This is a genomic window from Streptomyces thermodiastaticus, from assembly GCF_014656135.1.
In the GTDB taxonomy this organism is placed as follows: Bacteria; Actinomycetota; Actinomycetes; order Streptomycetales; family Streptomycetaceae; genus Streptomyces; species Streptomyces thermodiastaticus.
Genome location: NZ_BNBV01000013.1, coordinates 55782 through 113452 on the forward strand (window position 1 = coordinate 55782; position 57671 = coordinate 113452).

Annotated in this window: 43 protein-coding genes and 2 pseudogenes (1 of these 45 only partly in view); 28 read left to right on the plus strand and 17 right to left on the minus strand. The window is 73.0% G+C overall.

Annotated elements, in window-relative coordinates:
- Together IE286_RS14220 and iolC are read right to left on the minus strand one after the other, a co-directional pair.
- Positions 1-94, minus strand: the 5' portion of a protein-coding gene (locus IE286_RS14220; protein WP_189797060.1) for a Cgl0159 family (beta/alpha)8-fold protein. The gene continues 785 nt to the left of window position 1, outside the view; the window shows 94 of its 879 coding nt (coding positions 1-94); it begins with the start codon at positions 92-94; the stop codon falls past the left edge of the window.
- 51 nt (positions 95-145) lie between these two features.
- Positions 146-1108: a 5-dehydro-2-deoxygluconokinase gene (gene iolC, locus IE286_RS14225; protein ID WP_189797061.1), complete on the minus strand. Its 963-nt coding sequence runs from the start codon at positions 1106-1108 to the stop codon at positions 146-148.
- Between the two features lie 250 nt (positions 1109-1358).
- Between iolC and IE286_RS14230 the strand changes: the two genes are divergently transcribed.
- The 4 genes from IE286_RS14230 to IE286_RS14245 are packed head-to-tail and all read left to right on the plus strand — an operon-like array spanning position 1359 to position 5268.
- Entirely contained in the window at positions 1359-2372 is a 1014-nt protein-coding gene (locus tag IE286_RS14230) for a sugar ABC transporter substrate-binding protein (protein ID WP_189797062.1), read from the plus strand.
- Complete coding sequence (locus IE286_RS14235) at positions 2372-3448, plus strand: ABC transporter permease (protein WP_372462557.1); 1077 nt, start codon at positions 2372-2374, stop codon at positions 3446-3448. The genes IE286_RS14230 and IE286_RS14235 overlap by 1 nt, the downstream gene beginning before the upstream one ends.
- Positions 3449-3455: 7 nt before the next feature.
- Entirely contained in the window at positions 3456-4364 is a 909-nt protein-coding gene (locus IE286_RS14240; protein WP_189797063.1) for an ATP-binding cassette domain-containing protein, read from the plus strand.
- 1 nt (position 4365) lies between these two features.
- Positions 4366-5268: a sugar phosphate isomerase/epimerase family protein gene (locus IE286_RS14245; protein ID WP_189797064.1), complete on the plus strand. Its 903-nt coding sequence runs from the start codon at positions 4366-4368 to the stop codon at positions 5266-5268.
- A gap of 96 nt (positions 5269-5364) precedes the next feature.
- Here the strand turns inward: IE286_RS14245 and IE286_RS14250 are convergent, their stop codons facing one another.
- Positions 5365-6369, minus strand: a complete 1005-nt coding sequence (locus IE286_RS14250) for a Gfo/Idh/MocA family protein (RefSeq protein WP_189797065.1) — start codon at positions 6367-6369, stop codon at positions 5365-5367.
- Between the two features lie 643 nt (positions 6370-7012).
- Here IE286_RS14250 and IE286_RS14255 point away from each other — a divergent pair.
- From IE286_RS14255 to IE286_RS14285, 7 genes are all read left to right on the plus strand, one after another.
- A complete protein-coding gene (locus IE286_RS14255; RefSeq protein ID WP_189797066.1) occupies positions 7013-7663 on the plus strand; it encodes a GntR family transcriptional regulator in 651 nt (216 codons plus the stop codon).
- 167 nt (positions 7664-7830) lie between these two features.
- A complete protein-coding gene (locus IE286_RS14260; protein WP_189797067.1) occupies positions 7831-8580 on the plus strand; it encodes a PIG-L deacetylase family protein in 750 nt (249 codons plus the stop codon).
- Positions 8577-9284 carry a 4-carboxy-4-hydroxy-2-oxoadipate aldolase/oxaloacetate decarboxylase gene (locus IE286_RS14265; protein WP_189797068.1) on the plus strand — a complete coding sequence of 236 codons (708 nt, stop codon included), beginning with the start codon at positions 8577-8579 and terminating at the stop codon, positions 9282-9284. The genes IE286_RS14260 and IE286_RS14265 overlap by 4 nt, the downstream gene beginning before the upstream one ends.
- A 23-nt stretch (positions 9285-9307) precedes the next feature.
- Positions 9308-10405, plus strand: a complete 1098-nt coding sequence (locus IE286_RS14270) for a 4-oxalomesaconate tautomerase (RefSeq protein WP_189797134.1) — start codon at positions 9308-9310, stop codon at positions 10403-10405.
- The gene (locus IE286_RS14275; RefSeq protein ID WP_189797069.1) at positions 10386-11336 is read left to right on the plus strand and encodes a catechol 2,3-dioxygenase; all 951 of its coding nucleotides are present in this window, start codon (positions 10386-10388) and stop codon (positions 11334-11336) included. Before IE286_RS14270 ends, IE286_RS14275 begins: the two co-directional genes overlap by 20 nt.
- Positions 11337-11737: 401 nt before the next feature.
- Positions 11738-13069, plus strand: a complete 1332-nt coding sequence (locus IE286_RS14280; RefSeq protein WP_189797070.1) for an MFS transporter — start codon at positions 11738-11740, stop codon at positions 13067-13069.
- 115 nt (positions 13070-13184) lie between these two features.
- Complete coding sequence (locus tag IE286_RS14285) at positions 13185-14408, plus strand: baeRF2 domain-containing protein (protein WP_189797071.1); 1224 nt, start codon at positions 13185-13187, stop codon at positions 14406-14408.
- Between the two features lie 37 nt (positions 14409-14445).
- On the opposite strand, the gene polX is transcribed toward IE286_RS14285, so the two are convergent.
- From polX to IE286_RS14305, 4 genes and pseudogenes are all read right to left on the minus strand, one after another.
- Entirely contained in the window at positions 14446-16224 is a 1779-nt protein-coding gene (gene polX, locus IE286_RS14290; RefSeq protein WP_189797072.1) for a DNA polymerase/3'-5' exonuclease PolX, read from the minus strand.
- A 96-nt stretch (positions 16225-16320) separates the two neighbouring features.
- Positions 16321-17337: a sigma-70 family RNA polymerase sigma factor gene (locus IE286_RS14295; protein ID WP_189797073.1), complete on the minus strand. Its 1017-nt coding sequence runs from the start codon at positions 17335-17337 to the stop codon at positions 16321-16323.
- A gap of 151 nt (positions 17338-17488) precedes the next feature.
- Positions 17489-18721, minus strand: a pseudogene (locus IE286_RS14300) (MFS transporter); the annotation flags it as partial.
- 129 nt (positions 18722-18850) lie between these two features.
- On the minus strand, positions 18851-19309 hold the full coding sequence (locus tag IE286_RS14305) for a MarR family winged helix-turn-helix transcriptional regulator (protein WP_189797074.1): 459 nt from the start codon (positions 19307-19309) through the stop codon (positions 18851-18853).
- Positions 19310-19469: 160 nt separating this feature from the next.
- Between IE286_RS14305 and IE286_RS14310 the strand changes: the two genes are divergently transcribed.
- Both IE286_RS14310 and IE286_RS14315 read left to right on the plus strand, forming a co-directional pair.
- On the plus strand, positions 19470-21011 hold the full coding sequence (locus IE286_RS14310; protein WP_189797075.1) for an NAD(P)-binding domain-containing protein: 1542 nt from the start codon (positions 19470-19472) through the stop codon (positions 21009-21011).
- Positions 21004-22452 carry a class I adenylate-forming enzyme family protein gene (locus IE286_RS14315; RefSeq protein WP_189797076.1) on the plus strand — a complete coding sequence of 483 codons (1449 nt, stop codon included), beginning with the start codon at positions 21004-21006 and terminating at the stop codon, positions 22450-22452. The genes IE286_RS14310 and IE286_RS14315 overlap by 8 nt, the downstream gene beginning before the upstream one ends.
- An 81-nt stretch (positions 22453-22533) precedes the next feature.
- Here the strand turns inward: IE286_RS14315 and IE286_RS14320 are convergent, their stop codons facing one another.
- Genes IE286_RS14320 through IE286_RS14335 form a run of 4 tightly spaced genes read right to left on the minus strand, consistent with a single transcriptional unit; the run spans position 22534 to position 27804 of the window.
- On the minus strand, positions 22534-23802 hold the full coding sequence (locus IE286_RS14320; protein WP_189797077.1) for a cation:proton antiporter: 1269 nt from the start codon (positions 23800-23802) through the stop codon (positions 22534-22536).
- The gene (locus IE286_RS14325; protein ID WP_189797135.1) at positions 23799-25103 is read right to left on the minus strand and encodes a cytochrome P450; all 1305 of its coding nucleotides are present in this window, start codon (positions 25101-25103) and stop codon (positions 23799-23801) included. Before IE286_RS14325 ends, IE286_RS14320 begins: the two co-directional genes overlap by 4 nt.
- 56 nt (positions 25104-25159) lie before the next feature.
- On the minus strand, positions 25160-26233 hold the full coding sequence (locus tag IE286_RS14330) for an alpha-hydroxy acid oxidase (RefSeq protein ID WP_229862701.1): 1074 nt from the start codon (positions 26231-26233) through the stop codon (positions 25160-25162).
- Entirely contained in the window at positions 26230-27804 is a 1575-nt protein-coding gene (locus tag IE286_RS14335; protein WP_189797078.1) for an FAD-dependent oxidoreductase, read from the minus strand. The genes IE286_RS14330 and IE286_RS14335 overlap by 4 nt, the downstream gene beginning before the upstream one ends.
- 62 nt (positions 27805-27866) lie before the next feature.
- Here IE286_RS14335 and IE286_RS14340 point away from each other — a divergent pair, with 62 nt between their 5' ends.
- Positions 27867-29378: an aromatic amino acid ammonia-lyase gene (locus IE286_RS14340; RefSeq protein WP_189797079.1), complete on the plus strand. Its 1512-nt coding sequence runs from the start codon at positions 27867-27869 to the stop codon at positions 29376-29378.
- Here the strand turns inward: IE286_RS14340 and IE286_RS14345 are convergent.
- The 3 genes from IE286_RS14345 to gnd form a co-directional block, all read right to left on the minus strand.
- Positions 29284-30609, minus strand: coding sequence for a sensor histidine kinase (locus IE286_RS14345; RefSeq protein WP_229862704.1), 1326 nt, complete (start codon positions 30607-30609; stop codon positions 29284-29286). The genes IE286_RS14340 and IE286_RS14345 overlap by 95 nt on opposite strands.
- Positions 30606-31271 carry a response regulator transcription factor gene (locus IE286_RS14350; RefSeq protein ID WP_189797138.1) on the minus strand — a complete coding sequence of 222 codons (666 nt, stop codon included), beginning with the start codon at positions 31269-31271 and terminating at the stop codon, positions 30606-30608. Before IE286_RS14350 ends, IE286_RS14345 begins: the two co-directional genes overlap by 4 nt.
- A 1046-nt stretch (positions 31272-32317) precedes the next feature.
- The gene (gene gnd / locus IE286_RS14355) at positions 32318-33757 is read right to left on the minus strand and encodes an NADP-dependent phosphogluconate dehydrogenase (RefSeq protein WP_189797080.1); all 1440 of its coding nucleotides are present in this window, start codon (positions 33755-33757) and stop codon (positions 32318-32320) included.
- A gap of 539 nt (positions 33758-34296) precedes the next feature.
- On the opposite strand from gnd, the gene IE286_RS14360 reads away from it, so the two are divergent.
- Positions 34297-35550 carry a transglycosylase family protein gene (locus IE286_RS14360; RefSeq protein WP_189797081.1) on the plus strand — a complete coding sequence of 418 codons (1254 nt, stop codon included), beginning with the start codon at positions 34297-34299 and terminating at the stop codon, positions 35548-35550.
- On the opposite strand, the gene IE286_RS14365 is transcribed toward IE286_RS14360, so the two are convergent.
- Positions 35540-36568, minus strand: a complete 1029-nt coding sequence (locus tag IE286_RS14365; RefSeq protein ID WP_189797082.1) for a DMT family transporter — start codon at positions 36566-36568, stop codon at positions 35540-35542. The two genes, IE286_RS14360 and IE286_RS14365, sit on opposite strands and share 11 nt — an antisense overlap.
- 446 nt (positions 36569-37014) lie before the next feature.
- On the opposite strand from IE286_RS14365, the gene IE286_RS14370 reads away from it, so the two are divergent.
- From IE286_RS14370 to IE286_RS14395, 6 genes and pseudogenes are all read left to right on the plus strand, one after another.
- Positions 37015-37788: a (2Fe-2S)-binding protein gene (locus IE286_RS14370; RefSeq protein WP_189797083.1), complete on the plus strand. Its 774-nt coding sequence runs from the start codon at positions 37015-37017 to the stop codon at positions 37786-37788.
- 325 nt (positions 37789-38113) lie between these two features.
- Positions 38114-40729 carry a PA14 domain-containing protein gene (locus tag IE286_RS14375; protein ID WP_189797084.1) on the plus strand — a complete coding sequence of 872 codons (2616 nt, stop codon included), beginning with the start codon at positions 38114-38116 and terminating at the stop codon, positions 40727-40729.
- Positions 40730-41137: 408 nt separating this feature from the next.
- Positions 41138-42499, plus strand: coding sequence for a wax ester/triacylglycerol synthase family O-acyltransferase (locus IE286_RS14380; protein ID WP_189797085.1), 1362 nt, complete (start codon positions 41138-41140; stop codon positions 42497-42499).
- A gap of 131 nt (positions 42500-42630) precedes the next feature.
- Positions 42631-44106, plus strand: a complete 1476-nt coding sequence (locus IE286_RS14385) for an SDR family NAD(P)-dependent oxidoreductase (protein WP_189797086.1) — start codon at positions 42631-42633, stop codon at positions 44104-44106.
- A 502-nt stretch (positions 44107-44608) separates the two neighbouring features.
- Entirely contained in the window at positions 44609-44782 is a 174-nt protein-coding gene (locus IE286_RS14390; protein ID WP_189797087.1) for a hypothetical protein, read from the plus strand.
- A gap of 64 nt (positions 44783-44846) precedes the next feature.
- Positions 44847-45326 (plus strand): annotated as a pseudogene (locus tag IE286_RS14395) (GNAT family N-acetyltransferase); the annotation flags it as partial.
- Positions 45327-45380: 54 nt separating this feature from the next.
- Here IE286_RS14395 and IE286_RS14400 read toward each other — a convergent pair.
- On the minus strand, positions 45381-45737 hold the full coding sequence (locus tag IE286_RS14400) for a DoxX family protein (protein WP_189797088.1): 357 nt from the start codon (positions 45735-45737) through the stop codon (positions 45381-45383).
- A 385-nt stretch (positions 45738-46122) separates the two neighbouring features.
- Here IE286_RS14400 and IE286_RS14405 point away from each other — a divergent pair, with 385 nt between their 5' ends.
- The gene (locus IE286_RS14405) at positions 46123-46710 is read left to right on the plus strand and encodes a TetR/AcrR family transcriptional regulator (RefSeq protein WP_189797089.1); all 588 of its coding nucleotides are present in this window, start codon (positions 46123-46125) and stop codon (positions 46708-46710) included.
- Positions 46711-46779: 69 nt separating this feature from the next.
- On the opposite strand, the gene IE286_RS14410 is transcribed toward IE286_RS14405, so the two are convergent.
- Entirely contained in the window at positions 46780-47826 is a 1047-nt protein-coding gene (locus tag IE286_RS14410; protein ID WP_189797090.1) for a LacI family DNA-binding transcriptional regulator, read from the minus strand.
- Positions 47827-48046: 220 nt separating this feature from the next.
- On the opposite strand from IE286_RS14410, the gene IE286_RS14415 reads away from it, so the two are divergent.
- Genes IE286_RS14415 through IE286_RS14440 form a run of 6 tightly spaced genes read left to right on the plus strand, consistent with a single transcriptional unit; the run spans position 48047 to position 57582 of the window.
- Complete coding sequence (locus IE286_RS14415; protein WP_189797091.1) at positions 48047-49339, plus strand: extracellular solute-binding protein; 1293 nt, start codon at positions 48047-48049, stop codon at positions 49337-49339.
- Positions 49340-49345: 6 nt separating this feature from the next.
- Positions 49346-50290 carry a carbohydrate ABC transporter permease gene (locus tag IE286_RS14420; protein WP_189797092.1) on the plus strand — a complete coding sequence of 315 codons (945 nt, stop codon included), beginning with the start codon at positions 49346-49348 and terminating at the stop codon, positions 50288-50290.
- A complete protein-coding gene (locus IE286_RS14425; protein WP_189797093.1) occupies positions 50287-51195 on the plus strand; it encodes a carbohydrate ABC transporter permease in 909 nt (302 codons plus the stop codon). The genes IE286_RS14420 and IE286_RS14425 overlap by 4 nt, the downstream gene beginning before the upstream one ends.
- 31 nt (positions 51196-51226) lie before the next feature.
- On the plus strand, positions 51227-52483 hold the full coding sequence (locus IE286_RS14430; RefSeq protein WP_189797094.1) for a glycoside hydrolase 5 family protein: 1257 nt from the start codon (positions 51227-51229) through the stop codon (positions 52481-52483).
- Positions 52480-54501: an endo-beta-N-acetylglucosaminidase gene (locus IE286_RS14435; RefSeq protein ID WP_189797095.1), complete on the plus strand. Its 2022-nt coding sequence runs from the start codon at positions 52480-52482 to the stop codon at positions 54499-54501. Before IE286_RS14430 ends, IE286_RS14435 begins: the two co-directional genes overlap by 4 nt.
- 60 nt (positions 54502-54561) lie before the next feature.
- Positions 54562-57582 (plus strand): alpha-mannosidase, encoded by a 3021-nt coding sequence (locus IE286_RS14440; protein WP_189797096.1) that lies wholly within the window; start codon positions 54562-54564, stop codon positions 57580-57582.
- Positions 57583-57671: the final 89 nt, after the last annotated feature.

A 57671-nucleotide genomic window follows, 5' to 3' on the forward strand; every position in this document is an offset into this window, starting at 1 on the left:
GCAGCGGGCGGCGTATCCGGCGGGCGGCGGCCTCGGCGACCGCTTCCGGGTGCCGGGCGCGGATCGCGGTGAGATCGCGGATGCTGACGCTCACAGGTGGGCTCCGTTCAGCGGGACGGCTGCGGTGTTCACGGGACGGATCCCGTCAGGCGGCGGCTCGGGCCAGCAGGTCCTCGACCTCCGCCGGGATGGGCATGGCGGAGGAGCAGGCCAGACGGGAGGCGACCAGGGCACCGGCGGCGTTGGCGTACCGCATCGTCGCCGCCAGGTCCCACCCGGCGAGCAGGCCGTGGCAGAGCGCGCCGCCGAAGGCGTCGCCCGCGCCGAGCCCGTTGACCACCTCGACCGGCACCGGTGGCACCTCGGCCCGGGTGCCGTCGCGGTGCACCGCCAGGACGCCCTTGGGGCCCTGCTTGACCACGGCCAGCTCGACACCGGCCGCCAGCAGCGCCTCGGCGCAGGCGGCGGGCTCGCGCACACCGGTGGCGATCTCGCACTCGTCGAGGTTGCCGACGGCCACGGTGGCGTGCCGCAGCGCCTCGGCGTAGTGCGGGCGGGCCGCGTCCGGATCGGTCCAGAACATCGGGCGCCAGTCCAGGTCGAAGACGGTGATCCCGGCCCTGGCGCGGGCCGCGAGCGCGGCGAGGGTGGCGGACCTGCTGGGCTCCTCGCTCAGCCCGGTGCCGGTCATCCAGAAGATGCGGGCGGAGCGGATCGCGGCCAGGTCGAGTTCGGCGGTGCGGATCTCCAGATCGGGGGCCTTGGGCCGCCGGTAGAAGTACAAGGGGAAGTCGTCCGGGGGGAAGATCTCGCAGAAGGTGATCGGGGTGGGGTAGGCGTCCACCGGTGTCACCCAGCGGTCGTCCACGCCGAACTCGCGCAGCGCCTGGTGCAGATACGTGCCGAAGGGATCCGCCCCGGTGCGGGTGACGACGGCGCTGCGCCGGCCGAGCCGCGCGGCGGCCACCGCCACATTGGCGGCCGACCCCCCGAGGAACTTGCCGAAGGACTCCACCTGCGCCAGGGGTACACCGGACTGGAGGGGGTAGAGATCGACTCCGATACGGCCCATCGTGATCAGGTCGAAGGACGGGACGGACTCGGGCATGGACGCTCCTCGCTGGGCTGGGGTGCACGACCCCGGGAGCCCTGCCACGGTGGAGACGCGGGCCCCGGTGCCTGCCGCCTCCCAGGTGTAGGACGCCGCACGGCACACTGTCAATGTTTTGTACTGACATTCGGACCTGTGGCTCACAACAGGGCATGAAGAGATGTCAGGACAAAGTATTGACAGCGGGCTCGGGCAAGGGTTTGGATCCCGGAGACCTCCCCTCGTCGCACAGTGAGGTGCCGGAACGATGGACCGCACTTTTCGCTCCCGCCGACTCGCCCCCGCCGTCGCTCTGGCCGCCGCCGTGGCCCTGACCCTCGCCGGCTGCTCCAGCAGCTCCGGCGGCAAGAAGGCCGAGGAGAGCGCCGCCGACGCCTCCGCCGGCAGGGCCGACACCCCCCGGATGACGGTCGCGCTGGTCACCCACCAGGCACCCGGCGACACCTTCTGGGACATCGTCCGCAAGGGCGCCGAGGCCGCCGCCGCCAAGGACAACATCAAGCTCGTCTACTCCGCCGACCCCAACGCCGGCAACCAGGCCAACCTCGTGCAGAACGCCATCGACCAGAAGGTCGACGGCATCGCCGTCACCCTCGCCAAACCCGACGCCCTCAAGGCCGTCGTCGGCAAGGCGGTCGCCGCCGGCATACCCGTCGTGGGCCTGAACTCCGGCCTCGCCGACTGGAAGAAACTGGGGCTGCTGGAGTTCTTCGGGCAGGACGAGAGCGTGGCGGGCGAGGCGCTCGGGAACAGACTGAACGACGTCGGCGCCAAGAAGGCCGTCTGCGTCATCCACGAACAGGGCAACGTCGGCCTGACCCAGCGCTGCGACGGAGTGAAGAAGTCGTTCAAGGGCACCACCGAGATCCTGTACGTCAACGGCACCGACATGCCGTCGGTGAAGTCGACCATCACCGCCAAGCTCAAGCAGGACGGCGGCATCGACCACGTGGTCACCCTCGGCGCGCCGTTCGCGCTGACCGCGGTGCAGTCGGTTCAGGACGCGGGCAGCAAGGCGAAGGTCGCCACCTTCGACCTGAACAAGGACCTTACGGGAGCCATCCAGAAGGGCGACATCGAGTTCGCCGTCGACCAGCAGCCCTACCTGCAGGGCTACCTGGCCGTCGACTCCCTGTGGCTGTACAAGAACAACGGCAACTACAGCGGCGGCGGCGTCCAGCCGGTGCTCACCGGTCCCGCCTTCGTCGACAAGTCCAACGTCGACAAGGTCGCCTCGTTCGCCGCGAAGGGCACCCGGTGATCGACATGACCCACCAGGCCGCGCCCGCGGCGGGTACCGGACCGGCCCCCGGCGAGAGGCAGGACACCGGCCGCACCGTACGGCGCTCCCCGCTGCTCCGGCTCCTCGCCCGCCCGGAGGTCGGGGTGTTCCTCGGCGCTCTCGCCGTCCTGGTCTTCTTCCTGGCCGTCGCGCCCACGGTCCGCCAGGGCGGCTCCATGGCGACGGTCCTCTACCAGTCGTCCACCATCGGCATCATGGCCCTGCCGGTGGCGCTGCTGATGATCGGCGGCGAGTTCGACCTGTCCGCCGGTGTCGCGGTCATCACCTCCGCGCTGACCGCCTCCATGCTCAGCTACCAGCTCACCCTGAACGTGTGGACCGGCGTGATCGTCTCCCTGGCGGTGTCGCTCGCCATCGGCGCGTTCAACGGCTGGATGCTGGTCAGGACCGGGCTGCCGAGCTTCCTCGTCACCCTCGGCACCTTCCTCATCCTGCAAGGTGTCAACCTGGCCGTCACCAAGCTGGTCACCGGCAACGTCGCCACCGACGACATCAGCGACATGGACGGCTTCGACCAGGCCAAGGCCCTCTTCGCGTCCTCGTTCGACATCGGCGGGGTCCAGGTGAAGATCACCGTGGTGTGGTGGCTGGTGTTCGCCGCCCTGGCCACCTGGGTGCTGCTGCGCACCAAGTACGGCAACTGGATCTTCGCGGTCGGCGGCAACAAGGACAGCGCCCGCGCCGTGGGTGTGCCCGTCACCTTCACCAAGGTCTCCCTGTTCATGCTGGTCGGCTTCGGCGCCTGGTTCGTCGGCATGCACCAGCTGTTCTCCTTCAACACCGTCCAGTCCGGCGAGGGTGTGGGCAACGAACTCATCTACATCGCCGCCGCCGTCATCGGCGGCTGCCTGCTCACCGGCGGCTACGGCTCCGCCATCGGACCCGTCTTCGGCGCCTTCATGTTCGGCATGGTCAACCAGGGCATCGTCTACGCCGGCTGGAACCCCGACTGGTTCAAGGCGTTCCTCGGCGTGATGCTGCTCGGCGCCGTCCTGATCAATCTGTGGGTCCGCCGCACGGCGACCCGGAGGTGACACCCCCATGACCACCGACAACGCGGCACCGCACGGCGCCGTCCTCACCGACACCCCGCCCGGGGGCGAGCGGCCGCTGGTCGAACTGCGCGGCGCCGGCAAGTCCTACGGCACCGTCCGCGCCCTGCACGGCATCGACCTCGCCGTGCACGCCGGCCGGGTCACCTGCGTGCTCGGCGACAACGGCGCCGGCAAATCCACCCTCATCAAGATCATCTCCGGGCTGCACCAGCACACCGAGGGCGAGTTCCTGGTCGACGGCACACCCGTACGGTTCACCGGCCCGCGCGAGGCCCTGGACCGGGGCATCGCCGCCGTCTACCAGGACCTGGCGACCGTGCCGCTGATGCCGGTGTGGCGCAACTTCTTCCTCGGCTCGGAACTCACCAAGGGGCCCTGGCCCTTCCGCCGTCTGGACATCGCCCGGATGAAGAAGACCGCGGACGAGGAACTGCGCGCCATGGGCATCGTCCTGGACGACCTCGAACAGCCCGTGGGCACCCTCTCCGGCGGCCAGCGCCAGTGCGTGGCGATCGCCCGCGCAGTGCACTTCGGAGCCCGTGTCCTCATCCTGGACGAGCCCACCGCCGCGCTCGGCGTCAAACAGTCCGGGGTGGTGCTGAAGTACATCGCCGCCGCACGCGACCGCGGCCTCGGTGTCATCTTCATCACCCACAACCCCCACCACGCCTACATGGTCGGTGACCACTTCAGCGTGCTGCGCCTGGGCACCCTGGAGCTGTCCGCCGCACGCAGCGAGGTCAGCCTGGAGGAGCTCACCAACCACATGGCGGGCGGCGCCGAACTCGCCGCCCTGAAACACGAACTGGCCCAGGTCCGCGGCGTCGACGTCGAGGAGCTGCCCGATGCACCGGCCCCCGGCTCCCGGCCGGCCCCCTCGGAAGGAGACGGATGACATGACTGAGGTGCTGGACCGCATCCGGGTCGGCTCGGCCCCCGACTCCTGGGGCGTGTGGTTCCCCGACGACCCGCAGCAGGTGCCCTGGCACCGCTTCCTCGACGAGGTCGCCGAGGCCGGCTACTCCTGGATCGAGCTGGGCCCCTACGGCTACCTGCCCACCGACCCCGCCCGCCTTACCGGGGAACTGGACCGGCGCAACCTGCGGGTCTCCGCCGGCACCGTCTTCACCGCACTGCACCGCGGCCCCGGCGTGTGGGACTCCACCTGGGAACACGTGCGCCAGGTCGCCGCCCTCACCCAGGCCATGGGCGCCCGCCACCTGGTCGTCATCCCCTCCTTCTGGCGCGACGACAAGACCGCCGAGATCCTGGAGCCGCCGGAGCTGACGAGCGAGCAGTGGACCCACCTGACCCGGGGCATGGAACGTCTGGGGCGCCAGGTGAAGGACACCTACGGCCTCGACATCGTCGTCCACCCGCACGCCGACACCCACCTCGACACCGCGGCCCACGTCGAACGTTTCCTGGACGCCACGGACCCCGCCCTGGTCAGCCTCTGCCTGGACACCGGGCACTACGCCTACTGCGGCGGCGACAGCGTCGAACTCATCGAGACCTACGGCGAACGCATCGGCTACCTGCACCTGAAGCAGGTCGACCCCGGCATCCTCGCCGACGTGGTGGCGAACCAGGTGGCGTTCGGGCCGGCGGTGCGGCGCGGCGTGATGTGCGAACCGCCCACGGGTGTGCCCGCGCTGGAACCGGTGCTGCGGGCGGCGCAGAAGCTGGGCGTGGACCTGTTCGCGATCGTCGAGCAGGACATGTATCCGTGCCCGCCGGACAAACCGCTGCCCATCGCCGTCCGCACGCGCAGGTTTCTGCGGTCCTGCGGGGTGTGAGGACGACGCGCGACGGCGGGTGCCGTGTCCGCCGTCCCGCCGCACAGCAGGGGGGCCGGTCCCGCCGTGACAGCGGGACCGGCCCCTCGCCGCGGCTCAGGCCGTCCGTACTTCCTCCACCCGCACCGGCCGGTGCTCGTGCAGCGACCGGGTGCACGCCTCGGCGATCCAGCCCGCCTCCAGGGCGTCCTCGACGGTGCAGGGCGAGGGCCTGCCACCCGCCACCACCTCAGTGAACGCGACGAGTTCGGCCCGGTAGGCGTCGGCGAACCGGTCCATGAAGAACGTGTGCGGCATGCCCGAAGGGAAGGCCGTCCCGGGCTCGGCCGAGCGCAGCGGCAGCTTGTCGTCCAGGCCCACCGCGAGCGAGTCGGTGAAGCCGTGCAACTCCATCCGGACGTCGTAACCCCTGCCGTTGTGCCGGGAGTTGGACACCACCGCGATCGTGCCGTCGTCCAGGGTGAGGACCGCCCCGGTGGTGTCGGCGTCCCCGGCGTCCTTGATGTAGGAAGCGCCGCGGTTGCCGCCCGTCGCGTACACCTCGGTGACCTCACGGCCCGTCACCCAGCGGATGATGTCGAAGTCGTGCACCGCGCAGTCCCGGAAGATGCCGCCGGAGGCCGCGATGTACGCCGCGGGCGGCGGCTCCGGGTCCAGGGTGGTGGAACGGACGGTGTGCAGGGTGCCCAGCGCGCCGGAGCGCACGGCGGCCCGTGCGGCGGCGAAACCCGCGTCGAAGCGGCGGTTGTAGCCGATCTGCACCGGCACACCCCGGTCCTGGACGGCCCGCAGCACCTTCACCCCTTCCTCCATCGTGCGGGCCACCGGCTTCTCGCAGAACACCGGGATGCCCGCCTCGACGGCGGCGAGGATCAGCGCTGGGTGGGCGTCGGTCGCGGCGGCCACCACGATGCCGTCCACCCCGGCGGCGAACACGGCCTCGGGCGAGGCCGCGACCTCGGCTCCGAACCGCTCGGCGGCGGCCGCGGCGGCACCCTCGAACGGGTCGGAGACCAGCAGTGACTCGACGGTGTCCAGACGGGACAGGGTTTCGGCGTGGAAGGCGCCGATACGGCCGAGGCCGAGAATCGCGATACGCATGGACGGCAGCTCCGATGTGCGATGGCCGACAGGAAGTGCGAGTGGAACGGTCCGGGGCGTGGGGCGGCGGTGTGCGGGGCGTGGGTGTGCCGTTGGGGTGTGCCGGCGGTCACTGGCGCAGGGACACGGAACCGGCCGAGAGGCGCCGGACACGCCCTGGGGCGCGGCGGGCGCCGGGGCCGCCGTCCTGCCCGGACAGCCGGACGTCACGGTGGGAGAAGACGACGGACATCGACGCCCTTTCGGTCGGTCACGAAGGCCACACGCTGCTGCCATTCTTGTCCTGACAAACCCCTCGGACAACCGGCAACGGCCCCTCGAAGAACATCAGCCGATCCGCGCCGGTCTCCCCGACAGGTACGGATCCCGGGCCGGACCCCGTACACCATGCCCGCCCGGCCGGCACCGGCGAGCTGAGCGGACCTCGGGTGTCCGGCCACGGCCCCGCCCGGCGGACGGTCCCGTGCCCGAGCTGTGCCGTTGCGGCGGCCGGAGCACGGACCGGGCGGGGCCGCCCCGGGTGCCCGGTCACCGACCTGCCTCCCCAGCCGCCCACTTTTCGTCGCCAAAACAGCCAACAGAATCGTTGACAATCTTGCTTCGCTAGTTTTACGTTCGACAGGCACTCACTCAGGGAGGGCACATGCCGAACGAAGCCCGTCCGAGCAGCGGCGAGCAGGCCAAGCAACTGGCGCTCACGCGGCTGCGGCAGGCGATCATGCACGGCGAGATGGCACCGGCTCAGCGGCTGGTGGAGAACGAACTCGCCGAGCGGTTCGGCGTGACGCGGGCCAGCATCCGCGCGGCGCTGATCGAACTGGAAGCCCAGGGTCTCGTCGAGCGGATCCGCAACCGCGGCTCGCGGGTCCGGGTGGTGTCCGTCGAGGAGGCGGTCGCCATCACCGAGTGCCGTATGGCGCTCGAAGGGCTGTGCGCGGCCAAGGCGGCCGTCGCGGTCAGCGACGAGCAGCTGGCCGAACTCACCGGCCTGGGCACGGCGATGCAGAAGGCCGTGGCCGACGGTGAGCCGGTCACCTACTCCGAGCTGAACCACGCACTGCACGCCCGGATCCGGGAGTTCTCCGGACAGCGGACGGCCGTGGAGCTGCTGGAGCGGCTCAACGCACAACTGGTGCGCCACCGCTTCCAGCTGGCACTCAGGCCGGGGCGTCCGCAGCAGTCCCTGAAGGAGCACCTGGCGATGATCGAGGCGATCAGAGCCAGGGACCCGCAGGCGGCCGAAGCGGCCGTCCGCGCCCACCTCACCAGCGTCATCGACGCATTGCGCGACTGACGGCCCGACGGCCGGCCATCCCGGGCCCCGCCCGGCCGGTGCACGGTACGACGCCGCTCACCCGCACGACGTGCGGCACGGCGGCGTCCGGAGTGCCGGCCGTACGGACCGGGATGCCCGGCGCCGGTGTGGTGGGCGGACACCTGTCCGACAAGGAGAGAGCAGCAATGACCCACGCCGGCACGCCCCCGACCCCACGCTCGACACTCGTCGTCACCGCACACGCCGGGGACTTCGTGTGGCGCGCGGGCGGCGCGATCGCCCTGGCCGCCTCCCGGGGGGAGAAGGTGACCATCGCATGTCTGACCTTCGGCGAGCGCGGCGAGTCCGCCAAGGCCTGGCGCGCGGGCAAGACCCTGGAGGAGATCAAGGCGATACGCCGCGAGGAGGCGGAGCGGGCCGCTGCCGTCCTCGGCGCGCAGGTCCGCTTCTTCGACGCCGGCGACTACCCGCTGGTGGCCACCGCCGAACTGACCGACCAGCTGGTGGCCCTCTACCGGGAGACCCAGCCCGACGTCGTCCTCACCCACCCCGTCGAGGACCCCTACAACGGCGACCACCCGGCGGCCAACCGCATGGCCCTGCAGGCACGGGTGCTCGCTCAGGCCATCGGCTACCCGGCGCCGGGCGAGATCATCGGTGCCCCGCCCGTGTTCTACTTCGAGCCCCACCAGCCGGAGATGTGCGGCTTCACCCCCGACGTGCTGCTGGACATCACCGAGGTGTGGGAGACCAAGCGCAAGGCGATGGAGTGCCTGGCCGCCCAGCAGCATCTGTGGGACTACTACACCGATCTGGCCGTGCGCCGCGGCGTGCAGCTCAAGCGGAACGCGGGCCCCAACCTCGGCCTGCCGCACAAGACCGTGGCCGAGGCCTACATGCGTCCCTACCCGCAGGTCACCAAGGAGCTGGCATGAGCGGCGTCATCGTCACGGGTGTGCCCAGGGCCGACGCCGCGGACGTCGAGGCGCTCGCCGGGTTCGGTGTCGCCACGGTGCACGAGGCCATGGGCCGCACCGGCCTGCTCCCGTCCCGTCTGCGCCCGATCCAGCAGGGCATCCGGGCCGCGGGCACCGCGGTCACCGTGCTGTCCTGGCCGGGCGACAACCTCATGATCCACGCGGCGGTCGAGCAGTGCGGCGAGGGCGACCTGCTGGTCGTCACCACCACCTCGCCGTCCACCGACGGCATGTTCGGCGAGCTGTTCGCCACCGCGCTCCGGCGGCGCGGGGTGCGCGGCCTGGTCATCGACGCCGGCGTCCGCGACACCCAGGAACTGCGCGACCTGGGCTTCCCCGCCTGGTCGGCGGCGGTGTCGGCGCAGGGCACCGTGAAGGCCACCGGCGGCTCGGTCAATGTGCCGGTGGCCATCGGAGGGCAGCTGATCCGGCCCGGTGACGTGATCCTCGCCGACGACGACGGCGTGGTCGTCGTCCCCCGCGACAAGGCCCGCGAGGCCGCTGAGGCCGCGCAGGCCCGCGAGGCCAAGGAGGCCGCCACCCGGGCCGCCTTCCTCGAAGGCCAGCTCGGCCTGGACCGTTACGGCCTGCGGCAGAAACTGGAGCAGCTGGGCGTCACCTACACCTCCTACGAGGACTACGTCCGCGGAGCGGGCTCGTGACCTCCGCCGACGGCATCCGCTGCATGCTGATGCGCGGCGGCACCTCCAAGGGCGCCTACTTCCTCGCCGAAGACCTGCCCGCCGACCCGGCCGCCCGCGACGAGCTGCTGCTGCGCGTCATGGGCAGCCCCGATGCTCGCCAGATCGACGGGCTCGGCGGCGCACACCCGCTCACCAGCAAGGTCGCCGTGGTGTCCGCCTCCGCCGACCCCGAGGCGGACGTCGACTACCTGTTCCTGCAGGTGGCCGTGGACCGCGCCGAGGTGACGGACCGGCAGAACTGCGGCAACATCCTCGCCGGCGTCGGCCCGTTCGCCGTCGAACGCGGACTCGTGCCGCCCCGCGGAGAGCGGACTTCGGTACGGATCCGCATGCTCAACACACGAGAACGCGCGATCGCCGCCTTCCCGACCCCCGACGGGCGGGTGGAGTACGCGGGTGACGCGGAGATCTCCGGAGTGCCCGGCACCGCGGCACCCGTGGAGATCGAGTTCCCGGCGTCCGGCACACCGCTGCTGCCCACCGGCAACGTGCGCGACACCGTCGCCGGCATCGAGGTGACCTGCGTGGACAACGGCATGCCGACCGTGCTGATCCCGGCCCGGTCCCTGCAGGTCACCGGCTACGAGAGCCCCCGGGATCTGGAGGAGGACCCGGTTCTGGCCGCCCGGCTGCGCGAGATCCGCCTGGCCGCCGGACACCTCATGGGCCTCGGCGACGTCACCTCCGCCACCGTGCCCAAACTGACCCTGCTCGCCGAACCGGCCGGCGACGGCGCCGTGATGACCCGCACCTTCATCCCGGTCCGATGCCACACCTCCATCGGTGTGCTCGGCGCGGCGAGCGTCGCGGCGGGTCTGCGCGTCCCGGGCGGCGTGGCCGACGGCATCGCCCGCCCGCCCGCGGACACCTCCCGCACCCGTATCGAACACCCCACCGGATACCTGGACCTGGACACCGAGGTCGAGGCCGGTGACGACGGCAGCCCCGTCACGGTGCGCCGGACCGCCGTCGTACGCACCGCCCGCAAGATCTTCGACGGCACCGTCTTCCCCCGGCCCCGAACCGGCCCCACCCCCGCACCCGCATCTGGAGGCAATGATGGCTCCACCTCTCGGTGACGTCGCCCATGTCGGCCACGCCCAGCTGTTCACCCCTGACCTGGACGCCAGCGTCGCCTTCTTCACCGACTTCCTCGGACTCACCGTCAACGGGCGGGACGGCGAGACCGTCTACCTGCGCACCTTCGACGACTACGAGCACCACAGCCTCGTCCTCACCGCGCGCGAGCAGCCCGGACTCGGCCGGATCGCCCTGCGCGCCTCCAGCGAGGAGGCCCTGCTGCGCCGGGTGAGGGCCATCGAGGAGACCGGGCGCGAAGGCCACTGGGCCGAGGACGAACCCGGCATCGGCAGGCTGTACGTCACCACCGACCCCGACGGGCACGAACACGCCCTGTACTGGGAGAGCGAGCACTACCGGGCACCCGAGGAGCTGCGGCCCGCCCTGAAGAACCAGCCGCAGGCCAAACCCAACCGCGGCGTGGGCGTACGGCGCCTGGACCACATCAACTTCCTCGCCGCCGACGTGCTCGTCAATGCCGAGTTCCAGCAGCACGTGCTCGGCGCCCGGCCCACCGAGCAGATCCAGCTCGACAACGGCCGGATCGCGGCCCGCTGGCTGACCTTCACCGACAAGTCCTACGACGTCGTCTACACCGAGGACTGGACGGGCTCCCGCGGCCGGCTGCACCACATCGCCTTCGCCACCGACACCCGCGAGGACATCCTGCGCGCGGCCGACCTGGCCATCGACACCGGGGTGTTCATCGAGACCGGCCCGCACAAGCACGCCATCCAGCAGACGTTCTTCCTCTACGTCTACGAGCCCGGCGGCAACCGCATCGAACTGTGCAACCCGCTGACCCGGCTCGTGCTGGCCCCCGACTGGCCGCTGATCACCTGGACCGAGGCCGAGCGGGCCAAGGGCCAGGCCTGGGGCCTGAAGACCATCGAGTCCTTCCACACCCACGGCACACCGCCCGTGGCCTGAGGCCGCACCCGGCCGCACGAGGGGGCCGCATGCCACGGCGGTGTGCGGCCCCCTCCGGCACAACGGACCGCACACGCACACCCACGCGCACTGCACACCCACAGCACGCGCACCGCACACCCACACGCACCGCACACGGACCGCACGCCGGCCGGACCGCCGGCTCCGTCTCCCGCAGACGCGGCCCACCGCACCCGGCGACGCCGCACCCCTCCGCACCGTCACCTTGCTCGTCCCCGCCGGTGCGGCTTCCCTTCCCGCACCGACAGCACCGCTGCCCGCGCCCTGTAAGGCCCCGGCAGCCGCCGAGACCAGTCGACAAGAGCGTCGGCAACCTCGACGACGTCCCGTCCGCGGCTCTCCGGCGCCCGGCGTACGCACCCGCATGAGAGGTAACAATGATGTCCTCCTCACCCAGCCCGTCTCCCCGGGGCCGCACCGTGGCCCTGCTGGTGGTCGTCCTGTGCTGGCTCGCCGTGCTCTTCGACGGCCTCGACATGTTCATCTACGGCTCGGTGCTGCCGCACATGCTCGCCACGAAGGCCCTCGGCATCACCCCGGGACAAGCCGGTGACCTGGGCAGCTATGCCACGTTCGGCATGCTGGTCGGTGCCCTGGCCGCGGGCACGGTCGCCGACCGCATCGGCCGCAAGAAACTGATGGTCGCCTGCGTCACCCTGTTCTCGCTGGCCTCCGGCCTGTGTGCCCTGTCCGGTTCGGTCACGGTCTTCGGTCTCGGCCGGACCCTGGCCGGCCTCGGCCTCGGCGGCCTGCTGCCCACCGCGATCTCCATGGTGTCCGACTACGCCCCGGGCGGCCGCGGCGCCCTGACCATCGGCGTGCTGATGACCGCCCACCACGCCGGCGGCATCCTCTCCGCGTATGTCGCCCAGTGGCTGGTGGAGCCGGCCGGCTGGCGCTCGGCCTTCTGGGTGTGCGTGATCCCGCTGCTGCTCGTCCCCGTCCTGATCAAGGCCCTGCCCGAGTCGCTCAGCTTCCTGCTCGCCCAGGGCCGCACCGACCAGGCGCGCGCCCTCGCCACCCGCCATGGGGTCGACCTGCCCGAGCCGAAGGACACCACGGGCTCCCGCGGAAGATCTCCCGTCGGCGCCGTGCCGGCCCTCTTCCGCGGCGGTGCGTGGCTGCAGACCCTGCTGTACTGGCTGGCCTCCTTCGGCGGACTCCTCCTCGTCTACGGTGTCGCCACCTGGCTGCCCACCCTGATGCGCGACGAGGGCTACAACCTCGGCTCCGCTCTGACCTTCGTCGTCCTGTTCAACCTCGGCGGCATCGTCGGCATGCTGGTGGCGGGCCGGGCCGCGGACCGGTTCGGTGCCCCGCGCATCTCCGCGATCTGGTTCGCGCTCACCGCCGCGGGTGTCTTCCTGCTCAGCGTCCGCATGCCGCTCGGCGTGACCTTCCTGGTCGTCTTCCTCACCGGCGTGTTCCTCAACAGCGCCCAGACGATGATCTACGCGACCGTCTCCATCCGCTCCGCCCCGGACATCCGTGCCACCGCCGTCGGCTGGACCTCCGGCATGGGCCGCTTCGGAGCCGTCTTCGGCCCGTGGCTGGGCGGACAGCTGCTCGCCGCCGACCACGGCGACTGGGGTTTCACCGCCTTCGCCCTGGCCGGTGTCGCCTCGACCGTCTTCATCGGCCTCGCCGCGCTGCGCACACCGCGGCGGACGGCCCGCGACGACACCGCCCGCGAGGCGGTGGCCGCCGGCTGACCCGCCCGCGCACACCCTCCGCACACCCGGCGGCCGCGGGCTCACGATTGGCGTCCGCGCCCGCCGGGTACCCGGGGCGCCGACGAGCGGGGCACGAGGGGATCCGAGGGGCACGATGAAACTGTCGTTCCTGGAACCCGTCACCGGCGCGCCCGGCCCGTGGGCCAGCGTCCACCTGGACACCTCCAGGGACGGCGAGGACCCGGACCGGGCCATCGCACGGCGCTGGCGGCACCTGCGGACGACGCTGCGCACCCAGGGGGCGGACGAGGTCACGCTCGGTGCCCTGGACGCAGCGGTCGGCACGGACTGCGAGATCCCCGGACGGCACGGGCAGGCCCTCTTCGCCGCGCACGGACGCCTCGCCCTCACCGCCGGACTGCCCGACCCGCCCGAACACGGCACCGCCCGGTTCGGCCCGCTGGCCGACCTGCTGCCGGTCGCCCTCGCCCACGCACCCGACATCCCCTACCTGGCCGTCGTCCTCACCCGCAGCGGCCCGGCCGCCGCACCCGGCACCGACGGCCGTCCGGACGGCGCCGGGGAGGTGCACGTGGCCGGCGAGGCCGGGCGGTGGCCCGCCGGCCGTCTCGCCCCGGGGCACCGGCTGACCCGCCGGCTGCCGGTGCGGGACTGGCCGCACGAGGCGGCACAGGTCGCATGCGATCTGGCGGACCTGGCCGACGGACACCACGCCGAGGTCGTCGTGGTGTGCCGGGACGACGGCGCGCCCCGCCTGTCGGACGCCCTGATCGACCATCTGCCCATCCAGCTGCAGAACAGCCTGACCGTCATCGACTGCGACGAACACGGCCACGACGTCCCCCATGTGACGGACGACGGTGACGCCGCCGGGACACACGTGTGCGGCGAGACGGACGCCGGTGCCGCCGCGCACGGCTGCCCCGCCCGGCGTGCCCTCGCCGAGTCCCACCTCGCCCAGGTGCTCGACTCGGGCCTGAGCAAGGAGGACGAGCGGTTCGTGGACGTCTTCTTCACCCAGCGCTCCCGGCACCGGAGCCGGTCGGAGGGCACCGCCGCCGTCGTACGGGCCCTGCAACGCCGCCAGGCCCAGGCCGTCCTGCTCAGCACCCCCCTGAAGCTGCCCGAACTCCTGTGGTTCGACCAGCGGTCGGGGCGGATCGCCCTGACCGGCGACGAGGCGGCGTCCCTCGGCATGACCGGCGCCCAGCCGCAGCCGGCCGCCTCCGCCCTGCTGCACGCCATCGTCCGCACCGGAGCCGAACTGGTCGTCCTCCCGCCCGACGAGACGCTGCTGACGGACGGTGTCGGTGTGGTGCTCCGCTACCGCGACGTCACGGACATGAACCTGCTGTAGACGCAAACCCCAGGGAGAGGGAGGGACAGGCGAAACGTCAGGCGGCCGGCCTGCCCGCCCCGCGCCGGGTGCGGCCCTTGCGCAGGAAGCGGCGCAGTCGCGCCTCGGGCCAGGTGTTGATCACGTCGTCCCCGGTCAGCCAGCCGCGCTGCGCCGTGCCCACGCCGTAGCGCATCGCGGCCAGGTGGATCACCGCGTGGGCGTCGCTGTCGACGGCGAACTTCACACCGTGCCGCCGGGCCCGCAGGATGTCCTCGTCGCGCAGGTCCAGCCGGTCCGGGCGGGCGTTGATCTCCAGGGCGGTGCCGGTGCGCGCACACGCGGCGAACACCTCGTCCCAGTCCGCGTCCAGCGCCGGCCGCCGGCCGATGATCCGCGTGGTGGGATGTCCGATGATGTTCACGTACGGGTTCTCGCAGGCCCGCACCAGCCGCCGGGTCTGCTCCCGGTGCGACTGGTTGAAGTGCGAGTGCACCGAGGCCACGCACAGGTCGAAGCCGGCCAGGAAGTCCTCCGGCCAGTCCACCGAACCGTCCGGGCCGATGTTCAGCTCCACGCCGTGCAGCAGCCGCATCCCGCCGCCGGAGCGGCGCCGGCCGCGCCGGCCGTAGACGCCGTCGAGGGCGCGCACCTGCGCGCGCTGGGCCAGCATCCGCTCGTCGGTCATGCGCTGCATGGCCAGGGCGGGACCGTGGTCGGTGACCGCGTAGTAGGCGTAGCCGCGCCGGGCGGCCGCGGCGACCATCTCCTCCAGCGGTGCGAGACCGTCCGTGAGGTCGGTGTGGGTGTGCAGGTCGCCGCGGATGCGGGACTCCTCGACCAGGTCGGGCAGTTCCCCGCGCAGCCCCGCCTCGATCTCCCCGCGGTCCTCGCGCAGCGTCGGCGGGATCCAGGGCAGCCCGAGCCGGGCGTAGACCTCCTCCTCCGTCTTGGAGACGATCTTCTCGCCGGTCTCGGCGTCGAACAGCCCGTACTCGGACAGTCTGAGTTTCTGGTGCACCGCGATCTCGCGGGTGCGGATGTTGTGCGCCTTGGCGCCGGTGAAGTACTGCAGGGCCGCACCCCAGGCGTCCGGCGGCACCACCCGCAGATCGACGGACAGGCCCTTGGTGGTGCGGACCGTGCTCTTCTTCCGGCCGTGCGCCACGACCTCCGTCACGTCGGGCAGCTCGGTGAACGCGGCCATCAGCGGCTCCGGATCCACCGCCGCCGTCAGCACGTCGATGTCCCCGACGGTCTCCCGCATACGGCGCAGCGAACCGGCGTACGCGCTCCGGAGGCAGCCGGGCACCTGGGACAGCGCGGCGAGGACGTCCTCGGCGAGGCCGGCGGCCACGTCCAGCAGGACCCGGTCGGAGGAGGACCGCAGCAGTTCGATGCCGTGCAGGATGTTCTCCTCGGTCCGCGGACCGAAACCCTTCAGGTCGCGCAGCCGCTGGTCGCGGATGGCCTCGGCCAGTTCCTCGACCGAGGAGATGCCGAGCTCCTCGTAGAGCACCCAGGCCTTCTTCGGGCCGAGCGTCGGGATCCGTGTCAGCCGCCGCACCCCGGCGGGGATCTTCGCCCGCAGCTCCTCCACCGCGGACACCCTGCCGGTGCGGACGTATTCCAGGATCTTCTCCGCGATCGACGCGCCCACGTTGGGGATCTCCCGCAGACCCTTGGCGTCGAGAGCGGACACGTCGGCCGGGTGGCCGCCCACCGACCGGGCGGCCTTCTCGTAGACACGTGCCTTGAACGCGTCCCCTCCGGTGATCGAGATCAGGTCCGCGTACTCGGCGAGGAGCGCGGCGACCTCGTCGTTGGAACGAGCCACACTTCGAGGATAGGAGGACACACCCGCCCGGGCGATCCGGTGCGTCGCCGGGCCGTCCCGGGACGGCACACCCAGCCGGTCAGCCCGCCCAGCCGGTCAGCTCGCCCAGTCCAGCAGGCGTTCGCCGCGTTCCGGCGCCCGCAGATGGGCCAGCGACTGCTTCTCCAGCTGGCGGACGCGTTCGCGGGTCAGGCCGACCTGGTCCGCCACTTGCTGCAGGGTGCGGGGCTGTCCGTCGTGCAGCCCGTAGCGCAGGCTGAGGATCATGGCCTCGCGGGGGCCGAGCGTGCCCAGGGCGTCGCGCAGCTCCTCGGCGAGCGCCCGGTACTCGGCGATCTCGGGTGCCTGCAGCACGTCGGTGGCCGGGATGAGATCCCCGACCACGGTCTCGCCGGTGTCGTCGACGGGTGTGTCGAGGCTGACCGCGTGCCGGCCCACCCGGCGCAGCCAGGCGACCCGCTCGGGTTTCAGCCCGCTCTCCCGGGCGACCTCCTCGTCGCTGGGCTCGTGGTCGAGGCGCAGCCGCAGCCGGCGTTCCACCTTCGCGAGTTTCTGCAGCTGCTCCACGACATGACTGGGCAGCCGCACCGTGCGGGCGTGCTGGGCCAGGCCCCGTTCGATGGCCTGGCGGATCCACCAGGTCGCATACGTGGAGAGCTTGAACCCCTTGGTGTGGTCGAACTTCTCGATGGCCCGGATCAGCCCGCAGTTGCCCTCCTGGATCACATCGAGCAGGGGCAGGCCCCGGTGGGCGTGGCGTTTGGCGATCGACACCACGAGCCGCAGGTTGGCCCGGATCATGTGGTCCTTGGCGCGCTCCCCGTCGTGCACGGCGGCCTCCAGGTCCCGGTGGCGCCGCTCGTCGAGCTCGCGGCCCTCGGCCCTGGCCCGCTCCAGCTCCTCGGCGGCGCGCACCCCTGCCTCGATGCGCTGGGCCAGCCGCACCTCGTCCTCGGCGTCGAGCAGCGGCGTCGCGGAGATCTGCCGCAGATACTGGCCGAGCAGATCAGGTTCGTCGCCGGGCTCCGGGACGCGGCTGCGGGGGCGTGCGGAGCGTTCGGCGGCACGACGGGTCTCCCGCACATCCGTCGCGTTGCGTGCGCGTGCGCACATCGGCCGTCCTCCGTCCCGTTGCACAGGTCCGCTGTCCTTGCGAGCTGCAACGGGTACCCGGGCGCCTCGCCGTCATGCCAGGACCGCCGCCCACGCCCCGGCGCGGCGGCGGTCCCGGACGACGGCGGCACGGTCACCCGCGGGCGTCGGTCGCGGCCGGGGTGCCGGCATCCGCGGGCGCCGGAGCGGACTCGGGCTCAAGGGTGCCCGCCTCGGCACGGGCGAGCAGCCGGTGCCCGCTGGCGAGCACGGGAATCGCGAGGAAGAAGGTGGCGGCACCCAGGTAGAACGGCACGCTCAGGTCGGTGGCGTCGGCCAGCTTGCCCGCCACGTACGGGGCGAGGCCGCCGCCGATGAAGCGCAGGAAGCCGTAGGCGGAGGAGGCCACCGGGCGCTCGACCGGGGAGACGAGCATGACGGCCTGGGTGGTGAGGGTGTTGTTGATGCCGATGAAGGCGCCGCTGACGATGACCGCCACGATGACCACGGTGGGCGTGGTGACCCCGGCGGCGATGATCGCCATGACGATGCTCAGGCCCAGCAGGTTGGCGTAGAGGACCTTCGCCGTGCCGAATCGGGCCTGCAGCCGCGGGGCGAACAGGACGCTGAAGGCGGCCACCAGCAGACCCCAGCCGGTGAAGACCAGGCCGAGCTGGTGCGCGCCCAGCTCCATGGGGTAGGGGGCGTAGCCGAGCATCGTGAAGAAGCCCCAGTTGTACAGCAGGGCCATGATGCCCATGGTCAGCAGGCCGCGGTGGCGCAGTGCACGCAGCGGCGCCACCGGCGAGGTGCGGCGCTCCGGTTTGGGCAGCGGCGGCACGAAGGCGAGCGTGGCGACCAGCGCGATGGCCATGAGCACGGCGACACCGAAGAACGGGCCGCGCCAGCTGATGGCGCCCAGCTCACCGCCCAGCAGGGGACCGACGGCGATGCCCAGGCCGAGGGCCGTCTCGTAGAGGATGATCGCGCCGCCGAAACCGCCGCTGGCGGAGGCGACGATCACCGCCAGGGAGGTGGCGATGAACAGGGCGTTGCCCAGACCCCAGCCGGCGCGGAAGCCGACGATGCCGTTGATGGAGCCGGTGGATCCCGCCAGCGCGGAGAACACGACGATGACGGTCAGGCCGATGACCAGGGTGCGTTTGGCCCCGAACCGGCTGGAGAACCAGCCGACGATCAGCATCGCGACCGCGGTGACTATCAGATAGCTGCTGAACAGCAGGGAGACCTGGCTGGGCGAGGCGTGCAGGTTCTCCGCGAGCGCGGGCAGGATCGGGTCGACCAGGCCGATGCCCATGAACGAGATCACGCAGGCGAAGGCCACGGCCCACACGGCCTTCGGCTGCCGGAACGGACTGGAACTCTTACTGTGCGGTGTGCTCATGACCGCTCTTCTCCACTCGGGTAGCGGCACACGTGCGGCGACTCACGCCCGGCACGTGTGCGGCGACGGGGACGGCGAGGGTGTGTCGTGCGGGTTCAGGGACGCTCCCGGCGACGTGTGTCCGCGGGCTCAGGGACGCTCCCGGTGCTTCCGGATCACGCGGGCCAGTGCCGGCAGGGCGGTGCGCACCGCGCGCTGTTCCGGCTCGGGCAGCTGGGCGATGAGGCGTTCCAGCGCCTCGGCGCGCTCGGCCCGCCGCTGCCGGAACACCTCAAGACCGGTCTCGGTGGCCTCCACCAGCACTCCGCGGCCGTCGGTGCGGTCGGCGACCCGACGGACCAGACCGGCCCGCTCCATCCGCGTGACCAGCTGCGTCATGTTGGGCTGTGAGACGTTCTCCGCCCGGGCCAGCTCGGTCAGCCGCTGCGGGCCCTCCCGGCTCAGCCGCCCGAGGGCCGAGCTGGCCGCGGTGCTCAGCCCGCCGGTCGTCGCGCTCTGCCGGACGTACCGGACCATCTGCTCCACGGCGATGATCAGGTCCTCGCCGGAGGTCTCCGGGGAGCCGGTGTCCATAACCCGCTTATGCATAAGTGTATTATGCACCCGGTGTAGGGTGAAGCCAAGACCCGGCCGGTCACAAAACGAGCACACCCGCACCGCACCCCGCAGCATGAGGCCGATGCCGCGGCCGGCGAGCGCGGGCCGCAATCTCAAAGACCTCTGATCCGCGGCCGTTAGCGTCCGCCCCATGGTGCGCGACTACCTCATCATCGGAGCCGGACCGGCCGGACTGCAGCTCGCCGCTCTCCTGGAGCGCGACGGACGCGACTACCTCGTCCTGGAGCAGGGGAGCGGACCGGGAACGTTCTTCACCCGCTTCCCCCGGCACCGGCGGCTCATATCGATCAACAAGGTCAACACCGGGTACAAAGACCCGGAGCTCGCCCTCCGCATGGACTGGAACTCCCTGCTCACCGACGACCCCGAACTCCTCTTCACCCGCTACAGCGAGCGGTACTTCCCGCACGCCGACGACCTGGTGCGCTACTTCGGCGACTTCGCCCGGCGCAGCGGCGTGCGCGCCGAGTACGGCGTCCGGGTCACCCGCGTCCTGCGCGACGGCGACGGCTTCCTGGTGCGCGACGACACGGACCGGACCTGGCGCGCCCGGCGTCTCGTCGTCGCCACCGGCGTCGGCCTCCCGCACATCCCCGACATCCCCGGCATCGAACACACCGAGCAGTACGCCGACTTCGACACCGACCCCGCCTCCTTCACCAACCAGCGGGTGCTCGTCCTCGGCAAGGGCAACTCCGCGTTCGAGACCGCGGACGCCCTCATGGAGAAGGCCGCCGTCATCCATGTCGCCGGACCGCACTCGGTGAAGATGGCCTGGACGACCCACTTCGTGGGCCATCTGCGCGCGGTCAACAACAACTTCCTCGACAGCTACCAGCTCAAATCCCAGAACGCCGTCCTGGACGGCACCGTCGAGCGCATCGAACGGCGGGCCGGCGGCTACCGGGTGCTGTTCCGCTACGCCCGCACCACCGAACGACTGCGGGAACTGCACTACGACCGGATCGTGGTGTGCACCGGATTCCGCTTCGACGCCTCGCTGTTCGACGCCGGCTGCCGGCCCGACCTCGTCATCGACGGCCGGTTCCCCGCCCAGACCTCCGCCTACGAGTCGGTGAACGTCCCCGGCCTGTACTTCGCCGGCACCCTCACCCAGCAGCGCGACTTCAAGCGCTCCACCAACGGCTTCATCCACGGCTTCCGCTACGGCGCACGCGCCCTGCACCGCATCCTGGGCGCCCGCTACCACGCCACGCCCTGGCCGTCCCGCACCCTGCCCGCCGCGCCCGAGGCCGTCGCCGACGCCCTCGTCGAGCGCGTCAACCGCTCCTCCGGCCTGTGGCAGCAGTTCGGCTACCTCGGCGACGTCGTCACCGTCCACGACGACCACGCCCTGTACCAGGAGGAGGTCCCCCTGGACTACGTCACCGACGGCCACCTCGGCCCCGCGGCCCACCGGTTCGTCATCGACCTGGAGTACGGACCCGGCCACGACCACGCCGACCCGTTCGACGTCACCGTGCCCCGCGTCCGCGAGAACGACCCCGAGCACGCCATGGACTCCACCTACCTCCATCCCGTGGTGCGCCACTACCGCGACGGCACCCTCGCCGGCACCCACCATCTGGCGGAGAACCTGGACAACGACTGGGACATCCCGTCCGTCCACCGCCGGCCGCTCGCCGCGTTCGTGAAGGCCTGCCTTGACTGAGCAGTTCCCCGGCGCCGTGCTCGACCTGCTCGAGGCGGCGGGCGACCGCCCCGTCTTCGAGCACGGCGACCGGGTCGTCAGCGGATCCCAGCTCCTGGCGCAGGTCCGGCGGGTGACGGGCGGCCTGCGCGGGCACGGCGTGGGCCCCGGCGACGGGGTCGCGCTGCTGCTCGGCGTCAGCCCCGAGGCGTTCGCCGCATACCTCGCCGCCCACGTGGTGGGCGCCCGTGTCGTCGGGCTGCGGCCGGGACTCACGGAGGGCCAGCGCCGGCATCTGCTCGCCGGCACCGCCTTCCGCGTCACCGACCGGCCCGACGGCACGGCCGGCGAACCCGGCGGCACCGTCCTCGCCCTGGACGGCCTGCTCGCCGCCGAGGACGACGGCCGCCGCCCGCGGATCTCGGGCCGCCCGCAGGATGTCGCCCGGCTCATCCACACCAGCGGCAGCACCGGACTGCCCAAGGCGTGCGCCCAGACCTACGCCGCGATGACCGCGGCCTGGGCGCTCCACCCCGACCGCTGGCCGCCCGCCGTCCGCGAACTCGCCCCGCGCCTGGAGCGGTTCCTCGTCTTCGGCTCCCTGGCCAGCCAGGTCGTGCTGGAGTACGGGCTGCTCGCCCTCGCCGCCGGCGGCACCCTCGTCACCGCCGAGGACCCCGCCTTCCCCGACAGCCTGGTGCGCCACCGGGCCACCGGCAGCGTCATCACCGTGGCCCGCCTGAACAGGCTTGTCGCGAGCGTGCGGGACCGTCCCGTGGACCTGGGCTCACTGCGCGCCCTGATGGTCTCCGGTTCCCCGATCGGCGCCGCCCGGCTGCGCGAGGCCGCCGAGGTCCTCGGGCCGGTCGTCTTCCACGGGTACGGCCAGACGGAGACCGGCATGATCTCCATGGCCACCCCGTACGACGAACCCGGCTCGCTGGGCGTCCCCCCGGTCGACGTCGAGGTGCGGGACGCGGGCGGGCGGCCGGTGCCGCCCGGCACGGACGGCGAGCTCTTCGTCCGCACCCCCTCCCAGGGCTGCGGCTACTGGAACGAACCCGCCCTGAGCGCCGAGGTGTTCACCGACGGCTGGGTCCGCACCCGGGACATCGGCCACCTCGACGAGCAGGGCCGGCTCTGGCTGACCGGGCGGGCCCGCGACGTCGTCATCGTCAACGCCCAGGTGCACTACGCCGGCCCCGTCGAGCGGGTGCTGGCCACCCACCCCGCGGTGGCGGAGGCGTACGTCGTCGCCGTCCCCGACGACAGCACCGGCGAGGCCGTCCACGCCTATGTGGTGCCCCGGCCGGGCCGCACCCCCCGCCTCGGGGAACTGCGGGCCCTGGTGGCGGCCGAGCTGGGCGAGGCCACCGCCCCGGCCCGGCTCACGCTGATCGACGAGGTGCCCCTCACCCCCGCCGGGAAACCCGACAAACGCGCCCTGGCGGCCAGGGGTTAGCCGCTCACCGCACACAGCCACCGGGCTCCGCCGGCGCATACCTGGTGCGCCGGCGGAGCCCGGAGGTGTTCCGGCGGCTGCTCAGCCGGCCGGGGACGGCACCGCCGCCCGCCGGGGCGGGCGGCTGCCCCGTGCCCGCTCCCGCCGGTCCAGCCACGCCAGCAGCGGCGAGGTCATCACGGTGGTGACGACGGCGACCACGACCAGGGCGCTGAACAGCGCCTGCGTCACGATGCCCGCCGCCAGGCCCAGATTCAGCGCGATGAGCTGCATCAGCCCCCGCGCGTTCATCAGCGCCCCCACCCGCAGCGCCACCGCCGACGGCTCCCCGGTCAGCCGCGCGGCCAGCCAGCACGCGCCGAACTTCCCCGCCACCGCCACCAGCACGCAGCCCAGGGTGAGCAGCAGCACCGGCCCGGAGCCCAGCAGGGCGAAGTCGGTGTTCAGCCCCGAGTAGGTGAAGAACAGCGGCAGGAACACCGTGCCGACCGGCTCGAGCGTCTCCACCGTGTGGTCCAGCCGCTGCGACCGCGGGAAGACCAGCCCGAGACTGAACGCGCCGAACACCGCGTACAGCCCGATCTCGTCGGTGTACCAGGCCACCAGGAACAGTGCGCCGAGCAGCACCGGCAGCAGGCTCTCGGGTGCCACGCGGTCGGTGAGCCGCACGGTGCGGCTGCGCAGACGTGTCACCACCGCCAGCACCGCGACGAGCCCGAGGGCGCCGGCCACGGCCAGCGACACCAGATCCGCGCTGCCCCCGGAGATGCTGAACACCCCCGCGAGCAGCATCCACGCCGCCGCGTCGTCCACCGCGCCCGCACCGAGCGCCAGAGACCCGAACCGGGTCCCGGTCAGGCCCCGTTCGGCGATGATCCGGGCGAGCATCGGAAACGCCGTCACCGCCAGCGCCACCCCCACGAACAGCGCAGACACCAGCAGCGGCACGCCCGGCGCCAGGGTGCCGGTCCGCGGCCCGACGGCGGCGATCAGCGCCGCCCCCAGCGCCACCGGCACCAGCATCCCGGCCAGGGAGACCAGCCCGGCCGGCCGGGCCACACCGCGCAGCCGGTCCACCCGGAACTCCCAGCCCACGTGGAACATGAACACCACGAGACCGATCTGCCCGACCACGTACAGGACCGGCCGCACCTCCTGCGGGAACAGGCCCGCCTCCACGTCCGGCAGCAGGGCGCCGAGCACCGACGGCCCCAGCACCACGCCCGCGAGCATCTCCCCGACCACGGGCGGCTGGCCCAGCCGCCGCACCAGCATCACCACCAGCCGGCAGACGGCCAGGACGACCACCACGGCGAGAAAGAACCTGGGGGACAGTTCCGCGGGCGTCATGCGGGGCCTCCTGTGGTGTGGGCGACCGGGCACCGGTCGGGCGGGAACTGGGCGAAGTACCGCGCGGCGAGCCGCTGCCGGCGGGCGTGCAGCACCATCACCGTGCCGAGCACCAGCTGCCGCACCCCCCGGACGACGTCCTCCACGCCGTCGCGCACCCGCAGAAAGGTGCGCAGCGGCGCCAGACGCGCTCCGGGCTGCAAGTGGCGCGGGACCAGCAGACACGGCGCCCGGTGCGGGATGGACCGGGTGTGCGAGACCGTGGAGTCCAGCCGGAAGCGTCGCAGCACCTCCCGCACGGCGGCCCGCAGCACCAGCGGCGACAGCCGCCAGGCCGGGCACGGGCGGTTGGCCGCCACCCCGAACGGGATGTGAGGGGCGTTCCGGGCGGACAGCGACGCCCAGCGGTCCGGGTCGAACGCCTCCGGCCGCTCGTAACCGGTGGCGTGATAGTCCGGGTAGCTGAAACACACCACCGACCCGGCCGGCAGCGTGGTGGCCTCGTCGAGCGGTATGTCGTCCGTGGTGATGCGGTGCGCGATCCCGAACAGCGGGTACAGCCGCATCGTCTCGTCCAGCACGTGGCTCAGATACCGGTCGTCGTCCGGGTTGTGTGCGACCCGCCGCTGCACCTCCGGGTGGCGGGCCAGGGCCAGCAGCAGGTGTGCGGTGGCCTCGGAAAGCTGGACGACGGCCGTGTTGAAGAACGTGCCCTGCAGGTAAAACACCTGCTCCTGCGGCGACAGCGAGGCCGGCAGCCGGTGCGGCACGTCCCCGGCCGCCACCCGCTCGCGCAGATATGCCGTCAGCCGCGCCCTGCGCCGCGGATGACGCAGCGAGGTGCACTTCAGGGCGTCGATCACGTCCCTGGCGTGCGCGACGATCAGCTTCCGGGCGTGCGGCGGGCACGGCTCGCGGAACACCAGCCCGTAGCAGAACTCCGCCCAGGCCGGCATCACCAGGTCGCGCAGCCGCACCAGGCTGATCCGGTCCGTGGGCAGCGCGTCCAGGACGCCCGCGACCGCACGGGTCGCCGCCGCCGTGAGACCGGCCGAGTCGCCGGCGAGGATCCGCCGGGTCGTCGCGGCCACGTCGTCGTAGCGCGGGCCGGACTCCAGATGCTCCTGGTGCACCTCGGGCCCCGGCGACAGCCAGTACCAGAACAGGTCGGACAGCCCCGCCCCGGCGCTGCGGCCACCGGCTGCCGGATGGGCGTACACCCGCTCGAACACCTCCGGTCCGTACACCGCGCTGGGCAGCGTCAGCGCCCTGTCGCCGTTCACCTTCTCGAAGATGCGCATCCGCAGCGCCACCACGGCGCGCGGCAGCCACCACGTGTCCGCTTCCCGTGCGCCGCTCACCACGTCCCGCCTCTGCGCACCACCATGTCCCGTGTCAGATCGGCGTTGCGGGCACCCCCGCACAGCGTCAGCGTGTGCTCGTAGTCGTCGCGCAGCTCCGCCAGGACCCGGCGCACCCCGGCCTCGCCGTCGGCGGCCAGCCCCCACAGCACCGGACGGCCCACCCCGACCGCGGCCGCGCCCAGCGCGAGCGCCACGGCCACGTCGCCGCCCCGGCGCACCCCGCCGTCGAGCAGCACCGGCACCCGGCCCGCCACCGCCTCGGCGACCGCCGGCAGGCAGTCCACGGCGGCCGGCACGGTGTCGCACTGGCGGCCGCCATGGTTGGAGACGACGACACCGGCCGCCCCGTGCGCGACGGCCAGCGACGCGTCCGCCGGATGCAGCACCCCTTTCACCAGCACGGGCAGCGCGGTCGCCGCCCGCAGCGCGTCGAAGTCCTGCCAGGAGACCGCCGGGGACATGGGGATGTCGGTCAGCCCGCCCGGCGGGGCACCGGGCAGGTCCCGCATGTTCTCCGCGGCGTAGCCCGGCGGCAGGTCCGTGAACCCGTTGCGCAGATCCCGGGGACGCCGGCCGAACACCGGCGCGTCCACGGTCACCACCAGCGCCGTGCACCCGGCGTCCTCCGCGCGCCGCACCAGCGCCTCGGTGACCACCCGGCGCGGATGCAGGGTCAGCTGGAACCACACCGCCGCACCGGCCGCCGCCGCGCGGGCCGCCGCGACCACCTCGCCGACCGGGACGGTCGCGGCGGTCCCCGTCACCAGGACGGCGCCCTCCGCCGCCGCGGCCCGCGCCGTGGCCCGCTCCCCGTCCGGGTGCATCAGCCGGTGGAACGCGGTCGGCGCGACCAGTACCGGACCCGCCGCGGGGGCACCCGGCAGGTCGACACGTATGTCCCGCCGCCCGGCGCCGCGCAGCACCCGCGGCAGCAGCGCATACCGGTCGAAGGCGCGCTCGTTGTCGGCCACGACACGCTCCTCGCCGGCGCCGCCCGCCACGAAGTCGTAGTACACCGGGTCCACGGCCCGGCGCGCCGTCTCCCGCAGGGTGCGCAGCGCCGTCACGACGCCACCGCGGCCTTCGGGCCGCACCGGTCGGCGAGGAACGCGCGCAGCGGAGCCCGGTGGACGTCCTCGCTGTCCCACTCGTTCTCCAGGTTCTCCCGCAGATGGTGCTCGCCCGCGTCCTGACCGCCGCGGTACCAGCGCACCACCGGATGCAGATAGCGACTGTCCAGCCCCGAGGCGTCCTGCTGCGCGGGGCGGGCCGCCGTCACGTCGAACGGGTCCACCCGGTCGTGGTCGGCCCCGTACTCCAGGGTGATCACCGCATGGGCGGCCACGGGGCCGAAGTGCCCGGCGCGCACCGCCTCCGGCACATGGGCCACCGGGACCTCCTCGGCGTAGCGCATCGTGCCGTCCGGGGCGAGCAGCAGCACGTCCCCGAGGACGGCGAACTGCTGCCACAGCGCCGAGGACCGGTTGACCCGCGTGATGATGCGGTCGACCGCCGCCTGAAGGCCCCCGCCCAGCTCCGCCACCGGCCACGGCTCGCCGTGGTGACGGCGGCGCAGCTCCCGGTACAGGGCGCGGACCGTGTAGCGGAACCCGTGCACGAAACCGGTGGTGGACTTCTTGAAGTCGCGGCCCTGCGTGAGGGTCCCGGCGAAGTACAGCTCCGGCACGTTCACCGACTCCCCGACGGGGGTCACGGCGGGGAACCGGCCGTCGACCACGGTCTCGGGCGTGCAGCTGCCGTCGAAGACCGACGCGTCGAACCGGAACCCGGTCGCGACGATCACCCGGTCGTAGCGCAGGTCCTTCACCACCTCGTCGGCCCGTTCGAAGGCCACCGGCACACGGAAGCCGTCCCCGTCCCGCCGGATCTCCAGCACCCGCCCGTCCAGCAGCGCGTTCTGCAGCTTGAGCTGATAGGTGTCCAGGAAGTTGTTGTTCACCGCCCGCAGATGACCCACGTAGTGCGTCTGCCAGGCCAGACGCAGCGAACCGGAGCCGACCAGGTGGATGACGGCCGCGTGCTCCATCAGGCTGTCGGCGGTCTCGAAAGCGGAGTTGCCCCGCCCGATCACCAGCACCCGCTGGTCGGTGAAGGACTCCGGGTCGGTGTCGAACGTGTCGTAGCGTTCGGCCAGTTCGATGCCGGGGATGTCCGGCAGGTTCGGCAGCGGCACCCCGGTCGCCACCACCACGCGCCGCGCCCGCCAGGTCCCCCCGGAGGCGTCGGTCACGGTGAACCCGCCCTCGTCGCGGGAGACACGTGTCACGGCGGTGCCGTACCGCACACGCACACCGGTGCGTTCGGCGAAGTCCGTCAGATACCGGACCATGTCGTCGGCCGGCGGGAAGTAGCGCCGGCTGTACCGGGTGAACAGCAGCTCCGGATCGTCGCTCAGCAGCGAGTTCCAGTCCATCCGCAGCCGCAGCTCCGGATCCTCGTATCCGGTGTGCACCTTGTTGATCGAGATGAGGGTGCGGTGCCGGGGGAACCGGGTGAAGAACGTGCCCGGAGTGCTGCCGCGTTCCAGCACCACATAGTCCGCACCGTCGTGTTCCAGGAAGGCGGCGAGCTGAAGGCCCGCCGGCCCCGCTCCGATGATCACGTAGTCGTAGGCCATGGCCCGGAACCTAGCCAGCACATCTCAAAACGCTCTGAGATTCCACTCCTAGCGTGAAACACGTGCTGACCACGGACACCGTCTCGCTCTCCGACCCCCTCGACCCCGCCGTCCTGCGCCACGCGGCCGGTCTGCTGACCGTCACCGTGGACGACGCCTCCCGCGCCCGGCTGGCGGACGGGCACCGCGTCTTCCGCGCCCTGCGCGACGGCGACGGCACCGGCCCGCAGCGGCCGATCTACGGCGCCACCACCGGCTTCGGTGCCCTCGCCGGCTACGCCGGGCGGGCCGACGAGGCCGACCAGTGCGACAACACCCTCGCCCACCTCGGCGCCGGCCAGGGCCCCGACCTGCCGCCCGGCCTCGTGCGCGCCGCCCTGCTGATACGCGCCCGGTCCCTCGCCCAGGGCCTGTCCGGGGTCTCCGCCGACGTCGTCGAACGGCTCACGGAGATGTTCGCCACCACGTTCACACCCGCCGTTCCCCGCTACGGCTCCGTCGGCGCCAGCGGTGACCTCGTCCCGCTCGCCTACGCCACCCAGGCGCTGCGCGGCCGGGGACACGCCTACGCCGACGGCCGCCGCATGCCCGCCGCCGAGGCACTCGCCGCCACCGGACTGCGCCCCCTCGCCCTGGACGGCCGCGACGCCCTCGCTCTCGTCAACGGCACCTCCGTCACCACCGCGGCCCTGGCCCTCGCCCACGACGCCGTCCGCACCGCCCACCGCTCCCTGACTGCCCTGACCTGCCTGCTCGCCGACGTCCTCGGCTGCGACCCCGGATTCCTCGACGCGGACCTGATGCGCGCCTACGCCCACCCCGGCGCGGCCGCCACCGCCGCCCGCATGCGGCAATGGCTGGAGGGCGCCGTGCCGTCCGGGACACGCCCGCTGCAGGAGCCGTACAGCATCCGCTGCTCCCCGCAGCTGCTCGGCGCCGCCGAGGACGCGCTGCGGTACGTCGACGCGGTGGTCGCCGCCGACCTGGCCCAGATCAGCGACAACCCGCTGTTCTTCCCCGGCGAGGCGGGGGAGGGGAAGGTGGTGCACGGCGGCAACTTCTTCGGGCAGCCCGCGGCCTTCGCCGCCGACCTGCTCGCCTCCGTCACCGCCCAGCTCGGCAACCTCGCCGAACGCCAGCTCGACCTGCTGGTCGACCCGCACCGCAACGGCGGCCTGCCGCCCATGCTCGCCACCCGGCCCGGCGCCCAGCACGGCCTGCAAGGGGTGCAGCTGGCGACCACCGCCTTCGTCGCGGAGATCCGCCGCAACGCGACCCCCGCCGCCATGCAGAGCCTGCCGACCAACCTGCACAACCAGGACGTCGTCCCGTTCGGCACCCAGGCCGCCCTGCGCGCCCACGACCTGGCCGAGCTGCTCGGCCTGCTGTGCGGCTCCCTCGCCCTCGGCCTGCGCCAGGCCGTCCACGTCGGCGCCCGCCGGCCCACCGCGCCCCGCTGCGCGGACCTCCTGGACGCCCTCAGCGCCGCGATCGATCCGGTCGACCCGGACCGGCCGCTGGACGCAGACGTCCGGACAGCGGCACGAGTGCTCGCCGGCCACGCACTGCCCTGAGCGCACCGTCCGCGGCCTGCTCCGACGGCGGGCTCAGCGGCAGCCGCAGGGTGAACCGTGCCCCGTGCCCCGGCCGCCCGTCCGCCGTCACCGTGCCGCCATGGCTGGTGACGACCTCCCGCAGCAGCGCCAGCCCCAGCCCGTACCGGCCGTCGCCGCCCCGGTGGAAGCGGCGGAACAGCCGCTCGGCCTCCCCACGGGCGAAGCCGCTGCCGGTGTCCGTGACCGTCAGCACCGCCGAGCCGTCCGCACGGGACAGCACCAGGTCGATCCGCCCGCCGCGCGGGGTGTGGGCGATGGCGTTGGCCAGCAGTTCCCCGACCGCCCGGCGCAGGGCGGACGCGACCCCGTCGACCCACAGCGGAAACGGCGGGCCGTCCACCCGGACGGTCAGCCCGCGCTCTTGGACCCGTTCGTCCTCCTCGGCCGCCGCCGACCGCACCAGGTCCACCAGGTCCACCCGCCGTTTCGCCCGCCACGCCGGACCCGCCGCGAGGGCCGCCGACGACAGCAGATCGTCCAGCACCTCGCCGAGCCGGCCCAGGGAGGTCACCAGCAGCCGCAGGCCGTCGCGGTGTGCCGCCGGCAGCCCGTCGTTCGCCGCCCGGCGCGCCAGCACCTGCGCCCGGGTGTGCAGCTGGGTGATCGGCGTGCGCAGCTCGTGGCTGGCGTCCGCGACGAACCGGCGCTGCCGGGCCAGTGCCTCGGCCAGCGGTGCCACCGCCCGGCAGCCGAGCACCAGACCGGTGACGGCCGTGGCGACCAGCCCCACCGCCTCGGCCACCCCCAGCGCGGACAGCAGGTGACTGCGGTCGGCGAGCTGGAACCGCAGATCGAACACGGCCTGCACCACGTCGCCGTTGTCCCGGACCTGCGTGCGCACCAGATAGGTGATGTCCCCGCGGTGCACCGCACGCTCGACCGGCTCGCCGGTCGACCGCACCCGCTCCAGATCGTCCTCCAACGGGAACCCGGCGGGCGCGTTCGGCAGCGCGGGTGCACCCGGCCCGTACAGCCACATGCACCCGGGCGGCCGTGACAGGTCCGCGTGCGCGGCGCCGAACCGCACCTCGCGGTGCACCTGCTCGTCCTGCGCCCGTGCCGTCACCAGGTAGGCGACGGCGCCGACGAGCACGATCAGCAGCGTGATGACGGCACCGGTGGTCCACACGATCCGCCACCGGGCCCGGCGCACCACCACCTCCTCCTCGCTGCGGCGCGGCCTTCTCACAGCGCCCCCAGCCGGTAGCCGACCCCGCGCACCGTCCGCACCGCCTTGCGGCCGAGCTTGCGGCGCAGGTAGTACACATAGGTGTCGACGATCGACGGGGCGTGCGCCTCCTCGAAGACCGTGCGGCGCAGCTCCGCCCGCGAGTACACCGCGTCGGGCCGGGTGGCCAGCACCCACAGCAGCGCGAACTCCCGCGCGGCCAGGGAGATGCGCTCACCGTCCGCGAGCACCACCTCCCGGCGTGAGACGTCCAGCCGGCCGGTACCGATCCGCAGCACCTCGCTGACGTCCAGCGACCGCCGGCACAACGCCCGCAGCCGGGCGGTGAGTTCGTCCAGGTCGAAGGGTTTGGCCAGATAGTCGTCGGCACCCGCGTCCAGCCCGTCCACCCGGTCCGGCACGCTGCCCATGCCGGTCAGCAGCAGCACGGGTGAGCGCACCGGACGGGACCGCAGCCGGCGCAGCAGATCCAGACCGTCCAGCACCGGCAGCCTCCGGTCGATGACGAGCACGTCGTACGTGCGGGTGAGCCCGAGGTGCAGTCCCCGCTGCCCGTCGGTCGCGACGTCCACCGCGTACCCCTCGTCCCGCAGGATTTCGGTGAGCATGCCGACCAGCTCCCGGTCGTCCTCGACCAGCAGTAACCGCCAGGGATCCCGCATGTGCTCCTGCGTCACTGTGCCCTCCCTCGCCGCTTTTCTCGCGCCTGTCAACGCCTCTGCGACGCACGGGAGTTCCGGATCAGAAGCCGCTCAGGGCACGGGCTCCGCCGAGACGGCCGCGCAGCGACGGGATCAGGCCAGGGGGACGGCCGGCGCCGGTCTCGGGCCACGGCGCCGGGCCGCAGGCTCCGCTCTCCGTTGCCGGGGACGTCCGCTGCGGTCGCTGGGCCGCGGTCGCCATGCCCGGTGGGTGACCGATTGCCGCTGCCTCCCATCGCGGCCGGACCACCGCTGTGGTGGTGGCGGCCGGTGCCGTCACCACCACGCTCCTGGCGGCCTTCTTGGCGTTCACCGTCACCCGGGCCCGGCGCAGAGGCCGGCGCCCGGGAGCGTGACCGCGTCCTTCGGAGGCATCGGGCGGGCCGGCGGGCGCCGACGACGCTTCGACGCACGGGCACAGCGGGCACGGTGCTGAACAGGCCGCCGGCGCCGGCCTCGGTGGGCGGGACGGTGCTCACCGCGGCGCCTCGACCACGATCACGTTCGCGGTGACCTGGTGAGGCGCCACCGTGTGCGCCCGCCCGGGTTCTCGTCCTCGTACCGTCGGGTGACTGGCGGGGCGGGCGCCGGGTAGGCGGGGCAGTAGTCCCACGCCGTTGCCGACCGACTGGCCGGAGGACGCCATGACCGATCCGTATCCCGACCCGGTGTCGCCGTCGCCCACGCCGCGACCGGACCCCGAGCATCCGCCGCCGCGCCCCCATCCGGTGCCCCCGCCGGAGCCGTCCCCCGCCCCGGAACCGCCTCCGCCGCCCGTACCGCCTCCGGCGCCCCCGCACCCGGGGCCGCCGCCCGCACCGCCTCCGGCGCCCCCGCACCCGGGGCCGCCGCCCGAGCCGTCGCCGTCGCCGATCCCGCCGGGGCCGGAACCGGTGCCCAGCCCCGAACCGGGGCCTCCGCTGGCGTGAGGCGGGCCCGGGGAGCGGACCGGGACGGCGTCCGGCGCGCGCCGCCCGGCGGACCGGGATCCCGCGGACCCGCACGGCCTACGCCGTGACCTCCGACCGGTCCCCGCCCCACAGCGTGTGGAAGGACCCCTCGCGGTCCACCCGACGGTAGGTGTGCGCGCCGAAGAAGTCCCGCTGGCCCTGGGTGAGCGCGGCCGGCAGGCGCTCGGCGCGCAACGCGTCGTAGTAGGCGAGGGCCGCGGCGAAGCCGGGCGCGGGCACGCCCTGACGGGTCGCGGCGACGAGGACCTCCCGCCAGTCGTCCTGGGCCGCCGCGATCTCCTGGGCGAAGGTGTCGTCGGACAGCAGGCTCGGCAGGTCCGGCCGGGCGTCGTACGCGGCTCGGATACGGTCCAGGAAGGCCGCGCGGATGATGCAGCCGGCCCGCCAGATCGCGGAGACCGCACCGAGGTCGATGTCCCAGCCGTACTCGGCGCTGCCCACCGCGATCTCGTGGAAGCCCTGGGTGTACGACACGATCTTCGACGCGTACAGCGCCTGCTCCACCCGGTCCGCGAAGGCCGCCGCCTCGGACTTTGTCAGCGCGGACGCCTTCGGGCCCGCCAGGCCCCGGGAGGCCCGGCGCAGGTCCGCGTGGCCGGACAGCGAGCGCGCGAAGACCGCCTCCGCGATGCCCGACACCGGCACCCCCAGGTCGAGGGCGATCTGCACGGTCCAGCGGCCGGTGCCCTTCTGCTCGGCCTGGTCCGCCACCACGTCCACGAACGGCCTGCCCGTCGCGGCGTCCACATGGGAGAGCACCTCGGCGGTGATCTCGATGAGGTACGAGTCGAGCCGGCCGGTGTTCCAGGTGCGGAAGATCTCCGCGATCTGCGCGGGGGAGCAGCCGCCCACCTCGCGGAGCAGCTGGTAGGCTTCGCCGATCAGCTGCATGTCGGCGTACTCGATGCCGTTGTGCACCATCTTCACGAAGTGCCCCGCGCCGTCCGGGCCGACGTGGGTGACGCAGGGCGACCCGTCCTTCGCCTTCGCCGAGATCTTCTCCAGCATCGGACCCAGCGACGTGTACGACTCCGCCGAGCCGCCCGGCATGATGCTCGGGCCGTGCAGCGCGCCCTCCTCGCCGCCGGAGATGCCGGTGCCGACGAAGTGGATGCCCCGCTCACGCAGCGTCCGCTCGCGCCGCCGGGTGTCGGCGAAGTGGGCGTTGCCGCCGTCGATGATCATGTCGCCGGGTTCCAGCAGCGGGGCGAACTCCTCGATCACCGCGTCGGTCGGCTCACCCGCCTTCACCATGATCATCAGGCGGCGCGGACGCTCCAGCGCCGCCACGAAGTCCTCGGGCTTCTCCGTGGCCACGAAGTCGCCCTCGTGACCGAACTGCTCCACCAGGTCGTGCGTGCGCTGCGCGGTGCGGTTGTGCAGGGCCACGGTGTAGCCGTTGCGCGCGAAGTTGCGGGCCAGATTGCGGCCCATGACCGCGAGCCCCGTGACGCCGATCTGGGCTGTCGTGCTCATACCGCTCGCTCCTCAGTGGTCCGTGCCGGTTTTCGTCGGCCGTCGTCGGTCGTCCCGGCCGCTGCTTGTCGTCCGGCCGCCGCCCTGGGGCCGTCGTCCGTGGCAGCCGGCCGCCCCCGAGGCCTGCGGGACGGCCGGCTGTTCCCGGGGCCTGCCGGGCAGCCCGCCGTCCTCCTCCGGAGCCCTCCGGTGTTCCCGGCCTGCGCTCCGGTGGTCCCGGTCGTCGTCCGTGGCAGCCCGCGGTCACCCATGGTCCGTCGCGGGACCGGCTGCGACCATCGTGACGCGCCGATGCGGTCGCCGCACATCCGTCACGGTCGGCTCCCCGGCGCGTGCTCCGGCTCCCCGGCTCCGTGCCTCCGGACGCGGCCCGCGGCCGAGTGAGTGCGTCGGCTTCCCCGGTGCGCCGGTCCGTGCAACAAGCCGTGAGCGGCGGCCGCTTGATGCGGTGAAGCGACCTGGTGCGCTCTTGTCACGGCCTTTTCACGGCGAATAGCTTTTGGCCTCTCCTGACACACGGCAAGGGGGGGCTCGACGACATGGCCGCACGTGGCCGGCACCGCCGGCACCAGCCGAACAGGATCAACCGCGTCTCGCTCACCGTCACCGCCGGCGGCGCCGGGATCGCGCTGCCGCTCGTCGGCGCGGGCGTCGCCCACGCGGCCGACGCCGCCACCTGGACCAAGGTCGCCGCCTGTGAGTCCGGCGGGAACTGGCACATCAACACCGGCAACGGGTTCTACGGCGGTCTGCAGTTCACCATGTCCACCTGGAAGGCGTTCGGCGGCACCAAGTACGCACCGCGGGCGGACCTGGCCACCCGCGAGCAGCAGATCGCGATCGCGGAGAAGGTGCTCGACGCGCAGGGACCCGGCGCCTGGCCGGTGTGCTCGGTGCGCGCCGGCCTGACCCGGGGCGGCCCGGCACCCGACGTGCACCCCGACGGCGGGGCCGCCAGGGCCGTACGGCAGCAGACGTCCTCCGCCTCCGGGCCCGAGACGCCGAAGGCGCGCCACACGCACGACGTGAAGCCGCAGACCACGCCGCAGTCGCGCGCCGGCCGGGCCGAGACGTACACGGTGGTCCGCGGCGACACGCTCTCCGGGATCGCCGAGGATCAGCGGGTGCGCGGCGGCTGGCAGCGGCTGTACGAGGCCAACCGTGCCACGGTCGGCGACGACCCGGATCTCATCCTGCCCGGCCAGCGGCTGTCGCTGGACACCACGCGGACCACAGCAGGCAGGCGGGCGTCCGGGAGCACCACGGGAACCGAGCGGCCGGCGGGGACCGGGTACAGCGCCACGAGCACGTCCGGCACCACCGCCGAGCGCGCGACGGACACCCGCAGGGCGACGTCCTCGACGCGCGGCTCCCGCTCCACCACCGGGCATCGGCTCACCGCGCCCGTGCGGGCCACGATCGGCACCGGTTACCGTGCCGCCGGCGCCCACTGGTCCAAGGGCTACCACACCGGCGTGGATTTCGAGGTGCCCACCGGCACCGCCGTGCACGCCATCGCCGCCGGGCGCGTGGTCAGCGCGGGCTGGGGCGGCGCCTACGGCTACCAGGTGGTGATCCGGCACGAGGACGGCCGGTACAGCCAGTACGGGCATCTGTCGGCGATCTCGGTGCGGGCCGGGCAGACGGTCGGTGCCGGTCAGCGCATCGGCCGCTCGGGTGCCACGGGCAACGTGACCGGCCCGCATCTGCACTTCGAGGTGCGCACCGGGCCCGGCTTCGGCACGGACATCGACCCGGTGGCCTACCTCAGGGCCGGCGGCGTCAGGCTCTGACGCGGCCGCGCCGGCCCCGCGGACCGCGGCCGGGGGACGGCACCGGCAGCGACCGGCCCCCGGCAGACGGGGGTGCGCTCAGCGGGCCGGCCCCTCGACCGGGGGCGGGGCCGGCGGGTGCCGCCTCGGGCCCCGCCGGTTCCGCCCCGTCCACCCCGGAGGCGGAGGCGGCCGGCCGCCGCTCGGCCGCCTCCCGGAGCCGTTCGGCGGTCAGCTGCACCAGGCCGCCGGCGGCCAGCACGCCGCAGGCGACAGCCAGCACGGCCCCCGCCGTGCCGTGGCGGAAGGTCTCGCCGAACATCGTGACGCCGACCGCGGCCGCCACCACCGGGTTGACCACCGTCAGCGTCGCCAGCGGGGCCGTCAGACCGCCGCCCCGGTACGCGGCCTGCGACAACAGCAGGCCGGCGGTGGCCAGCGCACCGATCGCGGCCAGCGACGGCAGCAGGTCCGGCACGGCCGGCCCGTCACCGGCGTCCACCGCGACCGTCTTGGTGAACACCGACCCGATGCCGAAGGCGACGCCGGAGCCGGTGGCCAGCAGCACGCTGCGCACCGCCGGATGCCGGTGCGCGGCCCGGCCCGCGACGCCCAGCACCACGAGCGCCGCCCCCGTCACGGCGGCCAGACCCGCACGCTGAGCCGCGGGCAGCGACCGGGCGGCGGAGGCACCCACCAGCGACAGCAGGCCCGCGAGTCCGACGGTGGCCAGGGCCGCTCCCCGCCACGCGGCGGCGCCCGCCCGGCGGCGGGCGAACAGCGCGGCCATGGGCAGCGCGAACACGATCGTCAAGGCGCCCAGCGGCTGCACCAGGCTCAGCGGGCCCAGGGCCAGCGCCACCACGTGCAGCAGCGCGCCCGTGCCGTTGAGCACCACCGCGCCCCACCAGGCCGGCCGGCCGAGCGGCGCGTACCGTGCGCCGGAGGACGCCGCGACGCGCTCCTGCACGATCGCACCGCCCGCGTAGGCCACGGCGGACACCAGGGACAGCACCACGGACCACACCAGTGCGCTCATGAGCCGCTCCCGTCAGGAAGGCGGGGGCGTCCGGCCGGGCGCGGCGGACAGTCGGTTTCCATGGCCGACCACCATGCCGTGGCGCCGGCGCCGCGTCGTCGTCCCTGAGCAGGCATTGGGTCGTACTCCTGAGGGAGTACGACCGGCGGGAGCCGTCCGCTCGGGGACGTACGGCCCCGAGCGGACACTGCTCACGGATCTGTGCACGGATCCGCCGGGCGCTCGACTGCCGTCCTGTGGCCACCGCCCCGGGCACCAGCTGCGGTTCACCGGCCTGCGCGGGTACGAGCGGCTGCCGCGTGGCGGCCGACGCCGCCGCGCTGGATCAGCCGGCGTCGCGGGTCGAGCAGGTCCCGCCGGTTCGTCCGTCTGTTCCGCCGACTGTCCGTGCCACCCGCCCGGGGCCGCCGCACCCCGCGCCCAGCCCGCCTGGTACCACTGCTTCCGTGGACCTCGACGACCGGCCGTCCTCCGCCGCTGCCTCCGTACTCGACCCCGGGCTCGCCGCGCTGCGTCCCCTCGGCGGGTTCTTCGTGCTGCGCACGGGTGCCCCGCCCGGCGCACCGCTGCCCACGCTCGCCGAGGCGTACGCCGTCCCGCGGGCCGAGTCCCGGGACGCCCTCGCCGACCGGGTCCGCACGGTGGCCGACGCCCTCGCCGCCCCCGAGGTGCGGGTGGCCGCGTCGGTGGCGCAGCAGGCGCTCGCGGCCCGGCTGTGGTCGGTCGCGCTGGGGTGTGCGGTCCGGTACGGGCGGCTGCCCGACCTCGATCCGCGTCTGCTGCGCTGGGACCCGGCCGGCAGCGCCCCCGACGATCTGTGGCTCACCACGGTGCGCCCCGGGGCGGAGGGCGGCGCTGAGGCCGTCGCCGAGGCGGTCCTGCACGGCCACCTCGAACCGCTGAACGCGGCCGTGCGCGCCCGGTACCGGCCGGCGTCCGGCCTGCTGTGGGGCAACGCCGCCTCGGCCCTGGCGGGAGCGGCGCGGCAGCTCGTCCGCCGGGCGGGCGAGCAGGGCCGCCCGGACACCGCCGAGCACGTCCGCGTGCTGGCGGCCCGGATCCTCGCCCACCCCTTGCTGGCCGGTACCGGCACCTTCTCCGGTCCCGGCTCGGTCACCGGTTTCCGCAGGCGCAGCTGCTGCCTGTACTACCGGATCCCCGGCGGTGGGTACTGCGGCGACTGCTGCTTCACCCGCCCTGCGCGCACTCCGGCTCCCTGAGCCCGTCCTGCCGTTGTCCTCACCCTCGTCCCCTCGATCGTTCACCCGGTCTCTTCGACCGGCGGCTTTCTCGCCGGCGTCTCGTGTGCACCTCCGCGCGCCCGCCGCCGCGCAGGCACCCCCGTCGCGGACGTCGCGGCGGGCTGAAGCCGCTTGCTCGCCGGCTGCCTCCGCACCCCGCTTTCGTCAGGTCCCTGGACGTGCGCCCGAATCCGTGCTGTCATCCCTGTGCTGCCCATGACAACGTTGTTTCACACTGGAACGAACAAACCCGCAACCGGGCAGCGCACACAAGCCGCCAGTTTCCTTCCCTCCAGGAGGATGCGTGCGCACGACCCGTCTCAGAGACCGGCTGGCGCTGCTGCTCGCCGGAGCGCTCGGTCTCGCCGCCTTCACCGCGGCACCCGCCGCCGGTGCCGACCCCGCCGACGACCCCGTGGAGGTGCACGGGCTGAAGGGCGAGTACTACACCCAGTCCGCCCCCGGCGCCTTCGACTTCCACGAGCTGAAGGCCACGGCCTTCGACCCCTCCCTCGACTTCGACAACCTCGAACCGCGCCTGGCCGCCACCACCGGGCAGTCCGACGACGTCAGCGTCCGCTGGACCGGCCGGCTCGTGCCCGAGAAGACCGGCGCCCACACCTTCTCCGTCTCCGCCGACAACGGCTTCCGTCTCTGGGTGGGCGGCTCGCTGGTCATCGACCACTGGGTCGACGACTGGGACGTGGAGCAGACCTCGGCCCCGGTGGAGCTGACCGCGGGACGGGCCTACGACATCAAGGTCGAGTACTTCGAGCACTACGGGGGCTCGAATCTGCACGTGCGCTGGACCGAGCCCGGCGGCAGCAAGGAGCCCGTCCCGCAGTCGGCGTTCCTGCTGCCCGAGGGCTACGCCTACGACGGCGCCGTCGCGGCCACCGTCCTCGCCGACGGCCGCACCCTGAAGCTCGACTTCGCGCAGAAGCTCGCCGCCCCGCCCGCCTCCCTCACCGGCCACCTGAACGCGGTGATCGGCGGCGCCGCCTGGCCGCTGGGCGGCGCACGCCTGGACGCCGACGACCCGCGTGCCGTGCTGGTGGAGCTGAAGGAGCCGGTGGTCGGCAACAAGACCGGCACCGCCCGCGGCACCGCCGACGTGCGCTACGACGGCCAGGGCGGTCTCGCCTCCGCCGACGGCCACACGGTCGGCGCCTTCTTCAGCAGCGGCCCCAACCACTCCACCTACGAGCTGCGCACCAAGTGGGCCGGCCAGGTCGGCCCGGACAACGCTTTGCCGGAGTACCCGCGCCCGCAGCTGACCCGCACCCAGTGGCAGAACCTCAACGGCCGCTGGCAGTTCGCCGCCGCCGAGGCCGGTGAACAGCCGCCGGTGGGCAAGAACCTGCCCGAGCGGATCCTCGTCCCGTACCCGGTGGAGTCCCAGCTCTCCGGGATCGAGCGGCACGAGGACCGCATGTGGTACCGGCGCACCTTCGCCGTCCCGGCCGACTGGAGGATCGGCCACGGCAAGCGGCTGCAGCTGAATTTCGGCGCGGTGGACTGGAAGGCCGAGGTCTACGTCAACGGCACCAAGGTGGCCGAACACCAGGGCGGCTACGACAAGTTCAGCGCCGACATCACCGACGCCCTCAAGCCCGGCCGCACCCAGGAGCTGATCGTCGGCGTCTACGACCCGACCGACGCCGCGGACGGGGAGAACCCGCCGCTGGGCAAGCAGCGCCTGGACCCGAGCGGCATCTGGTACACGCCCACCTCGGGCATCTGGCAGACGGTGTGGATGGAGCAGGTCGCCCCCGACCACGTGGGCTCCCTCAAGCTCGTCCCGGACGTCGCGCACGGCACGCTGAGCATCGAGGTCCAGGGCGTCCGCGACGGCGTCCCGGTCACGGCGACGGCGTACGACGGCAAGCGGAAGGCGGCCATGGTCCGCGGCCGCACCGGCGGCCCGCTGACCCTGACGATCCGCGACCCGCACCTGTGGTCGCCGGACGACCCCTTCCTGTACACCCTGAAGGTCCGCGTGGGCGCCGACGAGGTCGGCAGCTACTTCGGCATGCGCTCCGTCGCCGTGGAGAACGTGAACGGCGTGCCGCGCACCCTCCTCAACGGCAAGCCCGTCTTCATGATGGCCACCCTCGACCAGGGCTTCTGGCCCGACGGCCTGTACACCGCGCCCACGGACGAGGCCCTGGCCTACGACCTGAAGGTGCACAAGCAGCTCGGCTTCAACGCCGTGCGCAAGCACATCAAGATCGAGCCGGACCGCTGGTTCTACTGGGCCGACCGGCTGGGCCTGCTGGTGTGGCAGGACATCCCGTCGATGACCGCGGGCGTCACCCCGTCCGGCGCGGCCCGGGCCGAGTTCGAGCGGGAGATGAAGGAGATCATCGACGAGCACATCAGCAGCCCGTCGGTCGTCATGTGGGTCACCTTCAACGAGGGCTGGGGCCAGTACGACGAGGCCCGCATCGCCCAGCAGGCCAAGAGCTGGGACCCGAGCCGGCTGGTCAACGGCATGTCCGGCATCAACCTGGGCAACGACGGCGGCGCCGGCGACATCATCGACGAGCACGGCTACCCCTCGCCCGCCCTGCCGCCGAACCCGGACGGCAAGCGGGCCCTGGTCAGCGGCGAGTACGGCGGGCTGGGGCTCGCGGTGCCCGGGCACGCCTGGTCGGTGCAGCAGAGCTACGTCGACGTCGACCCGGCGACCTACACCGACGACTACCTGGCCAAGCTGGACGAGGTGCGGGCGCTGGTGTGCCGCGGCAGCAACGGCGCGGTCTACACCCAGATCAGCGACGTCGAGGGCGAGCTGAACGGTCTGCTCACCTACGACCGTGCGGTGCTCAAGCCGGACGTGGACCGGGTGCGGGCCGCCCAGCGGGCGCTGATCCGCGACGCGTCGCGCGCGACACCCGCGGGCTGCCCGGCCGCCTGACCCGTCGCATCCGCGTCAGGCAGGCGACGCCCGGTGACTGCGGCGCCCGCACGAGCGGGCCCGGCGCCCCTTCGGAGCGCCCGCCTGCCGCCCGGCGGGGGCGGTGGCCCCAGTCCGCGGCCACCGCTCCCGCCGGCGCATCCGCGTCGTACGGCACCACGCACCGGCCGGACACGTGCACCGGCCGGTGCGTCCGTTCGTGGAATCCGCGGCGGTGCGGCCGCGACCCGGAGACGGCCGGCCGGTCGCGGGCGTTGCGCCACCGGTGCCGAAGTGACCCTCGCTCCCGCTCCCCGCCCGGTGAGGCACTTAATCTGTAGTTAACTGAGCGTAGCCTGATCATACTTGACCGTAATCAGGTACGCGCGGTTGACTTCAGGTTCACCCCCGTCGATGCGAGGCAAGCCCTTGACCGCTGACCTGCTCGCTCCCCTCGACCTGGCGTTCTGGAACATCGAGTCCGCCGACCACCCCATGCACCTCGGCGCGCTCGGCGTCTTCGAGGGCCGGTCGCCCACCGCCGGGGCGCATGCGGCCGACCTGCTCGCCGCCCGGGCGGCGGCCGTGCCCGGGCTGCGCATGCGCATCCGCGACGTGTGGCGCCCCCTGGACCTGCGGCGGCCGCTCGTGCACGGCCTGCGCCGGCCGCTTGCGTTCGGTGGCGCGACCCGCGAGCCGGACCCGCGATTCGACCCGCTCGACCACGTCCGGCTGCACGCCCCGGTCACCGACTTCCACGCCGTGGCCGGACGCCTCATGCAGCGCCCCTTGGAGCGCAACCGCCCCCCGTGGGAGGCCCATGTGCTGCCCGGCGAGGACGGCGTCCGCTTCGCGGTGCTGTTCAAGTTCCACCACGCCCTCGCCGACGGCCTGCGCGCCCTGACCCTCGCCGCCGCCGTCCTCGACCCCGTCGACCTGCCCGAGCGCCGGCCCCGGCCGGCCGAGCCGCCCCGCGGTCTGCTGCCCGACGTGCGCAAGCTGCCGGGGAAGCTGCGCGGCGCCCTCTTCGACGTCGGGCGCGCCCTCGACATCGGCGCCTGCGTCGCCCGCTCCACCCTGGCCACCCGGCCCACCCCCGCGCTCACCGCGGAGCCCACCGGGACCCGCCGCACCGCCGGTGTCGTCCTCGACCTCGACGACGTGCACCTGATCCGCAAGGCCGTCGGCGGCACCGTCAACGACGTCCTGATCGCCCTGGTCGCCGGCGCCCTGCGCCGCTGGCTGGAGGAGCGCGGCGAACGCACCGACAAGGTCGCGCCGCGCGCCCTGATCCCGGTCGCCCGGCGCCGTCCGCGCACCGCCCGCCCGCAGGGCAACCGGCTCTCCGGCTACCTGATGGAACTGCCCGTCGGCGTCGCCGACCCGGTGCGCCGCCTGACCGCCGTGCGCACCGCCATGGACCGCAACAAGGACGCCGGCCCCCACCGCGGCGCCGGCGCGGTCGCCCTGCTCGCCGACCATGTGCCCGCCCTCGGCTACCGGCTGGGCGGGCCCCTCGTCGGCCAGGCCGCCCGCCTGTGGTTCGACATCCTGGTCACCAGCGTGCCGCTGCCCGGCTTCGGCCTGGCACTCGGCGGCCACCCCCTCACCGAGGTCTACCCCTTCGCCCCGCTGGCCCGCGGCCAGTCCCTGGCCGTCGCCGTCTCCACCTACCGCGGCCGGGTCCACTACGGGCTCGTCGCCGACGCCAAGGCCGTTCCCGACCTGGCCCGGCTCGCCCACGCCTTCCTCGAGGAGACCGAGACACTGATCACCGTCTGCGGCCCCTGAGCGGTCGCCGACCGCGGGCCCCGGCGCCTGAAGGCGTTTGGCGCGGCGTCGTGGCGCTGCCGTAAAATTCCCCGCTCGACAGCGTGCGCGAAGGACGCGCCGCGGCGACGAGCAGGGGAAACGGCAGCGCGATGACGGTGACAGACGACGGGTCGGCGGCCACGGACGAGGTGGCGTACGGGCCCGGTATCGATCCCGAGCGCCTCGCCGTGTGCCTGGACGTCATCAAGGAACTGGACCGGCTGGAGATCGATCACCCCGACGCCGTCACCGTGCGCCGGGCGACCTCGCACCTGTACCGCATGGTCAAGCAGCGCCGCCGCCAGGAGCGCCGCGCCGCCAAGACCGCGCACGACCGGGCGGTCACCGAGGCCACCGCGACCGGCTCCGCGCGGCGCATCGACGACGAGACCGCGGGCATCCTGCCGTCCTCCCAGGTCGAGCCGGGGAGGATCGCGGGGATACTCCAGCGCCCCCGCTCCTGCTACATCTGCAAGACCCGCTACGTCGAGGTCGACTGCTTCTACCACCAGCTGTGCCCGACGTGCGCCGCCGAGAACCGCGCCAAGCGGGACGCCCGCACCGACCTGACCGGCCGGCGCGCCCTGCTCACCGGCGGCCGCGCCAAGATCGGCATGTACATCGCGCTCCGGCTGCTGCGCGACGGCGCCCACACCACGATCACCACGCGGTTCCCCAACGACGCCATCCGCCGTTTCAAGGCCCAGCCCGACAGCGACGAATGGATCCACCGGCTGAAGATCGTCGGCATCGATCTGCGCGACCCCGCCCAGGTGGTCGCCCTCGCCGACTCCGTCGCCGCCGAGGGCCCGCTCGACATCCTGATCAACAACGCCGCCCAGACCGTGCGGCGCTCGCCGCAGGCCTACAGCGAACTGGTCGCCGCCGAGTCCGCGCCGCTGCCCGCCGGTGAGCTGCCCGCGGCCGAGGTCATCGGCACCTTCGGCTCCGGCGCGATCGCCGCGCTGCCGGGTGCCGCCTCCGGCGCGCTCAGCGGCCAGGACGTCACCGATCTGGCCCTGGTCTCCGGTTCGGCCGCCCCGGAGCGGATCGCGGCCGGCACCGCCATCGACGCCGGCGGCCTGGTGCCCGACCTGCACCACACCAACAGCTGGGTGCAGACGGTGGAGGAGGTCACGCCCGTGGAGCTGCTGGAGGTGCAGCTGTGCAACTCCACGGCGCCGTTCATCCTGATCAGCCGGCTGCGCGCGGCGATGGCCGCCTCCCCGGCCCGCCGCAAGTACATCGTGAACGTCTCCGCCATGGAGGGTGTCTTCGGGCGCGGCTACAAGGGCGCCGGCCATCCGCACACCAACATGGCCAAGGCCGCCCTGAACATGCTCACGCGCACCAGCGCCCAGGAGATGTTCGACACCGACCGCATCCTGATGACGGCGGTCGACACCGGCTGGATCACCGACGAGCGTCCGCACCCTGACAAGGTGCGCCTCGCCGAGGCCGGGTTCCACGCGCCGCTGGACCTGGTCGACGGCGCGGCCCGGGTGTACGACCCGATCGTGCGCGGCGAGGCCGGTGAGGACCTGTACGGCGTGTTCCTGAAGGACTACGCGCCCGGCAAATGGTGACCTGCCGGCGGGGGCCATCACGCGTCAGCGGGACCACGAGGGCGCCGGCTGCCCGCACACCGGCATGGCCGCGGCTCCCGCGGACGCGTGACCCTGTGTGAGGTTCCGGGCCGGCCGGGAGCGTGCTCACCGCGCGGCCTGCGGCCCGAGACCGGCGTCGTGTCCGCCGATCGGGTGAGAACACGCCGCAACTGCAGTGACACTGCGGGCGGATCGGCCCTTCTGTGCCGGTCCGACTCCAGATAGTTACCTGCTCTTCGCAGCGCTATCGAGCGCGGCCGCGCTCATTTGGTTAATCTGGGGTGGGCGGACAGCAGCAAAGGGTTCCCATCCACACCCGTGGTCCGTCCCGGGGAGAGCCGGTGCACAACGGCCTGTTCGCCCCAGTCGCCGGCGCCACCGCGTCCGACCAGCAGCCGACCCGACCCGAACGGACGCCAGGTGCCGCCGAGACGACTGGCGGCGAGCGCCCCAAGGGTGACCGACACATGAGGAGTGCGCGGTGACACCGGAGAAGACGAAGCACGACCAGCGTCCCAAGGAGACCACGGAGCGCCCGGGCCGGCGGCCCGGTGAGCTCGGCAGCCTCGACGTGTGGGCCCGCTCCGCCCCCATCCGTCTGGCAGGCTACGAGGACGACCTCGCCGAACCGCACATCCTGCAGAGCATCGACTGACCCTGCGGGCCTACTCCGCGACCGTCGGCGGCATGGGCGTGCGACACTCGCGCCCATGCCGAACGTGCTGATCAGACAGGCGACCGACGCAGACTGGCCGCGCATCTGGCCCATCTGGCACCGCATCGTCGCCGCCGGAGAGACCTACACCTGGGACCCGGACACCTCCGAGCAGGACGCCCGGGCCCTGTGGACGGGGCCCGGCAAGCGGGTCTTCGTCGCCGAGGACGACACCGGAGCGGTCCTCGGCACCGCATGTCTGAAGCCCAACTACGGTGGCCCAGCGGCCCGGATCGCCAACGCGGGTTTCATGGTGGACCCCGGCCGCCGCGGCCGGGGCGTCGGCCGTGCCCTCGCCGAGCACGTCCTCGACGCCGCCCGGGCCGACGGCTACCGCGCGATGGTCTTCAACGCCGTCGTGGAGACCAACCCGGCCGTGGCGCTGTGGACTTCTCTCGGTTTCCGGATCCTCGGCACGGTGCCGCGCGCCTTCGACCATCCCCGTCACGGCCCGGTCGGCCTGCACATCATGTACAAGGAACTCGTCCAGGCCATGCCTCGGCGCGGCGGCCGGGGCGGTGCGGGCGCCGTCGCCGCGTCAGGACAAGGACAGCGCACCCGTCACCACGGCCGCCGCGGCGGCGAGGGCCAGCCAGGCCGGCGGGACCGCGGCCCGTACCGGGTCCCCGGCGCGGCGGTGGGCGATGACGGCGCCGACGAGCAGAGCCACCAGCCCGACGGCCGCCGCGATGCCGAGCGGGCCCCACAGCAGACCCGCCAACAGGCCCACCACGGCGGCGGCTTCCAGGGCGCCGATGGCGCGGAAAGCGTTCTCCGAGCAGCCGAGACGGCGTGCGGCGGTCAGCGTCCATGGGGCGCGCAGGAGTTTGGCCGAGCCGGTGATGGCGAAGAGCGCCGCCAGGCCGATGGACAGGCCGGCGAAGGTGTAGTGCACGGCAACCGCCTCCTTCACGAAGCGACGAGGATCACGGCGCGCGGAGGCGGTCGGGCCGCCGTCCACGGCGAGGACGGCCCCGATGGCGCTGATGCGGCGGTTCGGGGCGAGGGACGTGCGGGTGTCGGCGATCTCGCGGACAGCCGCGGTCCGGCCGCACGGACACCGGCGGCGCGTGCACAGGACGGCCGGCGTGGCCCGGTGCCCCCAGGAGACATCGGTGACCGGAGCGCGCCGCCCGGCCGGCTGCGATTCCGCCGATGCGCCCGGAAGACCGGCCGGGCGTCACGGGCCGCGACGGGCCCGGAGTTCGCATTACAGAAGTCTCGATTCCCGTTATAGGCTCCACATAGCGGAAATCAAGGTTTCCGTTAAGATGTCCCGCATGGGAGACACGGAGGCTGCGACGAAACCTCGCGGACGCCCCTTCGACCCCGCCGTCGGCGAGGCCGCCCTGCGCGCCACCCGCACCCTGCTGGAGGAGCGGGGCTATGCGGGACTGCGCGTCGCCGACGTGGCGCGGCGTGCCGGCATCGGCCTGGGCGCCCTCTACCGCCGCTGGCCCGACAAGAACACGCTCGTGCTGGAGGCGCTGCGCGGCGCCGTCGCGGACCTGGACGTGCCGCCGACCGACGACCCCGTGGCCGATCTCCTGGCCGGGCTGGACGCACTGGCCGAGGCCCTGGCGGAACGCGGCAGGCCGCTTTTGGCGTCCGTGTTCTCCGACAGCGACCCCCAGGTGACCGAGGCCGTACGGGAGGCCAAGCTCGTCCCGCTGTGCCAGGGGCACCGCGACCGGCTGCGCCGGGTCGTGGGGGACGTGCCGGACCTGGAGGAACGCGCCGACGTCGGTCCCGCGCTGATCATCCTGCACCTGCTGCTGCACGGACGACCGCCCACCGCCCGGGAGATCCGCGACCGGATCGTGCCCCTCATACTCGGCGAGCAGGCTGCGCAGCCGTCCCACGGCTGACGCCGCGTCCGCAGCTGCCCCGCCGTACTCCTGGCGGGGTGTCACTTTGGGGCACAAGCCCCGAGACCGTCACGCCGTCCGGGCCGGGCCCGTGCTCTCCCGTTCGATCAGCCGTGGCACCGGCACCCGTACCGTCCGGGCCGGGCCGCCGTCCAGCAGGGCCGTCAGCTCGCAGGCGGCGGTGCGGCCGAACTCGGCACTGTCCCGGGACAGCGCGGACAGCCACGGTTTGACCATCCGGCACAGCGCCGAGTCCTCCCAGGACACCACCGACACATCCGCCGGCACGGAGAAGCCCAGCTCCGTGGCGGCGGCGACGCCCGCCAGGGCCATCACGTCGTTGTCGTAGATCAGTGCCGTCGGGGGAGCGGGGGAGGACAGCACCCGGCGGGTGACGGCGGCGCCCTCCGCGTCGGAGTAGTCGGTGGTCACCGATTCCACCCCGGTCAGCCCGCGCCGCTCGGCCTCGGCCCGCAGGGTGCGGATGCGCCGCTGGGTGTGGGCGAGACCGGCCAGGCCGGCGATGTGCGTGATGCGCCGGTGGCCGAGCCCGTACAGCTGCTCCACCACCGAGGCCATCGCGCCCGCGTCGTCCGCCCACACCGTGGACAGCCCCGGATGCCGGTCGTCGGGTGCGCCGCCGATCACCACGGCGGGCAGGCCCAGCTCGTCCAGCAGCGCCGGGCGCGGGTCCTCGGTCCTCGGGTCCACCACGAGCACGCCGTCCACCCGGTGCTCGGCCCACCACCTGCGGTAGACCGCGCACTCGTCGACGACGTCCTCCACCACCTGGAAGAGCAGACCCAGGTGACGTTCCGCCAGCACCTCCTGGATGCCGGAGACCAGCTGGAGGAAGAACGAGTCCACCCCGAGGGTGTGGGCCGGCCGGGCCAGCACGAAACCGATCGTGGCCGCGCCCTCGCCTGACAGTGCGCGGGCGGCCGTGCTGGGCCGCCAGCCCAGCTGCTCCGCGACCCGGCGCACCCGCTCGCGGGTGACCTCCGAGACACCCGGCCGGCCGTTGAGTGCGAAGGAGACAGCGCTCTCGGAGACACCGGCGCGGCGCGCGATGTCCTTCATGGTCGGACGGCGTGCCGGTGAGCGCTTGGCCGGCATGATCCCCCTCTTTCTCGGCGGCGATCGCTAAAGCGCTTGAGTGCCATGACCCTAAAGCGCATTAGTCAGCTTGGCAAGTCCTCCGCAGCATCTGCTCTGACCTGCATCGATGTAGGCCCCGTGGCCTTTCTTCCCACGAATGCATTGACTTTTCTCGAACACGGCGTGCATGGTCCTTTCCGACACCCCGCCGCCGACACCGCAAGGGAGCCGTGTCACCGTGCCCATGTCCCGCAGAACCCTCGCCGCCCTCGCCCTCGCCGCCCTCGTCCTGCCGCTGAGCGCCTGCGGTTCCGGGGGCGACGGCGGCGGCTCGGGCGACGCCTCCGGCAAGGTCGAGGGCGACATCACGTTCCAGACCTGGAATCTGCGCGCCAACTACAAGGACTACTTCGAGGACCTGATCGCCGACTTCGAGAAGAAGTACCCGGGCACCCATGTGAAGTGGGTGGACCAGCCGGCCGAGGGGTACGCCGACAAGATCAGCGCGGACGCCGCCGCCGGCACCCTGCCCGACGTGGTCAACGTCTCCCCGGACCTGCTCGCCCCGCTCGCCAAGGCGGGCCTGGCGACGGACCTGGACAAGGCCGCGGCCCAGTACGAGAAGGAGTACCTGCCCGGCGCCTGGGACGGCCAGCGGATACCGGGCCTGCCCGGCACCTACGCCTTCCCCTGGTACCTGAACACCGGGCCGATGTTCTACAACAAGGAGCTGTTCGAAAAGGCCGGGCTCGACCCGGACAAGCCGCCGACGACCTACGACGCCCTCTTCGCCGACGCCCTGCAGATGGCGAAGAAGAGCAAAGGCAAGGTCGCCACCCTCGGCAACGTCCCCACCATCGAGGACTTCGGCCGCTACGGCGCCTCGCTGATGAACAAGGACGGCACGGCCTTCACCTTCAACGACGCCAAGGGCGTCGAACTGCTCACCAAGTACAAGCAGCTGTACGACGCCAAGGCCCTCGACCCGCAGGCGCTGACCGCCACCCCGGAGTCCACGGGCAAGAAGTTCCTCACCGGTGCCGTCGCCATGAACCCCGGCAGCGCGCTGGACCTGGAGAACTTCAAGAAGCAGGCGCCGAGCCTGTACAAGAACATCGGCATCACCGACCAGATCACCAACACCGGCCACGTCAACATGTATGTGATGGGCCTGATGGTGAACGCCGGCACCAAGCACACGCCCGCCGCGATCGCCTTCGCGCACTTCGTCACCGACGCCGAGAACCAGATGGCGTTCGCCAAGAAGGTCGCCATCTTCCCCTCCACCGCCGGCTCGCTCGACGACCCGTACTTCACGAAGGAGGACGGCACCGACGTCACCCGCGTACGGGTCGCCGCCGCCAAGTCCCTGAAGACGGCCGTCAACTACACACCCGTCCTGTTCAGCGACCAGATGAAGACCGCCCTGCGCAACGAGGTCGCCAAGGCGCTGCAGGGCAAGGAGAGCCCCAAGGCGGCGCTCGACAACGCTGTCAAGGCCTGTGACCGGCTCCTGAAGCAGCAGGGATGACCCACCATGGCCTCCTCGACCGTCTCCCGGACGCACCCGCCGCGTCCGGCCGGGCGGCCCGCCGCACGCCCGGCCCGCCGGGTACGCCGCCATCTGCCCACCAGCCCCTGGCTGTTCGCCGCCCCCGGACTGCTGGTCACCGCCGTCTTCGTGCTGTACCCGTTCGTCTCCACGGTGATCGACGCCTTCACCGACCGCCGCACCCTGGTGCCGGGACACTTCGTCGGGCTCGCCAACTTCCGCGAGCTGCTCCACGACGACATGTTCTGGACCGGCCTGCGCAACAGCGTGCTCTACGTCGCCGGCACCGTCCCGGCCCTCGTGGTGCTGCCGCTGCTGCTCGCCCTGCTGGTGCGCAAGAACATCCCCGGCATCACCTTCTTCCGGTCCGCCTTCTACACCCCGGTCGTGGCCTCGATCGTCGTGGTCGGTCTGATCTGGGTGTGGCTGCTGGACGAGCGCGGCCTGGTGAACTCCCTGCTTCAGACCATCGGGGTGGGACGGATCGGCTTCCTCAGCGACCAGTGGCTGCTCCTGGTGAGCGCCATGGCCGTGACGGTCTGGAAGGGCCTGGGCTACTACATGATCATCTATCTCGCCGCCCTCGCCGGCGTGCCGCGCGAGCTGCACGAGGCCGCCGCCGTGGACGGTGCGGGGGCCGTGCGCCGCTTCCTGACCGTCACCGTGCCCGCCGTCCGCTCCACCATGATCCTGGTCGCCGCGCTGTCCTCGGTCGCCGCTTTCAAGGTGTTCTCCGAGGTGTACCTGATGGCCGGACCCGACGGCGGACCGGCCGGCGAGGACACCACCCTGGTGATGCTGGTGCAGCGCACCGGCACCGGGCTGACCGGCCGGGTCGGCTACGCCTCCGCCATCTCCCTCGTCGTCTTCGCCGTCACCGTGATCCTCATGCTGCTCGTCCTGCGCGCCGACCGCAGGGAGGACGTGTGAGCCTCACCGAGAACACCCCGCGCACCGGCCGCCCGGCGACGCCCGCGCGCCGGCTCCGCTTCACCGACGAGCACGGCCGCCGCATCCGCACCTGGGAACTCCTGCTGCGCTATGTGCTGCTGCTCGCCGTCCTCGCGCTGACCGTCGGCCCCTTCCTGTGGCAGCTGTCCACCTCGCTCAAGGGCCCCACCGAGGACATCTTCAGCTCCCCGCCGGCATTCCTCCCGAGCCACCCCACCCTGCACAACTACGCACGGGTCGCCGACACCATCCCCGTCTGGGACTACGCCCTGAACTCGCTGAAGGTCGCCGCCGCCAACGTCGTCACCAACTGCACCGGCTCCGCCCTCGCCGGCTACGCCCTGGCCCGGCTGCGCTACCGCGGACGGCGGGCCGCCACCCTGGTCTTCGTCCTGGCGATGCTGGTGCCCGCCGAGTCGATCATCATCGCCCAGTTCACCACCATGCGGGAACTCGGCCTGAACAACACCCTCGTCGGTGTCGTCCTGCCCGGCAGTGTGGCCGCCATGAACGTGCTGCTGATGCGCAACGCCTTCCTCAACCTGCCCTACGAGATCGAGGAGGCCGCCTACGTCGACGGCGCCAACGCGTGGCAGCGCTTCCTCAGGATCGCGCTGCCGTCGGTCAAGGGCACCCTCGCCGTCGTCGCGATCTTCGCCTTCATGGGTGCCTGGGACGACTTCCTGTGGCCGCTCATCGTGCTCAGCGACCCGTCCAAGTTCACCCTGACCATCGGCCTGAACTATCTCCACGGCACCTTCGCCGACGACGAACGCCTCGTCGCCGCCGGCACGATCATCTCCGTCGCGCCGCTGATCGTCCTCTTCGCCTGCCTGCAGCGGTACTTCTTCCGCGGCGTGGGCGAAGGCGCCGTCAAGGGCTGACCCCCACCACCCGTCACCGAGGACCTCGCCCATGCCTTCCACCGTGCGCTTCGGCGCGAACTACACCCCCAGCCGAGGCTGGTTCCACCACTGGCTCGACTTCGACCTCGACGCCGTGCGCGCCGATCTGGACTCCATCGCCGCGCTCGGCCTGGACCACATCCGTGTCTTCGCGCTGTGGCCGTACTTCCAGCCCGACCGTGCCCTGATCCGCCCCCGCGCCGTCGCACAGCTGGTCCAGCTCGTCGACGCCGCCGCCGAACGCGGCCTCGACGTCAACGTCGACGGCCTGCAGGGACACCTGTCCAGCTTCGACTACCTGCCCGCCTGGACGCGCACCTGGCACCGGCGCAACCTGTTCACCGACCCCGAGATCCTCGACGGGCAGGCCGCCTATCTGCGCACCCTTGCCGCCGCCCTCGCCGACCGGCCCAACTTCCTCGGCATGACCCTCGGCAACGAGATCAACCAGTTCTCCGCCGGCCCCCACCCCGACCCCGACCGGGCCACCTCCGACCAGATCGACGCCTGGCTGGACCGCATGCTCGCCGCCTGCGAGCAGGGCGCCCCCGGCCGGACGCACCTGCACGCCGAGTACGACGCCACCTGGTACCAGGACGACATGCCGTTCACCCCGGCCCAGGCCGCCCGCCACGGCGCCCTGACCGCCGTGCACTCCTGGGTGTTCAACGGCACCGCCCAGCGCCACGGCCGCGCCTCCGTGCCCACCGAGCACCATGCCGCCTACCTGATCGAGCTGAGCAAGGCCTGGGCGGACGACCCGCACCGGCCCGTCTGGCTCCAGGAGGTCGGCGCCCCCGCACCCCTGATCCCCGCCGAGCACGCCCCCGCGTTCGCCGCGGCCACCGTCGCGGCCGCCCTGGACTGCCCGGACCTGTGGGGCATCACCTGGTGGTGCTCCCACGACGTCTCCCGCGACCTGGCCGACTTCCCCGAGCTGGAGTACACCCTCGGCCTGCTCACCAACGACCGCCGCCCCAAGGACATCGCGCACACTCTGGCCGCCCTGGCCCGCGACCACACCTACGCCCCGGCCCCGCGCACCACGGCCCTCGTCGTCCCCGCCGACCCGGCCTCCCGCTCCCGCTGCGCGCCCGGCGGCGACGTCTTCGAGGCGTTCTTCCGGCTGACCGCCGACGGCGCCCGCCCCACCACCGTCCTCGACACCCGGGCCGACGACCCCGGCCACCTCGCCGCCCGCGGCCTCACCGACGTCGTCACCCCCAGCCAGGTACTCGGCGCACCGTCAGGAGGCACTGCTTCGTGAACCCCACCCGCCGCACCGTCCTGCGCGCCGGCACCGCGGCCGCACTGCTGCCCGCCCTGACCACCCGCCCGGCCACGGCCGCCCCGGAAGCGACGGCCGCCCTCCAGCCGTACGCCTCCTACTGGTTCCCCGACTCCCTGCCCGACGGCGAACCCGCCCCCGGCGTCACCTGGCGGTCGCTGGCGTCCTGGAGCCCGGACACCGACCCCGACCTCGCCTTCAACGCCGCCACGGTCCCTCTCGCCCGCCGCTTCACCCCCACCCCGGCCAACCCCACCGCCCGCGCCGGACAGGCCCGCATCCAGGCTCTGGTCTCCTTCGCACCCACCTCCGGCAACCCCTCCCAGGGCGCACCCACCGCCGACTTCTACGCCCTCACCCACTGGGCCTACCTCGACGAGCTGGTGTTCTGGGGCGGCTCCTCCGGCGAGGGACTGATCCTCGCCCCGAACGCACCCGTCGTGGACGCCGCCCACCGGCACGGCGTCCCCGTCCTCGGCACCGTCTTCCTGCCGCCCGCCGCCTACGGCGGACAGCTGCAGTGGACCCGGGACCTGGTGCGGCAGGACGCCTCCGGGCACCACCCGCTCGCCGCGCAACTGGTCGCCGTGGCCACCGCGTACGGCTTCGACGGCTGGTTCGTCAACGCCGAGACCGGCGGCGGCGACAGTGTCCTCGGCGCCGCCATGCTGAGCTTCGTGCGCGAGCTGCGCCGGCTCGCCGCCGCCCGCGGACAGCGGGTGACCTGGTACGACGCGATGACCGTGAGCGGATCGGTGGGCTGGCAGGGCGCCCTGGACGAGCAGAACCAGGCGCTCTTCGAGGCCGCCGACGACATGTTCGTCGACTTCCGCTGGACCGCGGACAAGCTTGCCTCCTCCGGGGACCTGGCCGAACGCCTGGGCCGCAGCCGCTACGAGCTGTGGGCGGGCGTCGACGTGGAGTCCGGCGGCTGGAACACCCCCGTGGACTGGGACGCGATCGTGCCCGCCGACCGCCCGCACACCACCTCGATCGGCCTGTACCGCCCCGAGTGGACCCGCGGCCATCTGCCCGACGACCACACCCCGGAGGAGTTCCACGCCGCCGACGACCGGTTCTGGACCGGCCGCTCGCTCGACCCCGCCCGCCCGGACGAGAGCGACGGCTGGCGGGCGCCCGCGGTGTCGGTGGCGGACCGGTCCACGGTCACCGCACTGCCGTTCGCGACCGTGTTCAACACCGGGCACGGCCTGCGCTGGTACGAGAACGGCGAGGTCACCTCCGACAGCCCGTGGCACCACCTCGGCCTGCAGGACCGGCTGCCCTCCCGCCGCTGGACGGTACGCACCGACGGCCCGCGGCCCGTGGTCGGTTTCGACTTCGCCGACGCCTGGCACGGCGGCAGCAGCCTCCTCGTGGACGGTGCCCTCGACCGGCCGGCCGAGGTGGACCTGTACGCGACCCGGCTGCCCGCCGGCCCGGACACCGTGGTCGAACTGACCCACCGCACCGACGCCGGCGACGTCCGCGTCGAGCTGGCCGTGGCCACCGCCGAGCCCGAGACGGCCGGAGCGGCACCGCCGTACAGGTATCTGCCCGTACCCGCAGCCACCGGCGAGGGCTGGCACACCGTCGCCGTCCGGCTCGCGGACCTGGCGGGAGCGACCGTGCACGCCCTCGGGATCCGGCTCACCGCCACAGGTGACGGCACCCCGGTGCGCTGGCGGCTCGGGGGCCTCGCCGTCCACGACCGCCCCGCCCGCCCGGCGGCCCCCACCGGGCTGCGGGTCACCGCCGCCGACGGCGGTGATCTGCGGCTCGCCTGGAACCGGGCACCGGGCGCCGTACGCCACTACACCCTGCACCGGGTGCTGCCCGACGGCACCCGCCGCTTCCTCGGCGGCACCTGCCAGCGCGCGTACTTCGTCACCGGCCTGACACCCGCACCGGGCGAGCGGGGCGTACGGTTCGAAGTCCGCGCGGTGGGGGAGTTGTACACCTCGTCGGCTCCCGCGACCGTCACCCACCCCTGGTGACCGACCACCGACATGAACCACCGATCCACCCGCTGACGCAACATCTTCGGAGCACCCCGTATGCATGACGACCGCCGCCTGGTCGAAGCCCGCCTCAAGCGCGTCCTCGACGAGCGCATCCGTCCCGCCGTCCACCCCGAATCCGTGCCCCTCCAGGTCGCGGTGTGGCACGCGCCCGGCGAGCCCGTGCCGGTGGCCGAAGGGCTGGCCGCCGAACCGGAACCGATCGAGGTGGGCGCCCGCTGGGGTGCCCCCTGGGGCACCAGCTGGTTCCGGGTGACCGGCACCGTGCCGAAGGAGTGGGCCGGCAAGACCGTGGAGGCCCTGCTCGACCTCGGTTTCGACGAGAACATGCCCGGCTTCCAGTGCGAGGGCCTCGTCTACCGCCCCGACGGCACACCCGTCAAGGGCCTCAACCCGCGCAACCAGTGGGTGCGGATCGGGTCGCCCGTCGCCGGCGGGGAGGAGGTGCGCCTGCACATCGAGGCCGCCTCCAACCCCGTCATCCTCGACTACCACCCCTTCCTGCCCACCCGGCTCGGCGACAAGGAGACCGCCGGCAGCGAGCCGCAGTACACGCTCACCCGCATGGACCTCGCCGTGTTCGACGAGACCGTGTGGCAGCTGGTGATGGACCTGGAGGTGCTGGGCGAGCTGATGGCCGAGCTGCCGGCCGACTCGCCGCGCCGCCACGAGATCCTGCGCGCGGTGGACCGGGCCCTGGACGCCGTGGACCTGCAGGACGTGAACGGCACCGCCGCGCGGGCCCGTTCCCGCCTCGCCGGAGTGCTGGCCGCACCCGCCGAGCCCTCCGCCCACCGCATCAGCGCCGTCGGACACGCGCACATCGACTCCGCCTGGCTGTGGCCGCTGCGGGAGACGGTGCGCAAGGTGGCCAGGACCGCCTCGAACATGACCGCGCTGCTGGAGGACGAACCGGAGTTCGTCTTCGCCATGTCGCAGGCGCAGCAGTGGGCGTGGATCAAGGAGCACCGGCCCGAGGTGTGGGCGAAGGTGAAGAAGGCCGTCGCGGACGGACGCTTCGTCCCGGCCGGCGGGATGTGGGTGGAGTCCGACACCAACATGCCCGGCTCGGAGGCGATGGCCCGGCAGTTCGTGCACGGCAAACGCTTCTTCCTCGACGAGTTCGGCATCGAGAACGGCGAGGCCTGGCTGCCGGACACGTTCGGTTTCGCCGCCGGACTGCCGCAGATCATCAAGGCGGCCGGCTCCAAGCGGCTGCTGACCCAGAAGATCTCCTGGTCGCAGACCAACACCTTCCCCCACCACACCTTCCTGTGGGAGGGCATCGACGGCACCCGGATCTTCACGCACTTCCCGCCCGTCGACACCTACAACTGCTCCATGAAGGGCAGCGAGATCGCCCACGCGGTCCGCAACTTCAAGGACAAGGGCGTCGCCCGGCACTCCCTGGCACCCACCGGCTGGGGCGACGGAGGCGGCGGCACCACCCGGGAGATGGTCGCCAAGGCCGCGCGGCTGCGCGACCTGGAGGGCTCGGCACGGGTGGAGTGGGAGACCCCGGCCGCGTTCTTCGACAAGGCCGAGGCCGAGTACCCCGAGCCGCCGGTCTGGGTGGGCGAGCTGTACCTGGAGCTGCACCGCGCCACCCTGACCAGCCAGGCGCAGACCAAGCAGGGCAACCGGCGCAGCGAACACCTGCTGCGCGAGGCCGAGCTGTGGGCGGCCACGGCCGCCGTGCGGACCGGCTTCCCCTACCCGTACCAGGAGCTGGACCGGATCTGGAAGACGGTGCTGCTGCACCAGTTCCACGACATCCTGCCCGGCTCCTCCATCGCCTGGGTGCACCGTGAGGCCAGGGCGACCTACCGGCGCATCGCCGAGGAGCTGAACGGCATCATCGAGGCGGCCCAGCGGGCGCTCGCCGGTGAGGGCACCACACCGCTGGTGTTCAACGCGGCCCCGCACCGCCGCAAGGGTGTGCCGGCCGGCGGCGCGGCCACCCCGCGCACCGAGGGCACCACGACGCTGACCGCGCGCGAGGGCGGCGGGCACGTCCTCGACAACGGCCTGCTGCGCGTCGAGATCGACGACCGCGGCCTGGTGGTCTCCGCCTGCGACCTGGAGGCCGACCGCGAGACCATCGCCCCCGGCCGGGCCGCCAACCTCCTCCAACTGCACCAGGACTTCCCCAACCAGTGGGACGCCTGGGACGTCGACGAGTTCTACCGCCACACGGTCACCGACCTCACCGACGCCGAGTCCGTCACCCCCGGCGAGGACGGCGCCTCGGTGCGGGTCGTCCGGTCCTTCGGCGCCTCCCGGGTCACCCAGGTGCTGACACTGCCGGCGGGCGAGCGGCGGCTGGTGCTGGACACCGAGGTCGACTGGCACGAGACGGAGAAGTTCCTCAAGCTGGCCTTCCCGCTGGACGTGCACGCCGAACGGTACGCCTCCGAGACCCAGTTCGGGCACGTGTTCCGGCCCACCCACACCAACACCTCCTGGGAAGCGGCCAAGTTCGAGGCGTGCAACCACCGCTTCGTGCACCTGGAGGAGCCCGGCTGGGGCGTGGCCGTGGTCAACGACTCCACCTACGGCCACGACGTGACACGGACCGTCCGCACCGACGGCGACCGCGGCACCACCACGACCGTGCGGGTGTCGCTGCTGCGCGCCCCGCGCTTCCCCGACCCGGAGACCGACCAGGGCGTCCACCGCTTCCGGCACGCCCTGGTGCCGGGCGCTGGCATCGGCGACGCGGTGCGCGAGGGCTGGCGGATCAACCTGCCCGAGCGGCACACCACCGGCGCGGGCGAGGTCGCGCCGCTCGTCGCCGTCGACCACGACGCCGTCGTCGTCACGGCCGTCAAACTCGCCGACGACGGCAGCGGCGACGTGGTGGTCCGCTTCCACGAGGCCCACGGCGGGCGGGTCCGCGCGACGCTCACCGCCGGTTTCGACGTCGCCGACGTCACGGTGACCGATCTGCTGGAGCGTCCGCTCGCCGACGCGCAGGCACCGCACCGTGACGGCAACCGGATCACCGTGAGGCTGCGGCCGTTCGAGCTGACCACCCTGCGGCTGCGGCGCGCCTGACGGGCGCCCCGCGGCACGGGTGCGGCCGTCCGGCGCCCGGCACACCGGCGCGGCGCAGTCCGCCGAGCGGCTGCGCCGCACCGGTGCGC

Excerpts from the sequence above, each read along its gene's own strand:
- IE286_RS14420 (WP_189797092.1), top strand. The coding sequence starts at position 49,346 with ATGGCCTCCTCGACCGTCTCCCGGACGCACCCGCCGCGTCCGGCCGGG.
- IE286_RS14320 (WP_189797077.1), bottom strand. The coding sequence starts at position 23,802 with ATGACGCCCGCGGAACTGTCCCCCAGGTTCTTTCTCGCCGTGGTGGTC.
- IE286_RS14350 (WP_189797138.1), bottom strand. The coding sequence starts at position 31,271 with ATGCGGGATCCCTGGCGGTTACTGCTGGTCGAGGACGACCGGGAGCTG.
- IE286_RS14410 (WP_189797090.1), bottom strand. The coding sequence starts at position 47,826 with ATGCCGGCCAAGCGCTCACCGGCACGCCGTCCGACCATGAAGGACATC.
- IE286_RS14265 (WP_189797068.1), top strand. The coding sequence starts at position 8,577 with ATGAGCGGCGTCATCGTCACGGGTGTGCCCAGGGCCGACGCCGCGGAC.
- IE286_RS14255 (WP_189797066.1), top strand. The coding sequence starts at position 7,013 with ATGCCGAACGAAGCCCGTCCGAGCAGCGGCGAGCAGGCCAAGCAACTG.
- IE286_RS14285 (WP_189797071.1), top strand. The coding sequence starts at position 13,185 with ATGAAACTGTCGTTCCTGGAACCCGTCACCGGCGCGCCCGGCCCGTGG.
- IE286_RS14260 (WP_189797067.1), top strand. The coding sequence starts at position 7,831 with ATGACCCACGCCGGCACGCCCCCGACCCCACGCTCGACACTCGTCGTC.
- IE286_RS14385 (WP_189797086.1), top strand. The coding sequence starts at position 42,631 with ATGACGGTGACAGACGACGGGTCGGCGGCCACGGACGAGGTGGCGTAC.
- IE286_RS14245 (WP_189797064.1), top strand. The coding sequence starts at position 4,366 with ATGACTGAGGTGCTGGACCGCATCCGGGTCGGCTCGGCCCCCGACTCC.
- IE286_RS14230 (WP_189797062.1), top strand. The coding sequence starts at position 1,359 with ATGGACCGCACTTTTCGCTCCCGCCGACTCGCCCCCGCCGTCGCTCTG.
- gnd (WP_189797080.1), bottom strand. The coding sequence starts at position 33,757 with ATGAGCACGACAGCCCAGATCGGCGTCACGGGGCTCGCGGTCATGGGC.
- IE286_RS14250 (WP_189797065.1), bottom strand. The coding sequence starts at position 6,369 with ATGCGTATCGCGATTCTCGGCCTCGGCCGTATCGGCGCCTTCCACGCC.
- iolC (WP_189797061.1), bottom strand. The coding sequence starts at position 1,108 with ATGCCCGAGTCCGTCCCGTCCTTCGACCTGATCACGATGGGCCGTATC.
- IE286_RS14440 (WP_189797096.1), top strand. The coding sequence starts at position 54,562 with ATGCATGACGACCGCCGCCTGGTCGAAGCCCGCCTCAAGCGCGTCCTC.
- IE286_RS14335 (WP_189797078.1), bottom strand. The coding sequence starts at position 27,804 with ATGGCCTACGACTACGTGATCATCGGAGCGGGGCCGGCGGGCCTTCAG.
- IE286_RS14310 (WP_189797075.1), top strand. The coding sequence starts at position 19,470 with ATGGTGCGCGACTACCTCATCATCGGAGCCGGACCGGCCGGACTGCAG.
- IE286_RS14405 (WP_189797089.1), top strand. The coding sequence starts at position 46,123 with ATGGGAGACACGGAGGCTGCGACGAAACCTCGCGGACGCCCCTTCGAC.
- IE286_RS14295 (WP_189797073.1), bottom strand. The coding sequence starts at position 17,337 with ATGTGCGCACGCGCACGCAACGCGACGGATGTGCGGGAGACCCGTCGT.
- IE286_RS14430 (WP_189797094.1), top strand. The coding sequence starts at position 51,227 with ATGCCTTCCACCGTGCGCTTCGGCGCGAACTACACCCCCAGCCGAGGC.
- IE286_RS14365 (WP_189797082.1), bottom strand. The coding sequence starts at position 36,568 with ATGAGCGCACTGGTGTGGTCCGTGGTGCTGTCCCTGGTGTCCGCCGTG.
- IE286_RS14325 (WP_189797135.1), bottom strand. The coding sequence starts at position 25,103 with ATGCGCATCTTCGAGAAGGTGAACGGCGACAGGGCGCTGACGCTGCCC.
- IE286_RS14275 (WP_189797069.1), top strand. The coding sequence starts at position 10,386 with ATGGCTCCACCTCTCGGTGACGTCGCCCATGTCGGCCACGCCCAGCTG.
- IE286_RS14280 (WP_189797070.1), top strand. The coding sequence starts at position 11,738 with ATGTCCTCCTCACCCAGCCCGTCTCCCCGGGGCCGCACCGTGGCCCTG.
- IE286_RS14270 (WP_189797134.1), top strand. The coding sequence starts at position 9,308 with ATGCTGATGCGCGGCGGCACCTCCAAGGGCGCCTACTTCCTCGCCGAA.
- IE286_RS14360 (WP_189797081.1), top strand. The coding sequence starts at position 34,297 with ATGGCCGCACGTGGCCGGCACCGCCGGCACCAGCCGAACAGGATCAAC.
- IE286_RS14240 (WP_189797063.1), top strand. The coding sequence starts at position 3,456 with ATGACCACCGACAACGCGGCACCGCACGGCGCCGTCCTCACCGACACC.
- IE286_RS14305 (WP_189797074.1), bottom strand. The coding sequence starts at position 19,309 with ATGCATAAGCGGGTTATGGACACCGGCTCCCCGGAGACCTCCGGCGAG.